Origin of the sequence: Pseudoalteromonas neustonica, assembly GCF_001653135.1 — a bacterium.
Taxonomy (GTDB): Bacteria; Pseudomonadota; Gammaproteobacteria; order Enterobacterales; family Alteromonadaceae; genus Pseudoalteromonas; species Pseudoalteromonas neustonica.
In genome coordinates, this window is sequence record NZ_BDDS01000004.1 from 115,343 (window position 1) to 173,013 (window position 57,671).

47 protein-coding genes and 3 pseudogenes (1 of these 50 cut by a window edge) are annotated in these 57,671 nt (G+C 39.3%); 12 read left to right on the top strand and 38 right to left on the bottom strand.

All coding sequences use genetic code 11. The annotated features are described in order from the left end of the window. Positions 1-519 precede the first annotated feature (519 nt). From A7967_RS07935 to A7967_RS07955, 5 genes are all read right to left on the bottom strand, one after another. Positions 520-867 carry a hypothetical protein gene (locus tag A7967_RS07935; protein ID WP_231658974.1) on the bottom strand — a complete coding sequence of 116 codons (348 nt, stop codon included), beginning with the start codon at positions 865-867 and terminating at the stop codon, positions 520-522. A 375-nt stretch (positions 868-1,242) separates the two neighbouring features. Continuing rightward, complete coding sequence (locus A7967_RS07940; RefSeq protein ID WP_054203859.1) at positions 1,243-4,371, bottom strand: efflux RND transporter permease subunit; 3,129 nt, start codon at positions 4,369-4,371, stop codon at positions 1,243-1,245. An 11-nt stretch (positions 4,372-4,382) separates the two neighbouring features. Continuing rightward, positions 4,383-5,648: an efflux RND transporter periplasmic adaptor subunit gene (locus tag A7967_RS07945; protein ID WP_054203860.1), complete on the bottom strand. Its 1,266-nt coding sequence runs from the start codon at positions 5,646-5,648 to the stop codon at positions 4,383-4,385. Continuing rightward, positions 5,645-6,904, bottom strand: a complete 1,260-nt coding sequence (locus tag A7967_RS07950; RefSeq protein WP_054203861.1) for a TolC family protein — start codon at positions 6,902-6,904, stop codon at positions 5,645-5,647. Before A7967_RS07950 ends, A7967_RS07945 begins: the two co-directional genes overlap by 4 nt. A 53-nt stretch (positions 6,905-6,957) precedes the next feature. Further along, positions 6,958-7,338, bottom strand: coding sequence for a hypothetical protein (locus A7967_RS07955; protein ID WP_157601466.1), 381 nt, complete (start codon positions 7,336-7,338; stop codon positions 6,958-6,960). 166 nt (positions 7,339-7,504) lie between these two features. On the opposite strand from A7967_RS07955, the pseudogene A7967_RS07960 reads away from it, so the two are divergent. Continuing rightward, a pseudogene (locus tag A7967_RS07960) lies at positions 7,505-7,911 on the top strand (cation diffusion facilitator family transporter); the annotation flags it as partial. 385 nt (positions 7,912-8,296) lie between these two features. Here the strand turns inward: A7967_RS07960 and A7967_RS07965 are convergent. The 8 genes from A7967_RS07965 to A7967_RS08000 all read right to left on the bottom strand — a co-directional run bounded on the left by A7967_RS07965 (position 8,297) and on the right by A7967_RS08000 (position 17,444). After that, on the bottom strand, positions 8,297-8,614 hold the full coding sequence (locus tag A7967_RS07965; protein WP_054203864.1) for a DUF3325 domain-containing protein: 318 nt from the start codon (positions 8,612-8,614) through the stop codon (positions 8,297-8,299). A 37-nt stretch (positions 8,615-8,651) separates the two neighbouring features. Next, entirely contained in the window at positions 8,652-10,166 is a 1,515-nt protein-coding gene (locus tag A7967_RS07970; protein ID WP_054203865.1) for a PepSY-associated TM helix domain-containing protein, read from the bottom strand. Between the two features lie 20 nt (positions 10,167-10,186). Continuing rightward, positions 10,187-10,483 carry a hypothetical protein gene (locus A7967_RS07975; protein WP_054203866.1) on the bottom strand — a complete coding sequence of 99 codons (297 nt, stop codon included), beginning with the start codon at positions 10,481-10,483 and terminating at the stop codon, positions 10,187-10,189. A gap of 201 nt (positions 10,484-10,684) precedes the next feature. After that, a complete protein-coding gene (locus tag A7967_RS07980; protein ID WP_054203867.1) occupies positions 10,685-12,826 on the bottom strand; it encodes a TonB-dependent receptor domain-containing protein in 2,142 nt (713 codons plus the stop codon). 89 nt (positions 12,827-12,915) lie between these two features. Then, on the bottom strand, positions 12,916-14,253 hold the full coding sequence (locus tag A7967_RS07985) for a sensor histidine kinase (RefSeq protein WP_054454088.1): 1,338 nt from the start codon (positions 14,251-14,253) through the stop codon (positions 12,916-12,918). Continuing rightward, entirely contained in the window at positions 14,250-14,936 is a 687-nt protein-coding gene (locus A7967_RS07990; protein WP_054454086.1) for a response regulator transcription factor, read from the bottom strand. Before A7967_RS07990 ends, A7967_RS07985 begins: the two co-directional genes overlap by 4 nt. Positions 14,937-15,557: 621 nt before the next feature. Beyond that, positions 15,558-15,881 (bottom strand): hypothetical protein, encoded by a 324-nt coding sequence (locus A7967_RS07995; RefSeq protein ID WP_054454120.1) that lies wholly within the window; start codon positions 15,879-15,881, stop codon positions 15,558-15,560. A 396-nt stretch (positions 15,882-16,277) separates the two neighbouring features. After that, positions 16,278-17,444, bottom strand: coding sequence for an MFS transporter (locus A7967_RS08000; RefSeq protein ID WP_064435604.1), 1,167 nt, complete (start codon positions 17,442-17,444; stop codon positions 16,278-16,280). Between the two features lie 125 nt (positions 17,445-17,569). Between A7967_RS08000 and A7967_RS08005 the strand changes: the two genes are divergently transcribed. Then, entirely contained in the window at positions 17,570-18,457 is an 888-nt protein-coding gene (locus tag A7967_RS08005; RefSeq protein WP_064435605.1) for a LysR family transcriptional regulator, read from the top strand. Between the two features lie 11 nt (positions 18,458-18,468). Here A7967_RS08005 and A7967_RS08010 read toward each other — a convergent pair whose 3' ends face one another. Further along, positions 18,469-18,753 carry a hypothetical protein gene (locus A7967_RS08010; RefSeq protein WP_054203872.1) on the bottom strand — a complete coding sequence of 95 codons (285 nt, stop codon included), beginning with the start codon at positions 18,751-18,753 and terminating at the stop codon, positions 18,469-18,471. Positions 18,754-19,009: 256 nt separating this feature from the next. On the opposite strand from A7967_RS08010, the gene A7967_RS08015 reads away from it, so the two are divergent. Both A7967_RS08015 and ykgO read left to right on the top strand, forming a co-directional pair. After that, positions 19,010-19,261: a type B 50S ribosomal protein L31 gene (locus tag A7967_RS08015; protein ID WP_054203873.1), complete on the top strand. Its 252-nt coding sequence runs from the start codon at positions 19,010-19,012 to the stop codon at positions 19,259-19,261. Between the two features lie 2 nt (positions 19,262-19,263). After that, complete coding sequence (ykgO, locus tag A7967_RS08020; protein ID WP_054203874.1) at positions 19,264-19,404, top strand: type B 50S ribosomal protein L36; 141 nt, start codon at positions 19,264-19,266, stop codon at positions 19,402-19,404. 102 nt (positions 19,405-19,506) lie between these two features. Here ykgO and A7967_RS08025 read toward each other — a convergent pair whose 3' ends face one another. Then, positions 19,507-19,896, bottom strand: coding sequence for a cytochrome b562 (locus tag A7967_RS08025; protein ID WP_064435606.1), 390 nt, complete (start codon positions 19,894-19,896; stop codon positions 19,507-19,509). 416 nt (positions 19,897-20,312) lie between these two features. Between A7967_RS08025 and A7967_RS08030 the strand changes: the two genes are divergently transcribed. Beyond that, positions 20,313-21,281 (top strand): ABC transporter substrate-binding protein, encoded by a 969-nt coding sequence (locus tag A7967_RS08030; protein ID WP_235575749.1) that lies wholly within the window; start codon positions 20,313-20,315, stop codon positions 21,279-21,281. A gap of 82 nt (positions 21,282-21,363) precedes the next feature. Here A7967_RS08030 and A7967_RS08035 read toward each other — a convergent pair whose 3' ends face one another. The 6 genes and pseudogenes from A7967_RS08035 to upp all read right to left on the bottom strand — a co-directional run bounded on the left by A7967_RS08035 (position 21,364) and on the right by upp (position 28,616). Continuing rightward, on the bottom strand, positions 21,364-22,986 hold the full coding sequence (locus A7967_RS08035; RefSeq protein WP_064435607.1) for a di-heme oxidoredictase family protein: 1,623 nt from the start codon (positions 22,984-22,986) through the stop codon (positions 21,364-21,366). A gap of 342 nt (positions 22,987-23,328) precedes the next feature. Continuing rightward, a complete protein-coding gene (locus A7967_RS08040) occupies positions 23,329-24,480 on the bottom strand; it encodes an imelysin family protein (RefSeq protein WP_054203877.1) in 1,152 nt (383 codons plus the stop codon). A 10-nt stretch (positions 24,481-24,490) separates the two neighbouring features. Then, positions 24,491-25,897, bottom strand: a complete 1,407-nt coding sequence (locus A7967_RS08045) for a hypothetical protein (protein ID WP_099458978.1) — start codon at positions 25,895-25,897, stop codon at positions 24,491-24,493. A gap of 234 nt (positions 25,898-26,131) precedes the next feature. Further along, positions 26,132-26,647, bottom strand: a pseudogene (locus A7967_RS23700) (HAD-IIB family hydrolase); the annotation flags it as partial. 98 nt (positions 26,648-26,745) lie between these two features. After that, positions 26,746-27,981 (bottom strand): uracil-xanthine permease family protein, encoded by a 1,236-nt coding sequence (locus A7967_RS08060; protein WP_054203880.1) that lies wholly within the window; start codon positions 27,979-27,981, stop codon positions 26,746-26,748. Positions 27,982-27,986: 5 nt separating this feature from the next. Next, positions 27,987-28,616 (bottom strand): uracil phosphoribosyltransferase, encoded by a 630-nt coding sequence (gene upp / locus A7967_RS08065; RefSeq protein WP_054203881.1) that lies wholly within the window; start codon positions 28,614-28,616, stop codon positions 27,987-27,989. Between the two features lie 364 nt (positions 28,617-28,980). On the opposite strand from upp, the gene A7967_RS08070 reads away from it, so the two are divergent. Further along, entirely contained in the window at positions 28,981-29,811 is an 831-nt protein-coding gene (locus A7967_RS08070) for a hypothetical protein (protein WP_054203882.1), read from the top strand. 145 nt (positions 29,812-29,956) lie between these two features. On the opposite strand, the gene A7967_RS08075 is transcribed toward A7967_RS08070, so the two are convergent. The 9 genes and pseudogenes from A7967_RS08075 to ybaK form a co-directional block, all read right to left on the bottom strand. Beyond that, a complete protein-coding gene (locus A7967_RS08075; RefSeq protein ID WP_064435609.1) occupies positions 29,957-30,931 on the bottom strand; it encodes a Gfo/Idh/MocA family protein in 975 nt (324 codons plus the stop codon). 41 nt (positions 30,932-30,972) lie between these two features. Next, positions 30,973-31,911 carry an oxidoreductase family protein gene (locus tag A7967_RS08080; RefSeq protein WP_064435610.1) on the bottom strand — a complete coding sequence of 313 codons (939 nt, stop codon included), beginning with the start codon at positions 31,909-31,911 and terminating at the stop codon, positions 30,973-30,975. An 80-nt stretch (positions 31,912-31,991) separates the two neighbouring features. Continuing rightward, positions 31,992-32,624: a glycoside hydrolase family 19 protein gene (locus A7967_RS08085; protein WP_064435611.1), complete on the bottom strand. Its 633-nt coding sequence runs from the start codon at positions 32,622-32,624 to the stop codon at positions 31,992-31,994. Positions 32,625-32,707: 83 nt separating this feature from the next. Beyond that, positions 32,708-34,069, bottom strand: coding sequence for a linear amide C-N hydrolase (locus tag A7967_RS08090; protein WP_064435612.1), 1,362 nt, complete (start codon positions 34,067-34,069; stop codon positions 32,708-32,710). Positions 34,070-34,835: 766 nt separating this feature from the next. Further along, the gene (locus A7967_RS08095; RefSeq protein ID WP_064435613.1) at positions 34,836-35,117 is read right to left on the bottom strand and encodes a hypothetical protein; all 282 of its coding nucleotides are present in this window, start codon (positions 35,115-35,117) and stop codon (positions 34,836-34,838) included. Positions 35,118-35,460: 343 nt separating this feature from the next. Next, a pseudogene (locus A7967_RS22980) lies at positions 35,461-35,613 on the bottom strand (IS91 family transposase); the annotation flags it as partial. 130 nt (positions 35,614-35,743) lie between these two features. After that, positions 35,744-35,875, bottom strand: a complete 132-nt coding sequence (locus A7967_RS23550; RefSeq protein WP_280138097.1) for a hypothetical protein — start codon at positions 35,873-35,875, stop codon at positions 35,744-35,746. 139 nt (positions 35,876-36,014) lie between these two features. Further along, complete coding sequence (locus A7967_RS08100) at positions 36,015-38,270, bottom strand: acyl-CoA dehydrogenase (protein ID WP_064435614.1); 2,256 nt, start codon at positions 38,268-38,270, stop codon at positions 36,015-36,017. A gap of 489 nt (positions 38,271-38,759) precedes the next feature. Next, on the bottom strand, positions 38,760-39,221 hold the full coding sequence (ybaK, locus tag A7967_RS08105) for a Cys-tRNA(Pro) deacylase (protein ID WP_064435615.1): 462 nt from the start codon (positions 39,219-39,221) through the stop codon (positions 38,760-38,762). A 447-nt stretch (positions 39,222-39,668) separates the two neighbouring features. Here ybaK and A7967_RS08110 point away from each other — a divergent pair, with 447 nt between their 5' ends. Continuing rightward, positions 39,669-41,225 (top strand): TonB-dependent receptor domain-containing protein, encoded by a 1,557-nt coding sequence (locus A7967_RS08110; RefSeq protein ID WP_369691059.1) that lies wholly within the window; start codon positions 39,669-39,671, stop codon positions 41,223-41,225. Between the two features lie 87 nt (positions 41,226-41,312). After that, a complete protein-coding gene (locus A7967_RS23630) occupies positions 41,313-41,894 on the top strand; it encodes a porin family protein (protein WP_369691060.1) in 582 nt (193 codons plus the stop codon). A 222-nt stretch (positions 41,895-42,116) separates the two neighbouring features. On the opposite strand, the gene feoB is transcribed toward A7967_RS23630, so the two are convergent. The 4 genes from feoB to dnaK all read right to left on the bottom strand — a co-directional run bounded on the left by feoB (position 42,117) and on the right by dnaK (position 48,267). After that, positions 42,117-44,438 (bottom strand): Fe(2+) transporter permease subunit FeoB, encoded by a 2,322-nt coding sequence (feoB, locus tag A7967_RS08115; protein WP_064435616.1) that lies wholly within the window; start codon positions 44,436-44,438, stop codon positions 42,117-42,119. Then, positions 44,435-44,668, bottom strand: a complete 234-nt coding sequence (locus tag A7967_RS08120; RefSeq protein WP_054204957.1) for a FeoA family protein — start codon at positions 44,666-44,668, stop codon at positions 44,435-44,437. The genes feoB and A7967_RS08120 overlap by 4 nt, the downstream gene beginning before the upstream one ends. A gap of 352 nt (positions 44,669-45,020) precedes the next feature. Beyond that, complete coding sequence (gene dnaJ, locus A7967_RS08125; RefSeq protein ID WP_054204958.1) at positions 45,021-46,157, bottom strand: molecular chaperone DnaJ; 1,137 nt, start codon at positions 46,155-46,157, stop codon at positions 45,021-45,023. A 187-nt stretch (positions 46,158-46,344) separates the two neighbouring features. Next, positions 46,345-48,267, bottom strand: a complete 1,923-nt coding sequence (dnaK, locus tag A7967_RS08130) for a molecular chaperone DnaK (protein ID WP_064435617.1) — start codon at positions 48,265-48,267, stop codon at positions 46,345-46,347. Positions 48,268-48,510: 243 nt separating this feature from the next. On the opposite strand from dnaK, the gene A7967_RS08135 reads away from it, so the two are divergent. Next, positions 48,511-49,326, top strand: coding sequence for a thioesterase family protein (locus A7967_RS08135; protein WP_054204960.1), 816 nt, complete (start codon positions 48,511-48,513; stop codon positions 49,324-49,326). On the opposite strand, the gene A7967_RS08140 is transcribed toward A7967_RS08135, so the two are convergent. Further along, positions 49,315-50,094 carry a substrate-binding periplasmic protein gene (locus tag A7967_RS08140; RefSeq protein WP_082355649.1) on the bottom strand — a complete coding sequence of 260 codons (780 nt, stop codon included), beginning with the start codon at positions 50,092-50,094 and terminating at the stop codon, positions 49,315-49,317. The two genes, A7967_RS08135 and A7967_RS08140, sit on opposite strands and share 12 nt — an antisense overlap. Positions 50,095-50,227: 133 nt before the next feature. On the opposite strand from A7967_RS08140, the gene A7967_RS08145 reads away from it, so the two are divergent. From A7967_RS08145 to A7967_RS08155, 3 genes are read left to right on the top strand one after another with little or no spacing between them, the layout of a single operon-like run. Continuing rightward, a complete protein-coding gene (locus A7967_RS08145) occupies positions 50,228-51,472 on the top strand; it encodes a paraquat-inducible protein A (RefSeq protein ID WP_054205063.1) in 1,245 nt (414 codons plus the stop codon). Continuing rightward, complete coding sequence (pqiB, locus tag A7967_RS08150; RefSeq protein WP_054204961.1) at positions 51,465-53,120, top strand: intermembrane transport protein PqiB; 1,656 nt, start codon at positions 51,465-51,467, stop codon at positions 53,118-53,120. Before A7967_RS08145 ends, pqiB begins: the two co-directional genes overlap by 8 nt. Beyond that, positions 53,120-53,755, top strand: a complete 636-nt coding sequence (locus tag A7967_RS08155; protein WP_054204962.1) for a PqiC family protein — start codon at positions 53,120-53,122, stop codon at positions 53,753-53,755. Before pqiB ends, A7967_RS08155 begins: the two co-directional genes overlap by 1 nt. 283 nt (positions 53,756-54,038) lie before the next feature. Here A7967_RS08155 and A7967_RS08160 read toward each other — a convergent pair whose 3' ends face one another. The 3 genes in view from A7967_RS08160 to A7967_RS08170 are tightly spaced (at most 17 nt apart) and all read right to left on the bottom strand, a layout consistent with a single transcriptional unit that may run on beyond the window. Then, entirely contained in the window at positions 54,039-55,064 is a 1,026-nt protein-coding gene (locus tag A7967_RS08160) for a zinc-binding dehydrogenase (RefSeq protein WP_064435618.1), read from the bottom strand. Positions 55,065-55,081: 17 nt separating this feature from the next. Continuing rightward, on the bottom strand, positions 55,082-56,464 hold the full coding sequence (locus A7967_RS08165) for a TolC family protein (protein ID WP_064435619.1): 1,383 nt from the start codon (positions 56,462-56,464) through the stop codon (positions 55,082-55,084). Further along, on the bottom strand, positions 56,454-57,671 hold the 3' portion of the coding sequence (locus A7967_RS08170; RefSeq protein WP_054204965.1) for an efflux RND transporter permease subunit. The gene runs 1,941 nt beyond the window's last position; only the last 1,218 of its 3,159 coding nucleotides appear in the window; its start codon lies off the right edge, out of view; it ends in the stop codon at positions 56,454-56,456. The genes A7967_RS08165 and A7967_RS08170 overlap by 11 nt, the downstream gene beginning before the upstream one ends.

Sequence of the window (57,671 nt, forward strand, 5' to 3'; positions counted from 1 at the left end):
ACCTTGAAAAACAAACCTTTTAGCACTAACTTTAAGCAACTTATAGTTATTCCGTACTATAAATTAATGTATTTACTCATCACTCTTGATCATGGAAGATACTTATGTTGATCACGAATATGTGAGCCAAAATAATCGTGTTTGTTGATCACCAAAAGTAATTTTTTTATACGCTGACTCCGAGGTTGTCGTAAAATCAATTATCTATAAGATCTGAGAAAACGGTATTAATTTCTATCCATCGGCTTACTGTATCTGCAATAGGCACAAAATGAAAGGCTTAGAGGTCTCACGCTTTGCTAACCTTACCGAGATCTATTGGGCAAATCGAAACTTACATACACAGTTTAGAGTGTCACTTAGGTGATACCCAGCTAATTATTTATTGCAAGGAAAAGCACACTTATAAATAAAAAACGACAGTCATCAGATCGCTGGCATTGAAAAACAAGGGATTAGCGCTGTTAAAATTTGCGGTGGAAAGTGAATTTTTGTGTTTGCTGTCCAGCTCAGGGCGTATTAGTGGTTGTATGCTGCACTATAACTTATTGCTGCTATTATAAAAAAGAACAGCCATGACAAGTGTTTACCTCGAGTAAATAAAAGTGAAACAATACCGCTTAAAGCAAATACAGTAGCAATTATTGTAAGGATTTCATTATTAATATTTACACTTGGGTTTGATAAAACATACAAAATACCAGCAAATCCCCACCAAGCTAACGTAGTTAAATGCCAAGCGAACCTTAAAACCCGTTTCGTGAACCAATCACTGCCTAATAATTTAGGTAAGTTACCTCTTCGAAACAAACGAGTTAATAAATACTTTTCACCTAAATAAGAGTGAACAACACCAATGATCAACAAAAACAAGACAGCCATCTAAATTTAACAAACACAACCGTTCCACTAAATTTACTTTTTAGGTTATGAATTTATCTTTTACTACTGCGTTACTTTCATTTCACCCATTAAATGAGCTATTTTTACTTTTAAGCCTAAATTACGCGCATGAAAATGACTGCATAATTGCAGTGTTAACTTTTAACTAAGGACTTTTAACTTTATACCAGCAGATTTCACAGTTACCTATATTCGCTCGTCGTTTAATGTGTAACACAAGACGTAAGTTTACACGCCTTGTGTTATGATTTTAAAACAAACGTTGATCATACAAAGCAATTTTATAACTCATTCTCTGAGCAATAATTTTCATAATGCACTCTATGATTCATTGCTTTGTTATAATTGCTGCTGGCTAAACTTCGCGTATAATACCGGCAACACAAATAATGTTAAAAACGTTGCCGTAAATAAACCACCTACAATCACCGTCGCTAATGGTTTTTGAATTTCAGCCCCAATCCCTGTCGATAACAACATTGGGATCAACCCTAGAGCTGATGTTAATGCCGTCATTAATACTGGGCGTAATCGCGATAATGCACCATTAAACGCAGCCTCGTTTAAGCTATCTCCCGCTTTAACACGGTTATTAATACTTTCGACCATCACGACACCATTAAGTACTGCAACTCCGAACAAGGTTATAAAACCTACAGAGCTTGGGACAGACAAATATTGCCCTGAAATATATAAAGCAACAACGCCACCAATAACAGCTAAAGGTACGTTAACTAAGATCAGTAAAGCTTGGCTGATTGAACCAAAAGCAAAATAAAGCAGTAAAGCAATTAATGCCAAAGAAATAGGCACAACTATTGATAAACGCTGTTGTGCTCGTTGCTGATTTTCAAATTGGCCACCAATATTCACCCCATAACCGGGAGGAAGTTCAACTTGCTGTGCAATAACACTGCGAATATCTTCAACTACCGAGCCCATATCGCGCCCTAGTACATTGGCTTGAATAACTACGCGGCGTTGTACATCATCTCGGCGAACTTGTGGTGGGCCAGATTCAATTTGAACGCTTGCAACATCACCCACTCTGACGATAGCGCCACTAGGTGATGACAAGCGTAAATCTTCTATTGATTCTGGCGAATCACGAAATTGCTTAGCAATCCGTACATAAATATCATAGCGTTCATTAGCATTGATAATTTGTCCTGCCGATGTGCCACCAATCCCCTGCTGCACGATCGACATTAAATTGCCTACAGATAACCCATAACGAGACAACGCTTGGCGGTTTGGTTTGATCACTAACTGCGCTTCACCTGCAATTTGTTCCATTGCCACATCTTTTGCACCAGCAACACCTTTTACTGCTTGTTCTATTTCTTGCCCTTTCGTCACGAGCACATCTAAATCGGCCCCAAATAGCTTGATCGCTAATTGCGCTTTAACACCAGATAGTAGCTCATCAACACGGGTTGCAATTGGCTGTGAGAAGTTAAAGAGTAAACCTGGGAACTGCTCTAATTTTTGCTCCATAAGCACTTGTAATTGCGCACGGTTACTAGCCGATTGCCATTCACTCACCGGTTTTAAGCCAAGATAAATTTCTATATTGTTTACAGGCTCCGGATCACCTCCCACTTCAGGGCGACCCACTCGGCTTAAGGCATACTCAACTTCAGGAAACTCTAACAGTATTGCTTCAAGCTTTGGAGCAACCATAAGTGCAGTTTCAAGACTGGCTGAAGGCGCAAGCGTAACGCGTAAGTTGATAGTGCCTTCTTCTAATTCAGGCACAAATTCAGTCCCTAATTGTGGTATCAACACGGCTGCAATGACAACTAACCCAGCCGCAGCACATATAACTGTTTTACGAGCACTCATCGCCCAACGTAAGCTTACTTTATAAGCGTTATCTAATGGCTCAAGTATTACACTACGCCTAACGGTCACGCCTTTAGAAAATAAATACACAGCCATAGCAGGAACGATAACAAGCGCGACTATTACAGCTGCAATAATTGCTAACATAATGCTTATCGCCATTGGCTGGAATAACTTAGCCTCCACCCCTTCAAAGCTAAACAGTGGCATAAAAACAACTAAGATAATTAATGCCGCAAAAAATACCGGTCTTGCAACTTCTTTAGCAGCTAGCGTGATCAAATCGGCAGCTGAGTGCTGCGTTTGCGTATCGTCAGCATGCTTAGTTAAATGGCGAAAAATATTTTCAACCATAACCACAGAGCCATCCACCAGCATACCGATTGCCACTGCAATGCCACCTAGTGACATTAAATTCGCAGATAAGCCTAACCACGCCATAACGCACAATGCCATTCCAATTGAAATAGGGATCGACAGTAACACCAACAGAGTCGCGCGAAGGTTCATCAAAAACAACGCCAACACCACAACAATAAAAATGAATGCGAGTAACAGTGCATCAACTACTGTATCAACCGCTTTGGTGATCAAATCAGCTTGGTCGTATAATGGTTCAAACGTCACCCCTTCTGGTAATGCCTGATTAATCAACTCAATACGCGAACTTATCCCATCAATTGTTTGTTTGGTATTTGCACCAATACGTTTTAATACAACCCCCGTTACAACTTCACCTAATGATTGAATATTTCCTTGAGCATCTTTTTTACTCATTGTTGCAGCACCTTGGCGGATCTCACTGCCTAGCGATACCTGTGCGACATCTGCGATTGTGATCACTTTACCATCAATGGTTTTTAATGGTGTTTGTGCAATTTCTTGCAGCCCTTTGGAGCCTGCATTAAACCACCCTGTACCACGAATAACGAGTTGCTCTTGGCCGCGGTTCATATACCAACCGCCCACATTGGTATTATTTTCTTCAAGTGCTGTAACAACTTGCTGTTGTTCTAACTGGTAAGCCAACAACTTATTTGGATTAAGATTTACTTGATATTGACGAACATCACCACCGAACGACAACACTTCAGTCACCCCATCCACCGGTAATATTAGTAACTTTACAATCCAATCGTTTAAGCTTCGCAGCGCCATACTATCAAGGCCTGATTCAGGAGATGCCGCTAATAAGTATTGGTAAACTTGACCAAGTCCAGAAGTATTCGGCCCCATTTCTGGCAAACCTATACCATCAGGGATTAACTCTTTCGCAGCTTGTAAACGCTCGAACACTAATTGACGAGCAAAATAAATATCTACCCCTTCTTTAAATACAACAGTCACACCCGATAAACCCGTTTTAGAAATAGAACGAACTTGCTCTACATCGGGTAATGCATACATTACTGCTTCTATTGGGTACGTTATTAACTGCTCGACTTCAACGGCCGCTAAACCAGGTGCTTCAGTATTTACAGCAACTTGCACATTAGTAACATCAGGAAACGCATCAAGGTTCAATTTTGGGATCACTAATGCGCTCATGGCAATCAACACACACAGTGCTAACAATACCAATAACCTGTTAGCGATAGCGCTATCTATTATTTTATTAAACATACTGTTAGCTCCTAATGGTTATGCGGATCAAAGCCGCCTTTAGCTTGCTCTGATGCAACAAAAAATGCCCCTTCAGTCACTACCTTGGTGCCCTCTGTCAACCCTTTAATTTCACGAAAGTCAGCAAACTTTTGGCCTAATTCAACTTCTGTTGAAATAAGCTCACCATCTTCGTCTTGCACAAATACCGCCCAATCACCATCAGGGTTTCTAAGCAGTGCTTGCTCTGGCACAGCCAATACTTTTTGATCCGTTGAGAATGAAAAATACACATCACTGAACATGCCCGGGTGTAATACGTGTTGGCCATTTTGAACACTTAAACGTACAACTCGTGAACGAGTGACTTGATCGATAGTATGAGCTTCTTGGATCACTGTTGCTGGGTATGATCGTTGATTAACTTTCACTTTAGCGATTGCTCCCTTAGCAATTTCAATGACTTGATTTGCAGATAATTGCGCTTCTACCCAAAGTAAACTTTCATCCGCTATAAGCATTAACTCAATACCAGCATCAACACGTTGTCCTTGAGAAAAGCTATCACTCAGTATCGCTCCTGATGTACCAGCATATAGCGTATATTCACCAAGTTTTTTTGCAGGAATTGATGCACTTTCTGCTATCGCTTGTTTCGACAAACCAAATGCAACTAATTGGCTGTGAGCCACTTCAAATTCAGCCTTAGCAGTGAGCATACGCTTCTCACTTACGGTGCCTTTGCCCATTTTCTGAACGCGTTGCCATTCTGCTTTTGTTAACCGATAAGTCGTTTGTGCACTGGCAACATCAGCACTAAATAAAGTGACAAGCGGTGCGCCAGCTTTAATATGCTGCCCTAAAGTAGCATGGCGTTTGACCACAATTGAATCTACTCTTGGTGACAGTACATAACTACTATAACCATTTGCTTTGATTTCGCCTGGTGCATAAAGCTGTGACTGATAACTGCGCTTAGTTAAAGTACTCACCCGTACATTGGCTAAGCGCATTTGTGTTGGTGTTAAGCGCACAGCGCCTTCTTGCTCATGTTCTTCACCTTCACTTGGCTCAACCTCACTTTTTTCATGCTCATGACCCGCGTCTTCTTGATGTTCCTCTTCATTCTCATGTTTGGCTTTATCAGGTGCATGCTCATGCATTTCTTTTAATTGTGCTTCACTATGCTTATGACCTAATTTAGTATGATCAACGTATTCAGGCTCAACAGTTGCTGCCTGAGCAAAACTGCTAAAAATAAACGCAAGGGCAGGAAAAGTTACATTTAAACGTTTCATAGTGCTGTTCCATTTGTAAGAGTACGAGAGAAAGTAGTAATAAATTGACTAAGTTGGCCGCTTTGCGTTAACCAGTTAACGCTCGCTAATTGACTTTGCTGAACAATTTCAATACCCGAAAGTAACCCTGAGCTACGTTGTTGACGCATAGTTAGGTACTGGGCAGTACTAATATCTCCACTACGCCATTGTTGCTCAATCAGTACTAGACTACTGTCTGCATTATTTTGATTAATTGCTTGCCAACGTTTAACACGCTGCGAATATGCTTGCATAACTTCTTTACTGGCTTGTGCTTGAAATGTCATTGCGCGTTGCACTGCGCGATATTCAGCCTCTTTAGACAGAGCTAATGATTCAACAGACTGATATTCATCACTAAAGTCATTGACTATGTTTAATGGCATTGAGAAGTTTAAAGATACAATACTGTCATCACCATTTTTACCGGCTGAAATACCCACTGTAGGTTTGACAGCTCGCTCAGCTTTGAGAACTTGCACTTGCTGGCGTTGCAGTTGCCATTGTAATTTAGCAAGCATCAATTGTGGGTGCAGGTTCACACTATCACTCTCTATATTGAGTTTGAAACCTGCTAATAAACGTTCAGGTGAAAGTGAATTTCCTTCTTTCCAATTAGGTAAAATAGCTTTAACCGCTAATTTAGCATCAGCATAGGCACTCGCTTGCTGAGCCGTTTTATTAAGGATTTCAGACCATGAATATAAAGCTAATTGTTCATCAAGCTGGCCGACTTCACCTGACTCTCGACGCTGTTTAATAAAGGCAACTAAACGTTCTAGTTGTAATTCTTGCTCTTGTGCTAGTTCAAAAGCAGTTTTACTACTTCGCCAATTAATTAATGCGGTTAACGCTTGCTCTACAAGTGTAAGGTAAACTAGCTGCATACTTTGTTGTTTAGCTAATAAAGATATCTCCGCGGCTGCTACTTGGGCCTCTTGTTGATCGTTAATATCAAACGTTTGACTAAAACCAATACTGAAATTGTTATCGTCCCCTTCCTTTTCGATACTCGAATCAAAGCTTGGGTTATAAATGCCATACTGTGCGGCGCGAACAGCAGCTTCGCCACTGTGTAATTGTTGATAGGCAGCTTGTATTTTTGGATGCTGATTTAGATGGTTCAATAACCAATTTAAATCATTAGATTTCTGGGTCGGACTTGCTAAAACAACAGGCGCAACAAAAATAGCTACACACACGCAGGCAAACCCAAGTGGTTTTTTTAAGTTCATAAATTGTACTCATACTAAAAAAATCGATGACCAACTCGCGTGGTCTGAAAAAATTAACTTAGTAAGTGAACAATTGGAGGACGTAAATCAGGGGTGATTAAACGTGAAATGAATGTGTCTTGCACTGAGGTAATAGCGGCATAGCTTGGTAATAAAGCACTATTTTCCCATATTTGTGAGAACAAAACTGGGATATGACAAACATGGCAGTGCGATTCATCAGCGTTATCAGCAATGGCTTGCTCTAATTGAAAGTGCTCTTCTTGATGTAACTCATGATCATTGTTAGCAATACAATGAGTATCTAACTGTGCTTGTTGATTAAGTAACTGGGCTGCATTTTTAATCACATGATTATAATCAGCCACATCAAAACTATCCAGCAATGGCTGAAGTAGTAAAAAGGCTAATAATAACAACACTGACTGTTTCAAATACATACCCAAAAAAGTAATTAAATGTAACCATACCAGAACTTAACCACACTGCAAAGCCAAGATGAGTTTTTTATAATCAAATACGACTTTCAACTGCTAGCTAATTTTCACATGCTATTTTAGTATGAATATCAACAATATTTTAAATAGAGTACTATTTTGTATGGCACATAATCATGCTCATAATAACGATGATAAAAGTAAGTGTCAGCTAAGTGTAGCGGTCTTCATTAACGTGCTACTCACTATTGCCCAAGTTGTTGGAGGGGTTGTCTCAGGTAGTTTATCTTTGATCGCTGATGCACTTCACAACTTAAGCGATGCAGCCGCCATATTCATCGCCTTAGTTGCCCGAAAAATTGGTAATAAACCCGCCAATAATTCATATCACTTTGGCTATATACCCAAACCACCTCAAGATGGCTTGGATATAAACGCGCAGAAATATTAGCAACGCTACTAAACAGCACAACGTTAATTATCATCGGCGGTTTTTTAATAATTAAAGCCATAGAAAATTACTTTAACCCCAGCCCTATCGATGGCTGGATTGTGGTTTGGGTGGCTGCTTAGTTATCGGGATAAATCCACGACCTACAGCAAATCATAACTCTATGGATGTTACTTTGTTGTCGGGATAAATCCACGACCTACAGCAAATCATAACTCTATGGATGTTACTGTGTTGTCGGGATAAATCCACGACCTACGCAAATCATAACTCTATGGATGTTACTTTGTTGTCGGGATAAATCCACGACCTACAGCAAATCATAACTCTATGGATGTTACCGTGTTGTCGGGATAAATCCACGACCTACAGCAAATCATAACTCTATGGATGTTACTTTGTTGTCGGGATAAATCCACGACCTACGCAAATCATAACTCTATGGATGTTACTTTGTTGTCGGGATAAATCCACGACCTACAGCAAATCATAACTCTATGGATGTTACTTTGTTGTCGGGATAAATCCACGACCTATAACAGTAAGCAGCTTTGAAATGTATGCCAATAAAACAGCTAACATAGTAGCCGTAAGAGTGGCGGTTGCTACGCTGTAAACCAAGCCTAGTGACACTCCCCAGCTATTTACTGCAATTATAACGGCTAAAATAACGAAAGCGTAACCACCGCATCTCAGCGCCAAAACAGTCCGCTTGGTTGGGCGCGATGTATGCTGAAATACCTGACTAAAATGCCGAGGGATTGAAAGGCTTAATAATGCAAAACCAATTAGTTGCAGCAGTATTTGTGCTAAAATCAACATATTTAAAAAACCTCTATTTTATATATTTAAATGCAATCTAAATGGCTATTTTACTCGTGTGTTTTTGTAGTAATACGGCTGAAAAAGCGAAACACGCGGAAAAAAGCAGCATGCTTAAGTCAAAACCAAGCATTAGCCAATCTCCTTTTTGTGCACTTAAAAGCAAGTTGTGCTCTGTAGTTAACATATTACATAGGGGTATAAATGCGTAGAGCGCTGCCGCTACCCACAGCATATTTTGCCAAGCTTTATCTGCAACTCTTAGGGCACAAAAAACCCCACACAATGCAAAAGCGATAAATAAACTGTGCATTTCCCATTCAGCGCGGTCAGGCATTGCTGACGGTAATAAGCGATTACTTAAAAAATAACAGGCTATGGCAATGGGCAAGCCAACAATCACTGCGGCATTGAGTTTATCTATTACGTTAATCAATCTCGTTTGCTGTTTTTTACGCTTATTAACCCAAATAATCATGCCTGTTGCTATCATTCCTGCGCCTAATAGCCCTGATATAAAATACAGCCAGCGTAGGTAAGTACCTGCAAATAGTCCTTCGTGTAAATGTTCTAATATGTCATATACTTGTGCAGCGCTATGAGTTTTACCTATTGATTGCGCTATTTGTACCCGTTCATTAACTATGCGGTAGGTGATCAGAGTTGCAAACTCGATCCCTTCATTCGCATCAAGCCATACCTCAAAGCTTGGTTGCGATGTATGTCGATCAATTAACCCTAGATAACTTATAGCTTGATTTTTATAACGTACTTTGGCGTCTTTTAGCGCTGTTTCAAGGGATAAATCAGCTGTATTTAATTCAATAAATTGTTGTTGCTGATCTTCTACTTGAAACAGATCATAAAACTGACGATGTATTTTTTTACCCTCCCCATAGGTTGCATCAATCACGGGCGCAAACGATATGCCCATTAATAAAACAAGCCCGCTGTAAGTGATCATTAAATGAAAAGGTAATGGCAGTACACTAAAAATATTATGTATATCTAACCACGCTCTTAGTCCTTTGCCTGTTCGAAAGGTAAAAAATTCAATAAAAATCTTTTTATGGATGATCACTCCCGTCACTAAAGCTATCAACATAAACAAGGTTGCTAAGCTGGTCACAAGATAGCCAACCATAATGGGCACGTAATGTAAGTTATAATGTAAGCGGTATAAGGTTTCTCCCCCGCTTGTTTCTCGACTCGAAATAGCGTTATTAGTGTAAGGATCAAGGTTTTTTTCGTGCCATTGCCTTGGTATATCTAACTCAGTATTTGCTAACTGTAACCACGAAATGTCGATATGTGGATCACGTATGGATGGGTAACTGATATACCACTGTGCTCCATCACCTGCTAACGAGTTTAGTTGCTGTTGTGCCTTATTGAGTATAGTAAAGTCATCTATTGGTGTATTAACAATGGCTATTTCAGGCTTCATCCAGCGATCGATTTCATTCTCGAAATAGCCAGCGCTGCCTGTTACAAATATAAAAAATAGTAGCCAGCCAAAGGCAAAGCCCGCCCATGTATGTAACCAACTCATTGATTGCCTAAACCTGGGTTTCATAACACCGCAATCCCATTTAAATGACGAACAAAGCAGTACATTAAAATACAAAGAGCAAATACGCTGATACCTGCGCGCAGGGTTGTTTTAGTGGCAAATACATAAAGTACGGTTACGGTATAGATAATAAAACTCAGCATTAAGGCGCTCACAATGGAGTTTATAATGTCGCCAGGTAAAAGAAGTGCAACGAGTATTGCGCTCAAAGCTGCTAATACATAACCTCCAACCAGGGCAATAAGCACTCGACAAGTTATATTTAAGGCAGCAAGGTGTTTTGTTGTAAGGTTCATATAAAGACCAAAAAAGTATACTCAAGTGACGATAAGATGTAAGTTTAACTTTTCACAGGGGCTTAAAATCTAGGCGTTAATTTGCAACAATACATTGCCTTAATCGCCCTCTTTAATTCCACTTGAAACTTACATCTGAGGTGGCTTGAGTATATAAAGAACTTAAATAGCTACGCTCTTTAAGTTCTAATTACACTAAAATTAAAATTTATATGAAACGCTTAGACGAATATCTCGCCCTCGCTCTTTAATTCCTACAACATTTTCATAACCAGTGATACTTCCATAATCGGCAACACTGCCGTGACTTATGTAAGATTCATCCAATAAATTTTGTACTGATAAATCAAACCTAAGATTATTAAGTGGCTCATAAGTAATGTAGGCATCAACAACGTCGTAGCCTGGTTTATTGATTGTCTCTAGCTGAGTAACCCACTCTAATTCCATTGACCGATAGAATACGTCAATATCATTCAAACTAGCGACATGGTTATAGCTCATACCGAGTTTAATTTGCTCACTCAGATCGTAGTTAAAATTTATGTTAAATGAATCTGCAGCAGAGTTACCTAAGCCACCAAATTCATAAGCTGACATGTCAACACCATCTAACACAACTGTGCTATAACCTGATGGGTCATTTGCATCAGGCCAAACAAATGGGGCATTATTTAATTCAACATTATTGTGGTTATAACTAACGATAACGTCAAAGTCACCCGCTTGATAACCGGCCACCAGCTCAATACCATTTGTTTCTAAATCACCGATATTTTCATAGAAAACACCTTCTCGGCCTTTAAATTTATCAAATACCACACCGTTAATTACGCTTAAATAAGCGGATGCTTCAAATAACCAAGTCCCGTCGTTATAAATTAAACCCAACTCGGTGTTCTCAACATCTTCAGCTGATAGGTTTTCATTATGACTGAGCTCACCCACAGTAAAGGCATCGGCAACTTGTCTGCCACGTAATGCTTGTGCGTAACCCGCCGACAGTTTTAGTGAATCTGTAAAGCTGTATTCAAAGCCAATATTACCGCTAAAGCCATCTTGTTTATCTGTTGAAAAGCTATCAATTGATGTAACCGGCTTGCCATTGGCATCGGTTTCAACAACCCACTTACCCTCTACTTTTATCCAATTAGCTTCAATACCATCGTGATCAAGTTCATAAGCATCGTAACGCGCACCAAAACTCAATATTAATTCGTCGCTAATTTGCCAATGATCTTGCGCGTATACACCTGTTACTGTGCCTTTTTCATCAAAAACACCCCCAAACTCTTCATAAGAGGATGAATGAACTTTATCAACTTTTTGTTCAACTCCATACGTAATTGAATGATCACCTATGTCACTGGTATTACGAATATCAAAGCCGGTGGTTTGTATTGATGCATCCCATGTAAAAAGCTCTCGCTTAAACGATGACTCTGTTTGGTACAAAGTCGTTTCAAGGTTAACAAGGCTGTTTAAATACCAAGCATGGTTTAAAACAAGGGTTTCTCGCTCACCCCATGATTCAAATAATGGATCGCCTTTTAATGGTGCCCAGTTTGTCTGCTTACCAAATTCACCTTCTTCTTTGCGAATTTCATAACTAAGGGTAAGGTCTTGATTATCTGTTAGATCAGCACTAATTTTTATAAAACCTAACTCTTGATCTGATGCTGTACCATAAAGCTCTTCCCCATCGCCATCATCCATATTATTTCGGCTTACATTAACGTACGACGCTAATACACCAATAGAATCCGTTACTTTGCCGTATAAAGAAACGCTTTCTTTATGCCCGTCATTTGAGAAATAATTAGCTTTGATCATGCCACCAAATTGCTCACCATTGGCAAGCATGTCGTCAGCATTTTTGGTTTTAAAGCGAATTGCACCGCCCACTGCGCCGGTTCCCGATGTAGCTTCACCGGCCCCCGCTTGCACTTGTACACTGCGAAGTAATTCAGGCTCTATGGCAACACGGCCTATATGATGAAATAAAGTACTCGTTTGTGGCGCGCCATCAACTGTTACATTCACCATTGAGTCTTCCATACCGCGTACAAATATTTTTTGGGCAATGCCTAATGAGCCACCGATAGTAACGGAAGGGGTATGACGAAAAATGTCACCTAAATCATTTGCTTGGTAGTTTTCTAATTCAGTAGGTGTGATCTCTGAATTTGTTGTTGCACCAACAACTGTGATTTTTTCAATCTTTTTGGTTTTTTTCTCGCTAAGAGCTTCCTCAGCATAAACATTAGCGCTACAAAGTGCAGCCAAAATGGCACTGGCAATACTGGTTTTTAAACGTACTTTTCTAGTTGATACAGATGACATGACTTATATCTCAAATAACTGATGAATGCTTAAGTAAGAATTATTACCATTTAAGCGTTGTAAGGATACGACTTTTACAATTGTTACATTTAAGAAATAGGAATCATTATCAAAACCTTTAGACCTCCTTGTGATTGATTTTCTGAACGCACATCAGCTCTAACACTCGCTAAATGCCGCTTAGCAAGCGCTAAACCTAACCCAAAGCTGTCATTTTCTGCCATGCGTGAGTTATCAATACGAAAAAAAGGATCAAATACTCTTTGCAAATATTGCTCTTCAATACCGGGGCCTTGATCAATCACTTCAATACAATAATGAGTCGCCTCTTTTGCTATCTTGATTTGTACGAGCTTACCCGATGGTGTAAAGCGCAGCGCATTACGGATGATATTCTCAATAGCAGGGCATAAAGCCCTATGACTACTGTTGTTAACTACCGCATTATTTGGCGACTCTACAATAATGCGACGATCAGGAAATTCAAACTTAGCGTCTTCAACAAGTACATCGAGTAAATCAACTAAATCAACGTCTTCTTGCTTAATAATCGGTTTTTCGTTTTCTAACCACGCGAGTGTGAGCGTATCTTCAACCAATTTACGAATATGATGGGACTCACGTGTTATGCGCCCTAGGTGCTGCTGAGCATTATTTAAATCAAAACTATTTACTGCAATATCTAAACGTGTAAGTGGGGTGCGTAATTCATGAGATAAGTCCGATATTAATTGCCGTTGACTGGCAATAAGCTCACCAATTTGGCTCGCCATTTGATCAAATGTAGACGCTAAGTGAGATAGTTCATCCTTACGATGTCCTAAATGCTTGCCAACTCTGACTTTAAAGTTACCCTTGCTAAAGGCCGAGGTCGCTTTATCTAATTGCTGTAATGGAGTAATTATGTGTCGGTAAAGTATCACGGATAAAACAACTAAAACGGCCATAGGCATCAAAACTTGCAGTATAAACTTTATTGTAAGCCAGTAAGTTCCTGGGCGCATTCGTTCAGGCAGTTTAATGAGCAAACTCGCATTTGTTTGGCTAAAAGGTAGCTCCATGATTGGGTTTACTTCAAAATACAAATGTATTTTCCAATCAATGCTTCTTCCAAAGTGGTAGCCACCTACAATATCTTTTTCGATTTGTTCTCCCGCTATATGCACGGCATTAAAACTAGCAACAGATACCCATGTTTGTTCTTGTGCTTGTAAATTTTCTAACCATTGCACTAAATCCTCATGTTGATCTGATAAATAAAGCTGCTCAGCCTGTTTACTCCACTGTTTTAACTGCTCGCGATGTTGCTCGGCAATAAAACTCATGCTCTCTTCTGTTTTTAAAGTCAGTGCATGCAGTAGGTAAAAAAAAGCAACCAAGCCGGTTGCTAAAATAAGGCATAGTTTCCAGAGAATTTTGCGATTCATTTAAAACAATACCCTTTTCCGTGAACCGTCTGTAAGCGCTCGCCAAGCCAATTTGCTTCGTTGAGTTTTCGCCTTACGCGACTTAAGTGCATATCAATACTGCGGTCGTATGCGCCTAACTTTTTATTTAATACTGCCTGATACAAATCAGCTTTACTGACTATTTTGTTTTGCTGCGACACCAGCTCCCACAGTAACTTAAATTGTATTGGCGTAAATTCAATTTCGTTCTCGTTTACAAAAATGCTTTGTTTTGCCGTATTAAGTGTGAGGCCATCAATACTTATCTCAAAGTGGTTGTTAGCAGGAGTATAGGACGAGCTACGCCTGAGGATACTTTCGATTCTCAGTAATAACTCTTGGGTGTTAAATGGTTTAGCCACATAGTCATCGGCACCATGAGTTAGCCCTAAAATACGCTCTTCTTCAGCGCCTTTTGCCGATACCATGATCACTGGTTGTTGGCTGCTCTCACGTAAAATTTTAAGTAATGATACACCATCAAGTTTGGGGAGCATTTTGTCTAACAATATCAGCTGATGCTGTTGTGACTGCGCAAGCTTTAACCCTGTTTCGCCATCAAAGCATTGTTCAACTAAATAGCCTGATTTTTCGAGTAGATCAGCCAAATAATTACTTAAGGTGTTATCGTCTTCTATTAATAAAACTTTTATTTTTGCCATAAACACACCGTTTAAAATGGTAACGATAATAATTAGTGTTATAAATGGTATGCTATCTGCCCCTATAAAGTAAACACACCGTATAACTATCGGCGATTCTTTTAATTCTAATCGGCGCTATATTTTGGGGTCGCTTGGGTATACTCGGCTGTGTTAAATACGTTTTTATGGATGTCTAGGTAGGTAATACGTTCAAACCGTTTTTTAATTGTGGTACTTCTTATGCTTGTACAGAGCTTTATACCCAAGCCACCTCAAGGTGCAGAATTCAGCGTTTCACAGAGGCTTAATATCAAGGCGTTACTTTGTAGGAATGGCCGCCCCTTTTAAGAAGGAACAACGATGAGAGTAAGTCGCTGTGAAAAGCCCAACGGTTTGGTTTGAAAGCGATTTATACTGCGTTATTGATTTTAACAATAGAACCACTATTACTTGCAATCAATGCCTTGCCTAAATCGGTTTTAATTCCAACGACGCTCGCATCTTGAGGTGGTTTGGGTATATTAGCTGTCATCGCGCATGCAAGAAGACGTAAACAAAGTAACAACCAATTACTCTGATCAGGCCGACAACAGCACGGCGAACTGGCAAGTACACTTAAAATTTAACAATAAAGGCTTACTAATCTGTTTGATAATAAGCTTCCCAATCTTTTGGCGCAGGGTACTTCTGCTTATACTCGTGTAAATCAAACTCACTGGCATACTTAAGGTAAACGTCAAAGTAATCAGAAAGGTATGATTCCCCATCTCCCATTCGCCAAAATAAACTGTCTGAGTCAGCATATTCAGAGTATTTTAGCCAAGGCGGTAGCGGTGGTGAAAACTGCAATTCATTTTCGAATCTTTGTATCAACATTTCCTCCCACTCTTTTTTATGTTTGAGGTAAGCATGCCAATCTTCTACCGACACGCCATCTGGTGGTTCAATTTTTTCTGAAGTCATACCAAATCCTGATAATAATTCTGCATTAGCCATTAATTAATGGCGCTATTGGTAGCACTGTAATTCAAATCGACATTCATTTCTATGTTCTGGACAACAACAAGATAGACAAGCCCTACGCCCCCCATAATGTTAGGCTCATTTTTTGAATCAACCGGCGCATAAAACGCCATATCTGTGTTGCCCTTTGAGCAAATAGACTCTTTGGACCTTGTACAAAACAAGGATAACTACCAAGTAAAGTTGCATAATCGTTCAAACATCCAGCTCTGTCGAGCGGTTTGCATACAGCTTAACCCACCAATTTATATGAAAAGATAGTTCACTTAATACTACTCACTTAGATTCAGATCATGATTGCTGGGGGATGAATTTATTACCCGAAGTTGAGGCTATTTAGCAAATACGTTGTTTATCTAAGTGCCCTGCTAAACATGTAGCAGCTAACGCTGCACTGCAAATTATTGCGCCGATCCATGAGGTGTCTTGCAATGTTAGGGTTTCAACAACGTGTCCACCAACAACTGAGCCCAAAGCAATGCCAATGTTAAAAGCGGCAATATTCAAACCGACAGCGACATCAATCGCTTTTGGTGTATCTTGCTCCGCTATTTTTACAACATGCAATTGCAATCCAGGAACATTACCAAAAGCAAATGCGCCCCATACTAATACGGTGATCACAACAAGCAACGGGGAGTTCATTGTAAATGTCAGTGCTAATAAGGTAATGCTTAAACCTAAAAATAAAACTTTAAGTGCTTTAATAGGCCCATATTTATCTGCAAGTTTACCACCCCACACATTCCCTACAGCAACCGACACACCATAGCCCAGCATGATAAAACCAACATATGAGGCAGCAAAACCAGCATGTTGTTGTAAAATTGGGGCAAGAAAAGTAAATGCAGTAAAGGTCCCACCATAACCTAAAATGGTCATTGTATAAGCCAGTAGTAAACGTGGCTTAAGTAATACTTGTAGTTGATCTTTTACCTTTGTTGGTATTACTTGATCAAGCGTGTTGGGGACTAAAATTGCACTACCAATTAATGCAATCAAACCCAACAATGAGACCATCAAAAAAGTGGATCTCCAGCCAAAAACTTGGCCTACCCACGTCCCTAAAGGCACCCCTGTTACTAATGCTACTGTTAATCCGGTAAACATAATAGCAATTGCGCTGGCTTGTTTTTCTTTACTCACTAAGCTCGTTGCCATCATAGAGCCTATCGAAAAAAATACGCCATGAGCCAAACCAGTTAAAACTCGCGCTGCGATTAAAGTTTCATAGCTTGGGGCTTGCCAAGCAACTATATTGCCTATGACAAATAATGCCATCAAACTCGTAAGTACTGTTTTTCGCTGCCAGCGACCTGTTACTGCCGTTAACACGGGTGCGCCAATTGCGACACCCACTGCGTATAAGCTCACTAAAAGCCCTGCAGATGGCAAACTAACACCAAGATCGTCTGCAATAATAGGGATTAAACCTACTATTACGAATTCTGTTGTTCCAATTGCAAATGCGCTTAACGTAAGCGCCCATAAAGCTAGTGGCATACTGTAATGTCCTATCGGGTATTGAAGATAAATAGTAAGAGCCCAGTGTGAACGAATTAACAGTTGTGAAAAATAGCATTAGTGGCAAAATACATTTGTTATATTTGCAAATATAAGGCAGCCCAATGAGTGTTAAATCAAAAACTGAAGATCTAGAAGCTTTTGTAACTGTGGTTGATTGCGGCAGTTTTTCTCGGGCAGCCGTTTTATTAGATCAACATATTGCTAAAGTATCCCGTGCGATAACGCGTCTTGAAACATGCTTAGAATGCGCTTTATTAAGTCGCACAACACGGCGTTTGGAGCTGACAGAAGAAGGCCAAACCTTTATTGAATACGCGAGAGAAGGATTAAATCTACTAGAGCATGGGGAGGAGTCGTTACGTTTATTAAAACATGCACCCGCGGGGAAACTACGTGTAGATGCTGCGAGTCCATTTGTATTGCATCAGCTAACACCTTTAATAGCCCAATTTAGTCATTTATATCCAGATATTAGATTAGACATCACATCTCATGACAACGTAATTGATTTGCTTGAACATAAAACAGATTTAGCTATTCGTATTGGCCAATTGCCAGATTCAAACTTGCACGCACGTAAATTAGGTATTAGCCAACTACACCTTGTAGCGAGTCCTGCTTATTTAAAACAAAGCTCTGCACTTAATACGGAGTTAGATTTATATAACCATAAGTTAATTGGCTTTACAGGCACTACTAAGTTAAATAAGTGGCCACTTCAACAAGCCTGTGCACTTAATTTTTCTCTTAATGCCAGTAGCGGCGAAACCATTCGTCACTTATGCATTGCAGGACAAGGCATTGCACTACTTTCACAGTTTATGATCGCAGACGATCTCACTCACAATAGGTTAATAAAAGTCTTACCACAGGCAATAAAAACGCCTAACCTACGTGAATCTGTACAAGCTGTGTATTACAAAAATAGTGCAGTATCGTCGCGTATAGTTGCCTTTTTAGATTTTATACAACCACGTCTAACACTTTAATTATGAACCCGTTATTCTTGGTGCTCAAACTGACCGCGGTACACTTCAAACACTTTCAATACGGTGTGTTGCGCTTTATTTAGATTATCAAACCAGTTATCAAAAACGTCGTCATCGTCTTGTTCACTTAACGCTAAATATTGCGCTAGCAATTCAACAATATCGTTATGTGTACAGCTTAATGGATCTATTTGTTGAGCAAGTACGCTGTGATCTCTGCTACGTAATGTGTCCATCACGCCTTGATCTATTTCTTGGCTTTGCTCACTGATGCTCTCTTTAATTGATTCACTCATACTAACCTGTACTCCTTAATGCTCGGTTACATATTATTTATAACAGGCTAATTAGCAATTGCTAGCTTTTTTGATCTAACTGCTTATTTTTTAGTTGATTTGCGCGAAATAGAACCATGTTCACTACTTTTACATCCATTGCACCTAAAAGTAATGACTTAGTTAGATTTAAAATAGTGTTTGCAAAGGATTCTTATTTACTATAAATTATAGTTATACTATCACATAACAATATTGATATAATTAAAGGCATTTTATGAAACCTAATATTCATCCAGATTACCAAACAGTTGCTTTTCACGATACTGCAGCAGATAGCTACTTTATTATTGGATCAACAATAAAAACGAGCCGAACTATTGAATTAGAAGGTAAAACTTACCCTTACGTGCCAATTGATGTATCAAGTGATTCTCACCCGTTTTACACAGGTAAACAAAAATCTGTTGCGACTGATGGCCGTGTTGCAGCGTTTAATCGTCGCTTCAAAAATATCGGGAGCAAGTAGCAATGAAAGTTTTAAGTTCACTTAAAAGTGCTAAAAATCGCCCAGGGTGTCAAATCGTTAAACGTAAAGGTCGTGTTTTTGTGATTTGTAAAGACAACCCACGCTTTAAAGCCGTGCAAGGAATGAAAAAGAAAGGAAAGTAAACGCCCTTTTGTGCGCCTGAAAATTGGCGCACTTTTTACCTTCTACAGTTATATACCTCTTGTCCAGCATACACCAGTCTTCGTAGTATAAAAAATAGCTTTTCACTTGCCAAATAACAGTTCCCAAAAACTTGGCGGCTCATGTAGTTTATGGTATTGCTGTCGTAACTCATTAATTGATTTTAATGGTTTTTTAGCAGCATCAAGCCCTTTTTCATTCGCTAACTTTTTAGCAATTTCAGCCTGAGCGATTACTTTATCTAAGCCCTGGCGCGAACTTTCAGCTTCTTTATGAAAAGTCGCTGTCTTACTGAGCTTACCTAAAGTGATAAACTCATCAATCGCTGTATTAAACTCACTTAATTGCGTTGCTTGAACACTGTGCTTATAAGCTAGCCCCATATTTTTCATATTGGTTTCAAGATCTAGCTCTTCAGCAAACACCAAAGTAGGCGTTAACATTAATACAATTATAAATAGCAGCGCTTTCATTTTAAACCTTGTAATATAATTTCTAGCGATAAAGCAACATTATATACTTAAAAAACTTAAAGGTACGCGTTTCAGTTAGAATTAAGAATAATAAACGGCTTCTGCTGGCTATCAATAAATTGCTTTATGTATACGAATTTTAGTATTAGCACCACTTTTGTAGCACTCATCACAATGTCTATAAATGCGCAAAACAGTCAATTATCCCTAATATTAGTATGGTCTAATTATGAATCGTACTGTCATTCTGGTAAAGTCTATCCTCATTTGATAGATGAATTTTGAGCATTACTTTGATTTTATTTTCCCGGATTCTAACAAGTTCTTTATTACTAGTTGCTATACTGTCATCGTTTAATGTATTGGCGTTGAACATAACATTTATTAATCCCGGTTTTAACAAAAGTACTGATGACGTGAATAACAGCACAGGCGATTTCTGGTATAAAGTATCAGCAGCAATGCACGCAGCATCAGACGATCTAGATATTAATTTAACCGTTTATTATGCCAATCGTAATCACATATTAATGAAAGAACTTATATCTAAAGCACTCAAAGCAAAGCCAGATTTACTTATCTTAGTTGATGAAAAACAAGTGATTAGTAATTATTTGTTATCAATAAATACCGATAATGTACCATTGTATTTTCTTTTAAATCGCCCAAATGCATCCCGATTACATTATCTCATACAACATAATGCAAATATTGTAGGCAGTATGGTCCCTGATAACCGTATGGGCGGGCGCTTGTTAGCTGAAGCGCTTTTTAACAAACATCGCAACAGTAGTAACACCAATATGAAAATTTTAGCCCTGCTTGGTGACTACACGACACCTGCTGCAACTGCTCGTCGTGCTGGACTGACTGATTATTTGAATTCATACCCTGAAGCATCATTATTTGCTGAGGATGTGGCTAATTGGTCTCTTGAAGAAAGTTATACAAAAACGTTAGCGTTTTTACAAAATGCCCCTGAGATTAATGCTATTTGGTGCGCCAATGATGCGATTGCATTTGGCGCAATTAAAGCTCTTAATACTTTGAATCTAAGAAAACATGTAGTCGTAGGCGGTATTAATTGGGACACGCCTGAAAATAAAGATATAACACTTGATGTTTCTATAGGTGGGCATGTTTTATTAGGGGCGCACGCGCTTTTAAACATCTATGATGCATCTAAAAAACCTGAGCAATTTCCATTGCAACATAAACAAGTTGCATCATTTAATAATAGAACGGATGACTATGAAGCACTTATAAATAAAATAAATAGTGGTGATTTGAAGATGATTGATTTTTTACTCTTTTCTCAAACACAGGAAAACCATTTAGATTTCACGGTTGAAAATTTAGCCCATGAGCTAAAAAACTCACTGTAAAGCCCCTTTACAGTGAGTTTAAAATATTCAAGTCGTTTTTAACACGATATCTATATTCTGTGTAACCAATAAAACTACTAAATTAAAGTGACTGTAAAAACACGATCACTTGCTGGCGCTTGTCTTTATTCAACTGAGTGAATTTATCTCGACTTGTTTGCGCTTCACCGCCATGCCATAGAATCGCTTCTTCAAGACTTGTTGCACGCCCATCATGTAAAAATCCAGCGCCTGGATTAACTGTTTTTGTTAACCCTATCCCCCAAAGTGGCCTTGTTTTCCATTGTCTGCCAGACGCTAAAAAGTCACGACGATTATCAGCGAGTCCCTCTCCCATATCGTGTAAAAGCATATCTGTAAATGGCCAAATTACTTGCCCTTTAATACCTTCAGGTGCTTTTACACCACCGAGCATAAGATCACTTTGTGTTGAAGTCGTAAAGCTTGGTGTGTGGCAACCATTGCAGTTGATCTCAGAGAAAAGCTTAGCGCCTGCTCTCACATCAGGATTACTTATATCGCGTCTTGCAGGTACAGCCAGTGTTTGTGCGTAAAAAACCACCGCATTTGAAAACTCATCACTTGCTTCCGGTAAACCTTGTGCATCTGTGCCAGTGTCTTGATAGTTAGTACGTGATAAGTAACTGTCATGCATCAAGGTGTTTGCAATACTTTCTTGTGCGAATAATGAATTTGTTACTCCCATATCGCCACGTAATGCCGCCAATGATTGTTGACGTACCGAGGGGGTGCTGGCTTTCCAGCCAAAGCGCCCTAATGACACCGGATTATCAATTCCTTGCTGTGCTTTTACTGCATCAAATACCCAATTGGCTTGACCTTTAATGCCATCATTATTGCTATCTATTGGATCTTCTAATGCCAAAATATCTTCATCTGTTATCGCTTCTAATAAGCCAAGACCAAATACCGGCATACCGTTGCGTGCACTAAACTGAACATCACTACTGGCTAATTCGCTCAATGAATAATTACTTGGTGAATCCCATGCATTATCGACTTCAAAAACTGGCTGCTTTAAAGTCACCGTTTGCCCATCTGGGTATGTGAATTCAGTGTATTTATAACTTAAGTAAACATCTGCTTGGCCTCCAAAGTGGTTTTGTTGCCAATCTTCTCGCGCTTGTAATACACCGCGATGAAACAGCTGATCGCCAAAACCTGGGACAGGTGTATTTTTACAATAATCATTTGTACTATTTGGCTGATTGCATACACCATCAGCTAAGCTTACACGTAAAAATATTCCGGCATCGCTGCCTAATTTAATTCTGCCATCGGGGGTACTTGGCAATACGGTACTTGGGCGGCCATCACGTTGATGACAGGCATTGCAGTTATTATTATTAAAAACCGGACCCACCCCATCTAAGTCAGGGTGCGTATCATTTGGTGCTGTTGTAAACGCCGTTTCAAAATCAGTATCCCCATCAAGGTGTAAATTTAATTCTGCTGGCGATAAATTAGGCATAGGAGTAGAAAAACCATGCCCGGAATTATTTGTATCATGCGTTGTTGCGTCACCGGCAAGTGCGCTGACATCTATGTACGAAGGTAACTCTTCAACTATTGGTGGGGTTACTGGAGTAGTATTTGTATCACTACTACTGCTACCTCCACCACACCCGCTCAGCATTGCTAAGCTGAAAAATAAAGGTGTATATGGTTTAATTACTTTTATCATGACGGTTTCTTTTTAATGTTAAGCAAAAAAGGGAAGCATTTGCTTCCCTCTTCATTTATTTATACCCAAGCCACCTCAAGATGCGAGCGTCGTTGGAATTAAAAGCGATTTAGGCAAGGCATTGATTGCAAGTAATAGTGGTTCTATTATTAAAATCAATCCCTTATAAAAGTAACGCAGTATAAATCGCTTTTAAACCAACCCGTTGGGCGTTTCACAGAGACTTACTCTCATCGTTGTTCCTTCTTAAAAGGGACGGCCATTCCTACAAAGTAACGCCTTGATATTAAGCCTCGGTGAAACGCTGAATTCTGCATCTTGAGATGGCTTGGGTATACACGGTTATACGTCCCATTTTTTAAGTAATGGAACAACTTCTTCTTCAAGTGATTTTTGTAACTCACCTAAGCTATCAATGGCAGCTTGAACTCTTACGCGCGCATCGTCATCTTTAATTGCTTGACGAAATGGCATGTTATTTTCACCCGCGATTGCTTCAATAGCTGTAATTGCTGCGCTGATCTGCGTTTCAACTTTAGCTGCAAGTGTCGCATCCCCTGCTTCAATTAATGCTTTAAGGCCTGGGCTATCGTTTTCGTTTGCAAACGTACCTAAATAAACGTTTTGAACGCCTTTAATGTTATCGCTAAAGTCTGTTAATGAATTCCAGCTATACTGCGACTCTACTTTAGATGTATCCGCATTATCTTTTGTGGTGTTGAATGGTTCTGCAATTTTGCCATTGCCTACCTCATCTACAATACCAATTAAACCATTCACTAATTCTTCAACCACACCTAAATTTGAGGCATATTTGTCGTTACCCGGAGTTAAAAGGTAATCTTTATAAGCTGGCTCTTTATCACCATCAGCAGATACCGTCCATGCACTTGATAGGCTATCTGTGTAAAATGCAAATACTTCAGCGCAGGCAATTAAATATTCAATTTCACGTACTGTCATTTCAGCAATGGCTTTTTCGTTGTCGGCAACACCATCACCAAACAATAAAAACTCCATAGTATGAAAACCTTGCACGCCATCATCTAAGCCTTTAATGGTGTCTGCAGTAAATACCGTATCGCTGGCAAGCAACGTGTTTAAATCTGTCGTGTTTAGTGGCCATGTATCTAAATGCGGATCAATTGATAAGCTATCAACTGGACCAAAAATGTGTGACTCGCCCTGCTCCCAAAATATACGCGCGTCTTTCCAAGCATCTTGTGCTTTAGCTAAAGATTCTTGATTTTGGTTATTGAGTAAATTTTGCGCTGCAACGTAAAGTGCATCTGCTTTTGTATCAAGTATTTCGTAGCCATCAACAATCACGTCTGTCGTTACATTGGCAATTAAATCAGTCGCATCATATGTAAACTTCGTTGATGCAACTGGCGGCGGCGTAGTAGAACCTGAATCATCAGATGATGATGAACCACATGCTACGAGTGTAGATGCTAAAATTATTGCTGTGATGCTATTAAGTACCGTTTTCATCCTTTAAATCCTATAAAGTAGTTGAGAATATATAGCCGATTGACGCGCTAAAATGAGTGGTGTTATCAATATTGCTTTGCGCATACTGACGTTGCCCACCTTGGAATTTTAAAATTAAATTTTTATTTGGTAAGTAGTTAATACCCATACTAAATTCGCTAATGTCAAAACGATCAATCGGCGTGCCTTTAGCAACTTCTAGTAATGGGTTTGCATAATCAAATGAGGTAAATACATAAAGCGGACTGGATAAGTTAAACATATGTTGTGTGTTATACGCTGCTTCAAAAAATGCAGACTCTGACTTACTACCCAGTTGAGAAAAACTGCCAGGGCGAAGACCTGGCGTGGTTTTATTCGCATTGGTAATGGCAACAGAATCTTCAAGTTCACCGTATAAGTATTGCCCGCGTAGTGTGAAATCTTGATATTCCCACGCGCCATGAACACCTAAAATAGAGACATTCCCGTCAACATCTAACTTGCCTTGGTTGCGGCGGTTTCCACTTGTATCGCTGTTGTAATAACTGATACCTACGCCTTTACCTTTTTTAACATCGCCATAATCAAGACGTAAAGTAAGCGCTAAATCATCGGCAGTGTTCGTTTCAAAACGTTGTTGCGCACCACCAGCAATCCAGTTTGTGGTGCGAAAATATTCTGAGTTTAAACCAGTACTGATCATCGTCTGCAACGTAAAATCTTGCCAATTGGTGATCAGGTTAACCCCAGTTTCATGCCATACTTGCGGGATCATACTCGCTTCACTCCAGTGGCGTGACGTAGTAAAGTATTGATCTGGTTTATTTAAATCAGTGCCTAAACCTACAGGTACGTATATATGGCCAAATTTAACCTGCACATTCGGGTTAAACTCATATTTTACCTGCAGTTTTTCAACAATGACTTCACCACCTGCTTCTACTTCACTTTCAAACTCACCAAACTCTTCAAAACCATCGTATTCAAGCGTTGTGCCTGTGCCACCGTGCTCATACTCAATTTCAAATTCTATTTGCCAATTTTTGTTTATTTGATATTCAAATTCAGTCACTACTCGCTCTAAGTCGGTTGTGGCTCGACGATCTGGCGATATATCTTGAATATTGTCGAATATTTCATCATTACGATAAGCTAAAGTGCCGTAGCTCTTAAATGTAAGAGAGGGTGTATCGCTTTTATCACGAATGAACGATTGCTTTTTTTTATCAGTCGTTACTACGTTAATATCATTAAGCTGCGTTTTTTGTTGCTGTTGTTCTGCTAACTGAGCAGTTAATCGTGTAATCGCTTTTTGTTGCAGAGCTAATTGCTGCTGCAATTGTGCTAACTGTGTTTCAACATCAACATCTGTTGCAAAAACTGATGTTGGTAAAAGTGCGAGGTAAATCGCAGTAGAAATGATTTTTCGTGTCATTACAGCCCCCATAAGTAAAGAGCAATGATAATGGTTGTTATTTTTGATGTAAATAGCATTATTGAATAAATTAACATTAATACACTATTAATTTATTTAATTAGTATTCTTAACAGTTAAGTGTTAACAGTTTAGGGACAAACATCTGTCAGATTCAGCTTTGTAATAGATGGGATTAAGGCATAGTGATTTGGAGAGTTTAAATTACTTATTTTATTGAACTGCTATTGGTTGCTGTGCTTCACTGCCTACACACCATCCTTCAAAGATAATTATATCAATGGCATGATTGTTTGCAGACCATAATGATTTTTGAATAGGGTTATCACTTTGCTTATCAAACTTAGGGGTTGGCACAGCCACCTTACCCGCGAGTAATGCGCTAAATGTCTGTTTCATGAGCATTATGTCATGTGCACCTGGTACGCCACGCGTTGCAAATAATGGGGGTATGTCTTTAGCTAGCTGTTGGCGGCTTGCCTGATTGTGGTAAAAATCATCAATCTATAGGGAAATACTATTAAATGCAGTATTGAAGTTGATCCACGTAACTAAAAAGTCAGCGAGGGTCGTTTTTCCTGAACCTTGGCAACCATTAATTGCCACGACCATTGGTTGCCCTCGTTTTTTAGCCGCAATAGTATCCTGCGCTAACGGGGTAAACAACTGCTCACTCAAATATTGATATTTATGCGGCAGCTGATGCTTTGCTAAAAAAGAGGCTATATCCACACTATTGACCTCTTGTATATAATGCTCACAATAATACCTATTTTATTTTTAGTAAGTAAAAAATAGCGCATATAAATGCGCTATTTTGAGACAAAATAAACATTCGTTGTTAGCAATTACGTTGCTTCATCGGCCTTTGGTAATACTAAATTCAACACAATACCTAAAATTGCGCATAAACTAACGCCTTGTAAACTAAACTCACTGCCGCCAATGTGCATGCCACCAATTCCGCACACTAAAATTAACGCCACAATACTCAAATTACGCGGCGCAGTGAGGTCTTCACCACATTTTACTAATGAATTTAAACCAACCACGGCAATTGAGCCAAACAATAAAATCATGATCCCACCCATAACAGGCACAGGAATGGTTTGTAACCCAGCGCCCATTTTTGCCACAAAAGCTAAAATAATGGCAATGATTGCAGTCCACATCATAACTTTAGGGTTAAAGTTTCGCGTAAGCATCACTGCACCTGTTACTTCTGAATAGGTGGTATTAGGCGGGCCTCCGAATAAAGATGCCGCAGTTGTAGCCAACCCATCGCCAAACAAAGTCCGATGTAATCCCGGTTTTTTCAAATAATCTTTATTGGTTACTTGGCTAATGGCCATCATATCGCCAATATGTTCAATGGCAGGTGCTATTGCCACTGGTACCATAAATAACACAGCTTGCCATTTAAACTCTGGCCACGTAAAAGCAGGCATGGCTATCCACTGTGCATTCGTCACAGCATCAAACTGCACTATGCCTAAATAAAGCGATAAACTATAGCCTGCAATGACACCCGCTAAAATAGGAATAAGCTTAAATACACCCTTACCCCAAACAGCAAAAACTAACGTCACTAACAACGAGAAAGCGGCAATCCAAATGGCTTGATCATAAGCAATTAACTGCACTGATCCATCACCACTTTTACCCATCGCCATATTTACTGCCACGGGTGCAAGCGCTAAGCCAATCACCATGATCACAGGGCCCACAACAACAGGTGGCAATATTTTATGCAATGTCGCAACACCTTTGAGCTTAACAAGTAAGCTCAGCGCCATATAAGCAAAGCCCGCCGCCATTAAGCCCCCCATAGTTGCAGGCACACCCCACAGCTGTACACATGCGATTATAGGGGCGATAAAAGCAAAAGATGAGGCTAAAAATATAGGCACTTGGCCTTTAGTCACAACATGAAATAGCAGTGTGCCAATGCCCGCGGTAAATAGTGCGACGTTAGGGTCAAGCCCCGTAAGCAATGGCACTAATACCAAGGCACCAAAGGCTACAAATAGCATTTGCGCCCCGGTTAAAATAGTTTTGATTGAAAAAGTAGCGTTATTCACCATCACACCTACACGGTGCCAAATATTTTATCACCTGCATCACCAAGACCTGGAATGATATAGCCTTTTTCGTTCAGGTGACTATCTAGCGCTGCGGTAAATATTTCTACATCAGGGTGTACTGCAAGTGTTTTTTCTACGCCTTCTGGCGCTGCAACTAGCACAATAACTTTAATTTCTTTACAACCTGCTTTTTTAAGCATATCGATAGTAGCAATCATGGAACCACCCGTTGCTAACATAGGGTCAATCACAAGGCTTAAACGCTCATCAATTTTACCTACGAGCTTTTCAAAATACGGGATTGGCTCAAGGGTTTCTTCATTACGCTGTAAGCCAACAACACTCACTTTAGCGGCTGGCAATAACTGCATTACACCATCCATCATGCCAAGGCCGGCACGTAAAATTGGTACAACCGTTATTTTTTTACCTTTGATATGCTCTACATCGAGTTGATTGCCATCCCAGCTGGTGATTTCTACTTTTTCAAGGGGGAGATTTTTAGTCGCTTCGTAAGTTAATAACGTACCAACTTCAGATGAAAGCTCACGAAAACTCTTGGTACTGATGCCATGCTCTCGCATAAGGCCAAGTTTGTGTTGAACAAGTGGGTGATTAATTACATGGATTGTCATAATAGCGCCTAAAAGGAAAATAAACTGCGATTATTTTAGCTTAAAAAATCTTGAGAGACTTTTAAAAAAGCAAAATCATGCGAAAAAACATACCCAGTATCGAAAAAGCACACTTTATTGCTCTTTATTCATCCAAATTATTGAGTCATTAGAATGTGCTAAATGATTAAACATGCTCAGATTAAATCACAGCAGTTATTCGGGTTATACTTAACTTACAATCTATACCATATAAACTAAGTAAATAGCCTCAATCCATGATATCAACGCACTCAATTAGTACCATTTAACACAATAATAGAGCTTTATGATATTTCATACCCTATACTTACGTAATAATTAAGCGTATCTATATGTTTGCCCAATGCCTAAAGTAATACTGAGCTTACTCACGTTCATCATGATGTTTACGGCCCACGCCAATGCTGCTAAAAATACAACTTTACACATTAAAATTATGACTGATTTTGCACCTCAGCTTGATAATTCTCCCCAAAACATTGCTACGGGTATGATGCTAAAATTAGAACAACAACTAAATGGTGCTGTATCGCTAACATTTATTCCTGCAAGTAGATTACGTGAATGGCAACAGCTGCATAAATTTACTGATGTATGCTTATACAACAAAGTAAAAAACCCAGAACGAGAAAAGAATGCGCTTTTTAACCGTTATCCAATAATGGCATTTCCATCAAACCGCTTAGTTGTACTTAATCACCCTGAGCTACCTAAAGATATCACCCTAAGCGACGCTATCAATAAGCATAAACTTACTATTGGAATAACCAAAGGCCGTTCATACGGGGAAAAAATTGATGCATTTATAGCTGCAAATAGTGATGCGTTTATGCCTTTACCCGGCACTACCAGTGCACTTCGGTTAAGCCATATGCTATTTCAAAACAAAATTGATGCAATCATCGAGTACAGTGCTGTTTTCATTTCGCGGCACAGCAAAGATCCACGAATGAGTAATATTCGTTATTTAACTATAAATAAAGTTGAACAAGCTATTTTTGGTTACATTGCATGCTCACCATCAAAAGAAGGTAAAAAAGCAATCAACTTATTTGATACAGCCTTACAAGAACCGTCAATTTTTAAGGATATTATCGATGTACATAAAGCAGCGTTCCCACATACAGAACAAGCCGTGTTGATCCGTGCACTTGAGAAAGCCTATAAACAGTAAGCTGTACCCTCACTCTTTTATTCGAGTTTTTTTAAGCTAGGGCGTGTTGGCCTTTGTGGATTGAAATTTGTTCAATGTTGGGGCTATTTAATCGCCCCTAGACCAATCACTTCGGGTAGCGTGTGTTTTACTCTGACACGATTGTCTACGTTGGCATTATTATTTGTTCCATAACCCAGCTCGTATGCATAGCGGTTGTACCTGTCGATGGGTGACCTGATTGGGAAAGAAGATCCAGCGCTATGTTCTGTACGTGATATTGATGAATATGTGCCGGATTAGCAATTGTGTATTCCTCTATACCGTTAAGCGTTGTAACTTTGATTACTTGCTCATCAAATACACTGAAAGTTATTTCACCTCTTTGGCCATATAACGTAACGGTGTCGTAACGCGAAAAGCCACCAAAGTTCCAACTACCCGATCCCGTAACGCCACTTTTATGCTGCCAACATGCTGTAATGGCATCAAATGCACCATATAGTTTTTGCTGATTGCTGGCCAATCCTTTAACTTGCTCAAACTCTCCAAATAAATAGCTAAATAGATCTAAACCATGGCTCGCTAAATCATCAAAATAGCCACCAAGAGCAATACTTTTATCTGTACGCCAGTTATATTTCCCAGATAAATCAAGTTGATTTGGTGCTTTATTTAAATGCCAATTAACATGTCGGATGTCACCAATTACATTGCTTTCAATCAAAGTCTTCACTTTATTAAATCGAGGTAATGAACGACGATAATAGGCAACATATAAAGGCAGACCTTGCTGCGCAAATGCATCATGAATAATTTCACATTCGTGATAAGTTGGTGCCAATGGCTTTTCAATGCAACAAGGCTTACCTGCTGCTGCAACTTGCAAAGCAAGTTCCATGTGACTATCTGGTGGTGTCGCTATGTATATCGCATCTATTTCAGGACATGCTATTAATTCACTCGCGCTTGAATAAACATTAGGCACGCCATGACGTGCAGCATAATCTTTGGCTAAAACCAGATCCCTTCGTGTTACACCATGCAATTCAAACTGAGCCGTATTCTGATAAGCAGGTCCACTTTTCACCTCGGTCACTGCACCACAGCCAACCATTCCCCAACGTATAACTTTATTCATCTTTAATCTATTCCTACTGTATTACTTTAGCTATTATATTTTCAATATGTATCTAGCGCTTGATATTGCTCTTGCATATAATTGTTTATTTTTACATGGTTTGGGCTCCATCCTAACAAAAAGCGATAAAAGTCAGCCCATACCACAGGCCATAAAGCACGCCAATTATCAACGATTATAGAAGCATCAACTCCACGATGATATTCATGCATTGCCTGCGTAAAATAATCAAAGTACTTTGCTAAATAATCATCACTAGCCTGTTCTAATTCTGTGTTAGTAAGACAACTACCTAAAAAATACATTAAGTCGGTAACGCCAACTCCACCACCTACATATTGGAAATCATACCCAAGCGCCTGCTCTGTAGTTATTCCAACAGCAAAGTTTGCTAATTTAGCATCGCCATGAATGAGTGTTTGATACTCGCAATTGCGTATTTCTCTGTCAAAGCACTGTGCTTTTTGTTTTATTACAGCATCTGAAATTTTTTCATATTCATCTGGCCGAGTATCTAAATGCCAATAATTTCCTTGAGGCCACAATCCCAGTGGACGTTGCTGAAAATTAACAGCATGAAAGTAAGCCAACCATTTAATAATCGCGTTTATATGCGATGGTATTTTTTCAGCTGCAGCAAAGCCATCACACTCAAAATCAGAAAATAAAAGTACACGTTGATGCTCATTTTTTAGTGTATTAAAACAACTAAGCGCGGGTGATTGGGCAGGTAACGATTGCGCATAATGTTGATACCAATAGTATTCAACATCATAAGAGCGGCGCTTGCGATTAATAGCAAACTGCGTTTGTGAGATCCGTGGGTGATTTATATGATCGGGCACTGCAATCGCTTTAATTACACAATCAATGCCATCTAAATTGCAGCGTACTATTTCCCCACACCCACTCCATAAGGATGTAATCGTGCTATTAATGTGTATTTCTTTATAATGATTTGCTAATAGCTGTTTATACATCAACAACCTACCTCTTATAAATAATAGGCAGGTAGTATGTCATTAAATACCTTCACGCTTAAACCTAATTTAACTGGTTTTTAATCTATTTCAAAACATTGTTTAGCACGTTCTAAAAAGTCACCGCGGCTTTCTAAGCCATGATAACCGCCATTTATTTTGCAAGTAATACTATTTAAATCATCTTTATCCGCCAATTCATTCAGCTTTAGCACTTGCCATAAATAACATGCGCTGCCCACCATAATTTGCGGGTCACGTTGGAGTTGTTCAGGTTCAGATACAATATCTATATCAAGATAGTCTGCACATCCAGCATAGCTATCTTTGCCTGTTAGATGAATAAGCCCACGTCCTTTATAATGCCAACCATCTCCTGAGCGCTCATCCCCGTTCCCCATTTTGTTAGCATAAACAATATTTGCTATGGCTTCTTGTTTTCGTGCATATTGCAGTGCCATTTCATCCGATGTAAAATACTTACCAAACACAGCACGTAGCGCTCTTGCGCTATAGTTCAGATTTTCGACTCTGTATCTAAAGCATCCACTTTCATGCGCGACTTGTGCAATAAAGTGCGCTAACCTCAATGCTGAATTAATATCAAATTTAGTCACTTGAGACTGTAAGGCCGGTATAAATAGTGCTATGTGCTCCGCTTTTGCATCAGGCATAATTTGAATTAAATTTTTTTCGATAAGCAAGCTCTGCATTTTTATTCCTTTGAACAATAAAAAGTCTAAGCAGTGAAAAGTAAATTAAAAACCTCTTCACAGCTTAACTTTAAATCATGTGATTAAGATTTTTTATTTAATTGAGTGGTTATATCTATCGACTTAATATTCGTGTCTAGCATATGGATATATTTTTGCAAATGCTTGAAATCTAATTCCATCAAATTAATGCTAAATACCTGAGGAGATTGGTACATTCTTACGGAGAAAGTTTTATTTTTCAAATCAGACACCGTTACCCATTGTGTAAAATCGTGAACATTTTCGCCTTCAGAATCCCGACTAGTCCCCAATGGAATGTCAACCGTATTTAATATATGAAAAGCCAACGTAGTTGCATCTACTCGTCCTACTTTAATATCGTTCTGTATCGCTGACACCCCTGTTGTGAAGCTATGCTCCACACTATTTGCTTTATCTACTTCATACTGAGTGGTAAATTGTGAAACTGGGAATGAAAAGTTCGTCATCATTGCAGCTCTCACAAAGCGATCAACGGGTGTTGAACTTCCTGGAACACCAGAAAAACCAGTTCCTTGCGCATAAGAGTTACATTGAAAGTTAGATGCAGCACTTTTATATGCTTCCACACTCGGCATCGTTGGCTCACCACTTTCGTTCTGAAAATTATATGGCATTACATTTACGTAGTTATAACGAACATTCTCTTGCTGCCAAGCAATCAAAGGATCATTAGTAAGCACACCAATAGGGTTCAGATCTGTAATCGTTAATTTTCCCTGCGTATATTCTAAAACAATGCTATTCCCTTTGGCATCATGCACAGGAAAGTGAAATTTCATTGCATTTGGAACTTTAGAGAAAGGACTAACAACCAAAATCTTTCTTCTGTTATCCGATACAGCCTCTTTTAAATTAGACCCACCTTTATTCAACACGAGATAATCATATTGCAATCCATCAATAACGTCTTGGCAGGTCGCACAGTTTGATAATATCCACGTTGTAATACTAGGGTAATAGACAATGTTATTATGGATAATTTCTTTATTTTCATCAAAAGGAGACTGATACTCACTTTGCGCCAGTACCATAGCCCCCGTAGTTAAGCCTTCAGTATTTAACCCATTGGTCATTATATTTGCAAATGTTTCTGACACACCTAAGGACTTGGCAATATCAAGGTTAAAGCCATTCATTGCAACAAAACTATAGCTACCAGTCCAAGTCAAGAGGCGTTGATTAATCGATTCAATATCATCACGAAGAACAAATAGTCCTGAATCATCCTGAAAATCTGACTGGGTCAGCTTTTTCAAAGCACTTTGCTTATATTCATGCCCATCAGCCCTGAAAAACAGCTCTGATTTCAAATCTGGGCCCAACTCCATTGAACGGCCTATCACTGGGATACTATTCGAAACACCTGAATTTATAGCTTTAATTGAAAAGTCTGTACACATTATATTTCTCCTTATGCTTATTAACTTAAACGTTTTTTACATTGATAGTTTTAACTAGATTTAAGTTAACAGCTAACGAAGAAAAGACTCATTACAACTTATTACACCAGTACAAAACATCGCCCGGTTTTAAAATTACAAGCATGCATATTCTCGTTTTGAGCCAATATTTAACGTTTGATTAGAGTGTTAGAACTACGCCAATAGTTTTTTGTATTTGCTAAGGTTGCTGCTTCGATTTCTGTTTAAATCTTCGCAGTAACCAATATAAGGTGAGTATTAACCAATTTTCAGGGGAGATATTTATTCTTTCTAGTGAGATAAATTAGAATTTTCCATATTGTTGTGACTAAAACAAGCTTCAGTCATTGTGGGTCGCAAACTAATTTTTACGCTGCCTATAACAAGAGTGATAGAAAACTTTAGAATGGGTGTCATCTTTGTTCGTGTTCGCGCGCACTAAAGTACGCTGTTTAATGAAATTAGGGGTTAGTAAACGACTGGCCATAGCATGCGGTATCACCAGTACCAAAAGTAGGCGCTTGGAAGCAAAGGCCCTTGTAGAAGCTCAAAAACAAAAGGAATTAACATTGCGCTAGGCAATGACTACTTAGCGTCACAAGGGTTAGTGTCATTGAGAGATATTTGGATCAATATTCATTACGGGAGATGAGCCGCCCATTGCACTTCCAGTTAATAAAAAGCACATGATGGGTGATGTGGGGGCTCGAGATTAGAGACCTCCGGCTACCCGATTAGGTGCAGATTACTCCTTTGTTTCGAATTCTATGCCACCAAACCTTTTAGCGACAAGATTATAAGCAAAACAAAATAAGCGCTGCATAAAATAAAACATTACACCGTAAATCACTGGTGCAAAAACAAATAATAAATAAGGGAAACCTTGACCATTATGACTCTCAAAATCAGGTCCGAAAAAGAATAGCGCTAGCCCTATAAAGCCAAATGGTAAAGTAAGAACAAAAAATGTTAATGCGATAGCTTTACTTGTTTGATGTGACGATATCTTACTTATCTGAATATTCAATTATGCCTCCGATGCACCTAACGTCTTAGTATTTATACGTTACATTGTTTGTATCGTATACATATCTTGTTGAACGAAGCATACACCCCATTCAACATTTTATTGGTATGCTTAATGCTATAGGAATTCTCTTTTTTAGGGAAGTTGTTGATTGCAGTTTATTGGACATCTTTTTACTACTAAACGTGTTAATTACTGTTTATTTATTTCATTTTTACGCTTTTTTATATCGTTTCTTGCCTGCTGTTATCTTTTTTGCTTATTTTAGTCAGCACCACATCTAAGCTGATTCACTGTTACACCAACTTAGTTAACGAGTTATTTTTAACGGTTCGACTTACTATTAACCACTATTCATTGTTATGCCTTGCGTTGTTAAACCGTCGGTTTTTATATCTTTTGCACAGAGGCTTTTCATTATCAACTGCCCTTGCTTACATGATGGGCAAGGCCAATCAACGCTAACCGGCACTGTTGTATCTGACTTTCCTTGATTTACAAACAAACTAGACAGCCACTTTAATTGAGCAAGTAAAACTGCGCGACTAAGCTTACTCTTTTGGCTAAAACTTATCTCTTTTTATATCACCATCCGCACATCGTTCATTAAGTGGGCATCTATCGCGTTAAACCCAAATTACATGCATGAAAATAACGGCATGATTACAGCTTTCATTTTTAATAAGTCGTTCAAGCTCTATGCTAGTAGCTTTTGCAGTTACTGATATTCGCTCGTCATTTTCTGTTTTGATTTTCATATTAACTCTCTTGTGAGGTCGCTTGCCTACTACGCCTACAGATTATTATTGGCATAATCATAACTGCATTTCTACACGCACAAAAAAAGCGCCCGAACTGCTGGGCGCTTACATTGTTGAATTAATTTAACTCAAAATGTTACTGATTTACTACACTTTTTAGTGGATTTATTGGCTTCGCATTTTCGTCCAATAAGTTCATATCAAAATCAAACTCATCAACGCGGATAGCGCGTTCACGTTTTTTATTGTAATCAATCAGTTTAGCGTACTCTTCTTCAGTGATTACATTTGCAACAAGTGCATTATCAAGTGTTAGTGCAAAACGAATACCTGGTTTAATTGCTTTAGCACGTAGCGCTTTCTTCACTTTTGCGAGTAAATCTAAACACCCCATTTTCGCTTTATACGCTTGCTCATTGATGTGATGCCCATCACCCTCAACAGGCTTAACTAAATGCGTGATTTGCTTTTTAAAAGCGGTATCTAATTGCGCTTGCTTAGATAATTCACGAATTAAATCGTCACTGATTTTTGGCATTTTAGTTGAGTAGTTCATAGTGATAAAACGCATAAACTTACGTGTGCCACTTGCTGGGAAGTTATCTAAAAATTTATGCAGTGCTTCTTCAGCACTTTGTAGTGCAAAACGCGTTGCGTAGTGGAAGTACGGCGCAGCTTGCTCGCGCTCACTGCTCGCTACTTTTTGCTCGTAATACTTAATTGATGCCATTGCTGCATACAAAAAGCTCATTACGTCACCTAAGCGTGCTGAAAGCATTTCAGCTTGTTTAAGTTTCCCGCCTAATACTAATAACGAGAAATCAGCGTATACCGCAAGTTTTGCTGATAATTTTTGCGCTGCTTTTTCATATTCGCGTACTTCAGGTAATGGTGAATTGGCACCCGCTGTGAACGGTAAAACACCTAAACGGAACGCACGTAAGCTGTTTGCTACGCTGTAACCCACAGTTTTACGTAAAATGCGGTTAAACTCTTTATCAGCGCCTTTATCTTCACTGTGAATTGATTCAACCATAGACTGTAAATATGGGTGACAACGCATAACACCTTGACCAAATATCATTAAGTTACGCGTAAGAATGTTTGCGCCTTCTACCGTTATTGCAATTGGTTGTGCAACATAACCACTTGCTAAAGTATTTTGCGGGCCATTTTGAATCGCTTTACCAGCTTGAATATCCATTGCTGAATCAAGCACATCACGGCCAATTTCAGTCATGTGGTATTTAGCTATCGCCGTCACGACAGATGGCTTTAAGCCCATGCCTAAGCCTTCGGTGGTTAAAACACGCATTGCTTCTTGTAGGTATGTTTTACCAGCAATATCAGCCAGCTTTTCTTGAATACCTTCAAATTGACCAATGGCTAGACCAAATTGCTCACGTACTGCAGCGTATTCAGAGGCACCTTTAAATGCTACTTGCGCAGTACTCACGCCTAGTGCTGGTAATGAAATACCACGGCCAGCGCCTAAGCAGCTAACCAGCATTTGCCAACCACGACCGATGTTATTTTGACCACCGATAATAAAGTCCATTGGTACAAATACTTTGTTACCACGCGTAGTACCGTTGTAAAAACGAATGCCCATTGGATCGTGGCGATTGCCAAGCTCTACACCTGGGTGCTCTTTTGGAATAAGTGCACAGGTAATGCCGAGGTTTTCTTTGCCACCTAGCAAACCATTAGGATCAACCACTTTAAATGCTAAACCAAGTACAGTCGCAATCGGTGCGAGTGTGATATAACGTTTGTCCCACGTGATCTCAAGGCCAAGTACTTCTTCGCCGTTATACATGCCTTTAGTGACAGTACCTAAATCTGGAATACCACCGGCATCAGAGCCAGCTTCTGGGCTAGTTAGTGCAAAGCAAGGGATGTCACGGCCATTTGCAAGACGCGGTAAATAATGCGCTTGTTGCTCTTTAGTACCAAAATGCAGTAATAATTCGCCCGGACCTAATGAGTTCGGAACCATTACTGTTACAGCGACTGCGGAGCTTTTAGTTGCAATTGTGCCTACAATGGTAGAGTTTGCATAAGGGCTAAATTCTAAACCACCAAATGACTTAGGAATGATCAATGAAAAGAAACGTTCCTTTTTTAGAAAGTCTAAAATGTACTCAGGTAAATGAATACCATTTTGAATTTGTGTGTCGTCGATCATGCCCAGTAACTCTTGTAATGGGCCGTCTATAAATGCTTGTTCGTCAGCGCTTAGCACTGCTGCTGGCACTGCGCGTAATGCGTCGAAATCTGGCTTACCTTGGTAGATAGAGCCTTCTAACCAAACATCACCCGCATCAAGGGCTTCTTGTTCAGTTATTGAAATACTTGGTAATACTTTTTTTAATTTTGTGCGTAAACTCATGATTAACTCATCCGACCAGATAATTTATATCTCTATTACGTCATAAAAATTGCTTTAGATCAATTGCTCTAACCAACTTTTTAACAGTTTTTTCAATTTATTTATCTTTAGATGTGTAAGCTATTGAATAAAAAGGGCTTACACGTGTACGCTGAAATGTATTTATTTTGCGCCGATTTAATCAAAAACAACACTAAATAGAGTTTTTAATTAACCAAGCACAGAGAATAAGGACAAATAAGGTGATCAAAATCATAATCAAGGTATCCCAAGATAAAAAGTTGTGCGTTTCACAGGAGGTAATATTAGGGGTTACTTTGCACAAGTAGCAGCTCTTTTTTGTATAGAGCAACCTAAGGAGAAAGACCGGTGAAGCCTTTAGTCGTTATCACGTAACCCTCAACAATCAGCCTAATTTCATTGTTTTTAACGCCAACTGACATCGAATGGAGGTCGTATCCTCATACTTTTTTATTTGGTTAATTTACGCTAAAAATTGGCATATTGGCCGTTACATAAGTTAAGTAAACAATTAGGAGGCACTGCTATTTCAAGCCCTCGCTTGCCTGCACTCACATAGATTGTCTCGAACTTTTCAGCACTGGCGTGTAAATAGGTTGCTAAACGTTTCTTTTGCCCTAAAGGGCTCACACCACCGAGTATATAACCCGTGCTGTTTTCTACTTTTTGCGGTGCAGCCATATATACTTTTTTAGCCTTACAGGCTTTTGCCAGCTGCTTTAAATTAATTTGTTGGCTAACGGGTGTAATCGCGACGATTAACGTTTGCTCAGAAGTTTCAAGCACAAGCGTTTTAAACACCTTCTCAGCAGGCAAATTTAGCTTTTCAACGGCTTCTAAACCAAAGTTTTGGTCTTTGGGATTATGCTCATAACTAAGCAGATCAAAATTTATGCGGTGTTTTTTTAGTAATTTAGTCGCTGGTGTCATTATTTTTTACCAGTTCAGTTATTTTAAAACTAGGCCTACGATTATACGCAACGTTTGCTATAAGTATCCCAATTTGTGACTCTTTAATTAACAACTTTATACTCATTTTCTGTTTATAGACCCAAACTAACTTTGCAGGTTAATTGCCCTTCAAATTGATAATTTGAGAGGCTACTGCGCTCAATACAAACTTGTAGCAAGCATGTAATAAAAATATAAAAATGCACCAAACTATTCCATTAAAGTAAATGCTCTTTTATTTTAAATTAACAAAACAAAATAAAAACATTAATTATTATAGGTTTACAAAAAACAAAAGAACGCCCACTAATCATTATAGTTAATCACAAATTAGTATTTTTTAGTAATAGTTTATTGAAAAATAAGTTATTACGTATTACATTACGATCAAATGCAAATAATTATCATTTAAAAGGATTTGTTACTTTGAAACTCTCTCATCTGTTTGTATGTATTAGTACGGCCACTTGTTCAATGGGCGTATATAGCCAAAATACACACTCTGACTCCCCTGCAAATATTGAAAAAATTGAAGTTTTTGGCCATAAATTAACACTCGATAATCAAGATGTTGCCGCATCAGTTTCTTCACTAAACGCAAAAGAAATTGAACGCCAGCAAGTTGCAGATCTCACACAATTACTTAGAACATTACCAGGGGTTGACGTATCTGGCAGTGTTAATCCTTTATCAGGTCAACCTTCAATTCGTGGTTTATATGGTGAGCGAATTCATGTATCTGTCGATAATGTGAAACGAAAAAGCGAGTCTGATGGCAGCCAGAACATCGCTGTAATAAACAGTTTAGGAGTTGATCCTAACCAGTTAAAACAAGTCCAAGTATTAAGAGGTGCTGATTCTTTAACCGTAGGTTCGGGCGCACTTGGTGGAAGTATTCGTTTAGTCACCAAGAATGCAGCTGATTATTTAGCCGCTGAAAATGGTGTTGGTGTTAATGTTGCTGCAAACTATCAATCTGTTTCTGATGCTGTTTTTTATTCAGCATCGGCTTTTCATCTAACGGATATGCTTGATACCGTAGCGTACATTAGCCAAGTAAATTACAGTGATATAGACATAGTTAAAAAAGATCACGCACAAGAAGATGAAGCTATTGCACAACTCGATAAAATAAAAAATGAGTCTCAAAGAACAAATTTAACTCTAAAAAACACATGGTATTTTATGCCTGAGCATAGCCTCCAAAGTAAACTAGACTTTAGTGAAACAGAGTCACTCGATCAGCCTTACGGGCAAAGACTCGATTTGGGGATCACCTACCCGACACTCAGTGAAGATTACAAAAATGACTACATTGAAGGTATGCTTAATTACACATACCAACCTCAAAATATGTTTATCGACCTTGACGTACAGGCTTTTTATAGCAAAAAAACCTACGATGAGACTACGAATGGCTACATTATGCGAGGTGAAAATAAAATAGACTTTGATAAAGTCAGTAATGGTGAAAACAAACGCTATGGATTGAGAGTTGCCAACCTCGCAACATTCACGGGCTTAATTGACCATAAATTGGCTATCGAGTTTAGTTTTGATCGCGAACTATTTGACCAGCAACAATATGAAAAAAAGACCCTCTCAAGTTACTACGGACAAAGCCAAGGCGATAATGTATCGCTGTCAGTAATCGACCAAAGTGAATTCTTTAATAAACGTATTCTTTTAACTGCGGGGCTTCGTTACGACAATTATGATCGTAGCAGCGACACCTTTATTAGTTTTGCTGATAATAAAAATAATGCATTATCAAAAGAATTAGGAGTAACATTTAAGGCCACTGAGAATATAAATTTTTATATGAAAGCGGCTGAGGCATTCAGAGCCCCTTCGTTACAAGAGCTGTATAAAAAAGATGAATGGCGCTGTCATATCGGCGGTAAGTTATGCTATTCAGAACCCCAGCCTAATTTAAAAGCTGAGAGTGCTTTAAATTATGAAGGAGGTATCGGCTTCGCATGACAAGATACTGCATACATTGATCAGCTCAGCATTAAAGCCATATATTTTAAAAGTAACATTGATGATTACATAGATAACGTACCGTATATGTACTACATCGACGCCGACGGTAATAAGCAGCTCGGTTCACCTGGTCCTGATCCTGCCAATGGAATCCCTGTTGCAACACATCGAGATTATAGTGCTAAAAACATTGGTCAGCTAAAAAGTGAAGGCTTTGAAATAGAGGCAAAGTATCAATACAAAAATCTCGATATGTACCTAGGATATGCAAAACTAAACATGGACATTATAGGCCTGCCTAACTTCTTTTTAGGAACAATTGATTACAATAAACAGCCTTATGCTGAAGCCCCAGCAAATAAGTTAACGTGGAATACCAATTATCAATTAAATGATAACTTTAATGTGGGTATACAATTACTCCATTACAGGGCGCAGCAACGCCTTAGTGACACATACAAAAAATATGGCTATGGTACAAGTACATACAGTATTTACAACTTAAATGCACAGTATCAAGGTAGTGATAGCCTCAGTAATCTCAGTGTTCGCTTTGGCGTAAACAACCTAACCAATAAGCGTTATTTACGCGCACCTGCCAGCGAAGCAAACGATCCAAGTGAGTTAGGGAGAAACTACAAGGTGACGCTTAGTTACCAATTTTAATTGTTCAAGCTCAGATTAAGGTATTTATAATTTAGAATTAGTTATACCAAACAACTTTAAATACGTGTTTCAGCTGTAATAAAAAGCGAATGTCATTGCTGCAAATTAACACATTAATTTTAAAGTTGTTTGAGTACATAAGCGTAGATACGCGACACAGTAGTGTATCTACGCTGCTCATAAACAACTACATGCGAATAGTTGATAAATATGGCTCCTAGATTAAATAATATTCACCACCGGGATCAAGCGGCTTTTAGCTGCCATGCGTTTTCCATAAATACGCATTGAGCTTACCGCTAACGCAACCACCACAGCACAACCCAACAACCAAAAAGCTGAGAACATAGGTGAGTGTTTAAAATTACCCACTTGATAAACTACTGAGGCGGTAATGTAGGCGAGACCTGTTGACCAAGTCGCTACAAATAGCATCCACTTCATTCCAGCTTCTCTATACATGGCGCCCATAACAGCAACACATGGGGTATATAACAGTACAAACACCAAGTAACTAAATGCGGCTAATTGACTACTAAATAAATTTTCCATAGTCGCGTACGTTGACACATTAACATCTTGATCTACCGCAGCACTCGTTTGGTCACTCACATTCGCGACATTTAGTCCTAACGGATCGAGTAAATTACCAAAAACATCCAGTAAATTGGCAGGCACGCTGGAAAAAGCTTCACCTACTTTATCAAGAACTTTAACCGGTTCATCGCTTGTCGTATTTGCACCTTCTAAGTTTGAATATAAGCTATCTAGGGTACCAACCACCGCTTCTTTAGCAAACACGCCTGTAAATATACCCACTGTAGCAGGCCAATTATCTTGCTCAACACCAATTGGAGAAAATATTGGCGTTGCGAATTTTGATATTTCACTCAGCATTGATTTATCAGTGTTGTCGTTACCAAAGGTGTAATCGGTACCAAATGAACTTAGTATTTTAAGAATAACAAAAACGACGATAATCGTTTTACCAGCGCGCATACAAAAGCTTTTTAAACGCTCCCATGCTTTATAAAGTACCCCTTTTGCCGTAGGCATATGATACGCAGGCAACTCTAAAATAAACGGTGTAAGGGTTGGACTAAATAAGGTATTTTTAAGTACTAACCCTGTCAATACCGCCATTACTATGCCCAGTATATACAGTGCAAACACAAGGTTTTGACCATTGGTTGTAAAAAATGCGGCAACAAATAATGCATAAACACTTAACCGAGCACCACATGACATAAACGGCGACATGGCAATCGTCAATAAACGATCTTTATGAGTTTCTAATGTCCGTGTGGCCATAACCGATGGCACGTTACAGCCAAAACCAACAATTAAGGGTACAAACGCTTTACCAGGTAAACCTATGGCCCGCATTAATCTATCCATAATAAATGCAGCGCGAGCCATGTAGCCTGAATCCTCAATAAAAGCTAAGCAGAAATATAAAAAGCCAATAACAGGAATAAAGGTCGCAACTAACTGAATACCGCCACCGATACCATCGGCTAATAATGCACGTAACCAATCAGCCGCACCGACTGAAGTAAGTATTTGCCCAAAGCCATCAACCAAAATAGCGCCAACGGCAATATCAAAAAAATCTATAAATGCACCGCCAACATTCACCGCAACTGTAAACATGACGTACATAATAGCTAGGAAGATTGGGATCCCTAAAAATCGGTTGATCACTATTGCATCAATTTTATCACTAATCGTATCTGATGCTACACCCTTGGTATTTTGAACTTGATCAGCAAGCTGATGTGCAAATTCATATCGCCCGTTAGCAAATAGCACATCAAGTTCATGATGATCAGCAAATTGTGCAAACTGTGTTTTAGCCAATGCCTGTGTATCTTGATCAGCGTAACTAAAACAGCTTTCATCTTGCTCTAATAAACGCAGTGCAAGCCATTGAGTATCTACATTGTCTATTTTTTTATCACTTGCTTGTAGGCTTTTAACAATTTTTTTTGTCGCATGCATTACTTTTTGATCATAATGCGGCACATGCGACGAAACCTGTTTAAGCTCTAAGCCTTTAGCAATGCATAACTTTAATCCTGCAATCCCTTTTTTATTATTGGCACTTAACGCAATTACAGGGCAACCTAACTTTTCTTCTAGGGCTTTAGTATCTATCACTAAACCATTTCGCTTAGCAACATCAACCATATTTAACACGATAACCAAAGGTACTTTCATTTCAAGTAGCTGTGCGGTCAGGTATAAATTTCGTTCCAGGTTTGATGCATCTAATATATTAATGATCAGCTCAGCCTCGCCACTTAGCGCATAATCTCGTGCTATTTTTTCGTCAAGTGGTGTTTGCGAGTTTACATCAAGTGAGTATGTGCCCGGTAAATCAACCAAATCAACGCGCTGATCAGCAACCTTGAACTGACCAATTTTTTTATCGATCGTCACGCCTGACCAATTTCCAACTTTTTGCTTACTGCCTGTTAGTGCATTAAAAAGCGTGGTTTTACCACAGTTCGGGTTACCAATAACAGCTATGTTTGGATTCATACAGCAAGTTCCAAATTAATCGATTGAGCCTCAGCTTTACGAAGACTTAAAACAGTACCACGCACTTTGATAATCATAGGATCACCAAACGGAGAAAAACGTAGCACATGGACAGGCGCACCAGGGGTAAGCCCCATCGCGAGTAATTTTTGACGCAGCAAACTTGCATTGGGATCAATGCTTACCACAGAGCCATGTTGGCCGATAGTTAATTTATCTAATGTTAACATGCCGTCTTATTCTATTAATTACATCAATGGGCTGATTTTACGCCGATTATCCAATCATGCAAGTGAGACTGATTATCATATCGATAAGTATACAAAATAAAGCAAAAACGAGATGTAATTACCTGTTATAGGTATGTTTTTTAGTAGGTAGAGTTGATGAGTTAACCGTTATTGACTGCTTAGATGAGGTATTCGTTCTTTGCATATTTCATAGATGTTAATTAACTGTTTTTTTTTAAATTTAACTTTTTATCAAGCAAGTTACTTTTAGGTGGGGTAATTTGTAAATTAATAATAAAGTTTTCAAACAAAAAATGGCGCTAATTAGCGCCATTTTATGAGTAATGAGTTATTACTTCGTCAGGTCATCAAAGAACTTTTTTACACCATCAAAAAAGCCTTTTTCTTTTGGACGATTTTTTGAACCATCCTTACCCATACTTTGCTCAAGCTCTTGGAGTAATTCACGTTGGCGCTCATTTAAGTTCACTGGCGTTTCAATTACTACCTTACAAATTAAATCGCCTATAGCGCCGCTGCGTACAGACTTAACACCTTTACCGCGCATGCGGAACATTTTGCCTGTTTGACTTTCTGTTGGGATTTTTAATTTAGCACGACCATCTAAGGTAGGTACTTCAATTTCACCGCCCAATGCCGCTGTTGTAAAGCCAATGGGTACTTCGCAATAAAGGTTATTGCCATCACGTTCAAATATGCGGTGTTCACGCACTGATACTTGAACATATAAGTCCCCAGCTGGTGCACCGTGCACGCCTGCTTCACCTTCACCCGATAAACGGATACGGTCGCCAGTATCAACGCCCGCAGGAATTTTAACTGATAATGTTTTAGTTTTTTCTACACGACCTTGGCCATGGCAGCTGTTACATGGATCAGAAATAATCTGACCAGTCCCCTGACATGTCGGGCATGTTTGCTGTACAGCAAAGAAACCTTGGCGCATTTGCACTTGGCCTGCACCATGACACGTTGTACATGTTTTAGGTTTAGATCCCGCTTTTGCACCACTGCCGTCACATGGCGAGCAGCTTACCCAAGTGGGTACTTTAATTTCAACTTCTTTACCACGAACCGCTTCTTCTAAGCTTAAGTCCATGTTGTAACGTAAATCGGAACCGCGTTGTTGACGTGATTGACGTCGACCACCGCCGCCACCAAAAATATCACCAAATACATCACCGAAGATGTCACCAAAATCACCTTGACCGTGGCCACCATGACCACCGCCGCCGCCACCTTGTTCAAATGCAGCATGACCGTATTGATCATACATTTGACGTTTTTGAGCATCGGTTAAAATCTCGTAGGCTTCTTTAACTTCCTTGAACTTAGTTTCAAGTTCTTTATCGCCTGCGGTACGGTCTGGATGATATTTCATCGCTAAGCGTTTATACGCTTTTTTAACGTCTCTTTCGCTGGCATCTTTTGCCACTCCAAGGACTTCATAATAATCGCGTTTTGACATATCTATCACACTACTCTTTTCTTACTGCAGCTTGGCTGCGGATAAACCGATAAATCACATCGATTTACCATCTAATTTACATGCAAAAGGCGCGTCAAGCTTTTGCCTGCGCGCCTAAGGTGTTCATCCTAACTTAAATCATGACACTATTCATCGTGTTTTTAGTTAGGCGAAGCGCTAACAACAATTACTTGTCGTCTTTTACTTCTTCGAACTCAGCATCAACTACGTCGTCATCTTGTTTAGCTGACTGTTGTTGCTGTTGCTCGCCTGCATCAGCGCTGCCTTGTTGGGCTTTAGCTTGTGCAATTTCCATTAATTTTTGTGACTTTTCAGCTAGAGCTTGAGTTTTTGCTTCAATCTCGTCTTTTTTGTCACTCTTAATAGCGGCTTCTAAATCTACTACAGCGGCTTCGATAGCGTCTTTATCTTCGGCTGGAAGTGCATCGCCCGCTTCTTCAATTTGCTTACGTGTACCGTGAACCATTGCATCAGCTTGGTTACGTGCTGCTACAAGCTCTTCGAATTTTTTATCTTCTTCGGCATTAACTTCAGCATCACGAACCATTTTTTCAACTTCTTCATCACTTAAACCTGAAGATGCTTGAATTGTAATTTTTTGCTCTTTACCTGTATCTTTATCTTTTGCAGATACATGTAAGATACCATCAGCATCTACATCGAATGTTACTTCGATTTGTGGTGTACCACGTTGTGCTGGACGAATACCTTCTAGGTTAAATTGACCTAAAGACTTATTGTCACTTGAACGTTTACGCTCACCTTGTAGTACGTGAATCGTTACCGCTGCTTGGTTATCTTCAGCTGTTGAGAAAGTTTGCGATTTCTTAGTAGGAATCGTCGTGTTTTTCTCAATTAACGCAGTCATTACTGAACCCATTGTCTCGATACCTAGAGACAGTGGAGAAACGTCTAGTAATAGTACATCTTTAACGTCACCAGCTAGCACGCCACCTTGAATCGCTGCGCCTACTGCAACTGCTTCATCAGGGTTAACATCTTTACGTGGCTCTTTACCAAAGAACTCCGTTACTGTTTTTTGTACTAGTGGCATACGTGTTTGGCCACCAACAAGAATAATGTCGTTGATGTCGCTAACAGTTAAATCAGCATCCGCTAGAGCACGCTTAAGTGGTTCAATTGATTTAAGTACTAAGTCTTCAACCAGTGACTCAAGCTTAGCACGTGTTAATTTCACGTTCATATGCTTAGGACCTGATGCATCAGCAGTTACATACGGAAGATTTACTTCTGTAGATTGTGCAGATGAAAGCTCAATTTTTGCTTTTTCAGCAGCTTCTTTAACACGTTGCATTGCAAGTGGGTCAGTCTTTAAGTCTAGACCTTGATCTTTCTTGAATTCAGCTACTAAGTAGTTAATAACACGGTTATCGAAATCTTCACCACCTAAGTGAGTGTCACCATTGGTAGCAAGTACTTCAAATGTGTGCTCGCCTTCAACTTCATCAATCTCAATGATTGATAAATCGAAAGTACCACCACCTAAGTCATATACTGCAACAATGTTTTCGCCTTTATTTTTATCCATACCGTAAGCAAGTGCTGCGGCTGTAGGCTCATTGATAATACGCTTAACTTCAAGACCCGCAATACGGCCAGCATCTTTTGTTGCTTGGCGCTGTGAATCGTTAAAGTATGCAGGAACAGTTATAACGGCTTCTGTTACTTCTTCGCCAAGGAAATCTTCAGCGGTTTTTTTCATTTTTTTCAAAACTTCAGCTGAAATTTGTGGTGCTGCGCGTTTTTCACCGCCGGCTTCAACCCATGCATCACCGTTATCTGCTTTGATGATTTTAAAAGGCATGATGCCGATATCGCGTTGTACTTCTTCGTCTTCAAAACGACGACCGATCAGACGCTTAATCGCAAATAATGTGTTGGTTGGGTTTGTCACTGCTTGGCGTTTTGCAGGTTGACCAACAAGTGTTTCACCATCTTGCGTGTAAGCAATAATTGATGGTGTTGTGCGATCGCCTTCCGCGTTTTCAATTACGCGTGCTTTACCGCCGTCTAGTACTGCAACACAAGAGTTTGTAGTACCTAAATCGATTCCAATAATTTTACCCATGAAACATCTCCAACTTCAAAATTCATTAATACGTTCGATGACTAGTAAATAGGGATGCACAGAACTGAATTCAACTGTAAAAATGAAAAAAAAGTGATTTTTTATCATTTATTTTGCAAATAACCCTGATAATTGTATGGATTGATGTTTTTTGCGTCAATCAACCCACACACAAACTGGTCTGATGAGTTTTTCCGTGCTATAAAATTGCAATAATAAATAATCATTACACAAGGAACTGCTATGCATTTCGATCAACTCCTTCAAAGCGCCGCACATATTGGCCTTATGCCAGCCCACGAACAAGCCAAAGCAACAATGCAATTTCCGGCTAATTGGTGCCAAGGCAGAACAGCGTTTGGGGGGCTTTCAGCGTCTTTACTTTATCAAGCAATGCGCCAACAAGTTGAAGCAAGTCGTCGATTACTATCAATAAGTACGAACTTTGTCGGTCCTTTATTAGCTGATACTGAGTTTTCGTTAATAGTAGAGGTTTTAAGAGAAGGTAAAAGCAGTACGCAAGTATTAGCAAAGGCAGTGCAAAATAATCAAGTGAGTGTAGTAGTACAAGCATGCTTCGCTAAACCCCGTGATTCAGCAATTAATGTGCCTGTTACTAAAACGATGGACTTGAAACCTGTTGATCCACGTTACACTTTGCCTTTTAAGTCAGGCGCGATGCCGGAATTTTTTCAGCATGTTGATTTGTGCCCACAACAAGGCGCTATGCCGTTTGCTGGTGCAGATACATCGCACTTAGGTGGCTGGATGCGATTAAAAGAATCGCCGAATGAAATAACCGAAGCCCATATTATTGCTTTGACGGATGCATGGCCGCCAACATTACTACAAATGTTTAAGCAGCCTGCTCCTGCAAGTAGTATGTCTTGGTATTTGGAGTTTGTACAAATGCCGCAGTTAGGTGCGCAGCAATGGCTTGGCTTTGAGGCAATAACACAGCATTGTAAACATGGTTATGGCTTAGAGGATGGCTGTATCTGGTCACAGTCAGGAGAATTAATCGCGCTTACTCGTCAAACCGTTGCGTTATTTGATTAATTCTGGATTGACTACTTGCGCATAATCACTGCCTTCAAAAGCCATAATTGCACGGTACTCACCATTTTCTTTGATATGGGTAAGCCCCATATCAAAGACTTCTTGTAATACTTGGCTATTGAAGTATGCCGGACGAGGAGCTTCTTTAAAAATAGGATGGATAGTAATCACCTGCGCCAGTGCGTGCTTTTTCTGGTATTGCTGGAAATAATACAAGAAAACCCGTTTTTCAAGCACAATCACATCAACCCATTCTTTTAATAAGTTATCAACCTGCGCAGCCTGATTTACCACTTCATCATAAAATTGTAATCTTGTGGTAATAGTTTTAAATGGAGCTGGTAAAAATGCCGTTGCATTTTGAAATGCTAATACGCTCTTCCCTGTTAAGTCATAAATTGTATTTATTATGTAATCGTTCTTTTTGAGACTAACCGCAACATTTTGATACGCAAGTAAGCTATCACTTGAATAAATCCCCCGCGAGTATCCACCAGCGTAATTTAGAGCAACATCAATTTTTCTTTGCTCAAGCAGCTGCTCTGCACGCTTATTAGACATATAGACGATTTCTAAATTGGTTATACCTTGACTTTTAAAGGCTGATTTAAGAATTTCTAGTTGTAAACCCGTACTATCATCACTAAAAACATATGGAGGCAGTGATGCGCTCGCAGCAATTGTAATTCGATCAGTTAGCTTTGGGGCACTTAAAGCAAGTGAATCAATACTAAATAAAACAAACAATATTGCTAATAAATATTTCATATTAAACCTTATAAAATCAAACACCGACGCTTACAGTGTTAAGAGATATTTGCCAAGTAAATTTATCAGGTAATTGTATTTACAATATAATTGATGCAAACTTGTCTTATATTACTTGTCAGTGGATATTAATTTGCAAACAGCTTGCCCTAACTGTGATTTAATTATCGAAGTTCCTCGGATAGCTGCTAAGCAAGTGGCTGTTTGTCCACACTGCCACACTAAGCTTTGCTCTGCAAACCTAAATAACGATGCACGAATAGTAGCCTTAAGTCTGAGCTCGCTTATCATGCTACTCAGTAGTATGTTCTACCCTTTTATCTCATTTAGCAGTAGTGGTATTACCCAAACTATAACCCTTCCCGACGCGGCTCGCATACTTTTTAACTACGACAGTGATTTACTTGGCATTTTTATTGATCTGAGTATTATCGGTTTGCCTATGGCGTTATTGGTAACATTAATCCCATTGCATTTAGGTTTATTGAAAGTACTTCCTTATGGTTTTGCCAAACGATTGCTTAAATATACATTAGCCATTGAACCTTGGGTCATGTCTGAAATATTTTTAATTGGTGTGTTAGTCAGTATGGTTAAAATTATGTCCATGGCTGATATTAGTTTTGGGGTGAGTTTTTGGGCTTATGTGGCATTTGTTATTTTTTATATTGCTACGCTTACGCAACTCAATCACAGGCGACTGTGGGATCAAGTTCAACCAATAAAAGCGATTAAATACGTTCATCATAGTCACCGAGCAATAGATAATAACGTACGTTCATGCCATGTTTGCCATCAACTGAGTGACTCTCAATACTGTACTCGGTGCAACACAAAAACACATATACGTAATCCCCATAGTGTACAAAAAGCTGCTGCATGGCTTATTACTTCCGTTGCGTGTTATATCCCAGCCAATATTTTCCCTATAATGTACACCACCAGCTTGGGAGATGAATCCCCCTCTACCTTAATTGGTGGCGTAATAGTATTGTGGCAAGCGGGCTCTTATCCTATTGCGCTAATCATTTTTTTAGCCAGTGTAGTCGTGCCTTTAGCAAAAGCATTAATCCTTACGCTTTTATGTTTATTAGTTAGTAAACCGGCAAATAGCCAAACAAAAGGCTATACCAAGGTATACTTATTAACTGAGTTTATAGGACGCTGGTCTATGATTGATGTATTTGTTGTGGCAATTTTAGTAGCCTTAGTCCAACTTGGGAATTTAATGTCGGTAACCCCCGGTATAGGCACAATATTTTTTACAGTTATGGTAATTTGCCAAATGTTGGCAGCGCACGCATTTGATCCTCGACTATTATGGGATTCTCCAAGCAATGATAATAAACACAACCAATTAGAGAAAAAACATGAGTGAAATAGCTAACATCAAAAAAGAGCCAACTATTTCAGGTATTTGGATAATTCCTATTATTGCTTTATTGGTTGGCGCATGGATGCTATATCAGTATCAAGCAAGTAAAGGTGCCACTATCTACATCTCGATGCCTCAAGCTGAGGGTATTGTTGCGGGTAAAACAGAAATAAAAGTACGCAGCGTAAAAATTGGCCATATTGATCATGTTCGTCTCTCTAGTGACAAAAACAGTGTTATTGCACGAGCACAAATAGATAAACATTATGATAGCTTACTTACTGATGACGCCACTATATGGGTTGTCAAGCCGCGTATTGATGAAACGGGGATCAGTGGTATGAGTACATTATTATCCGGTGTTTACTTGGAATTCGCCCCAGGAGAAAGTAAAAACATCACCGACCGTTTTGATTTACAAGATGAACCTGCGCTAATAGGTAAAGATGTTAAAGGGGGTCGTTTCACATTACAAAGCTTTAATGCAGAAGTCATGGAGGTCAGCACCGGAATTTTCTTTAAAAACTATAAAATTGGCCAAATTGAAACGGCGACTTTTGATTGGAAAAATCAAGCCATGAAGTATGGTATTTTTATCAATGAACCTTATCAAAATTTGATCACTCTGAATTCTATTTTTTGGGTCAACTCGGGTATTGAAATTGATTTATCAGCTGATGGAATTAACTTCAAAACAGGCTCATTGAGTAAGTTATTAAAAGGGGGAATTTCGGTCGGTTTACCAGAACAACAAGCGCCGGGTGACTTTGCCCAAGACGGCCATGGTTTTTCTTTAAGTAACAGCTATCAAGATGCTCTTGAAGAACGTTTTTATGATTTTGATTATTACTTAATTGAATTTGAACAATCAATACGTGGTCTACGTGCGGGTGCACCTGTTGAATACAGAGGCATGCGTGTTGGCACTGTAGTAGAGGCGCCAGCAAATGTTATTATTGACGGTAAACCCGCTCATTTTAAAACAGATAACACCGCAGTTCCTGCACTTATAAAAATAGAGTACGGCCGTATGTATCACGACAGTGCTTCGGCTAAAGAGTTTTGGAAAAGCAGTGTTGATGGTTGGATTAAAAACGGTCTGCGTGCGTCATTAAAGCCGGGAAATTTACTTACGGGTGCTGTGTATGTTGATTTTGATATTTATCACGATACACCTGAAGCTCAACTCACATCTATTGCTCAATACCAAGTGTTTCCCAGTGTTTCCAGTGGTATTACGGTGCTTGCAGATCAAGTCTCTGATGTACTCAATAAAGTAAACAGTTTAAAAATTGAAGATAGCTTAGCGCAAATGCAGTCTACATTTGCCGATTACCAAGCACTGGCTAATGAAATGCGTGCGTTGTTAAGCAAACAAGATACACAAAATTTACCCGGTGACTTTAACCGCAATTTTGCTGAAATGACTAAAAGCATGCAGCAATTTGATATTACTATGAAACAATTTGAAAAAACCATGGCGAGTTATCAGCAAGGTTCACAATTTCATCATCAGTTACAACAAACACTGTCTGAGTTTAAGCGTTTGAGTGAAGAATTACAGCCATTAACTCGTGGTTTAAACGAACAACCTAACATGTTTATTTTTGACAAATCATTACCCGCAGATCCAACGCCGAGGAAACAATAATGCCATATACTTTCATCGCTAAAGTGCTAATAGCAATAAGTCTGACATTATTAACCGGATGCAGTCAGTCACTTAATTCATCTATTGAATATTATCAATTCGAGCAGGCTATCAAGCCAATTCAACGAAATAGTATTGATACCTCAACACAGTTACGTATTAATACTGTTACTTTACGCGGCGCGTTAAACAATCGTGGAATTGCAATGAAAATAGATAATAACCAAATCAATGCGGCTAATTATCATTTATGGAGTGAAGCACCTGATCAAATGCTTACAGCAAGCAGTCATCAGACTTTGTTTACCGCGCTTGATGATTGGATGGTTGTCAAAGGCTTGCCTGTGATCACTGATAAAGATCAACAAAGCTATTATGAATTAGAATATGAGCTACACCACTTTTATGGTGATAAACAAGGTAATGCAGATATAGCTGGGCTTTGGCGTCTTTACTATACCTCATTTGAGCAAGGTCGTTCTTTACAAGCGGTTCACTATTTTAGTGAGCTAACTCCCTTAGTTGAGAATGATTATGAAGGGCTTGTTGCTAGCCTAGAAAAAACCTGGCATACCATTAATTTACAAGTAGCAGCTCAGTTGCACACCATTAAAAGGTCTTCAAAAATACATTAATAGCGAGTGCATCGGGGCTTATGAACACCTTAGTATAATCACTAAAGTCCAGCTTTTTAAAGACTCGTTTGGAAGCGGTATTGTCTTGTGAAGTAATTGCACTTATTACATCAAACTGTTGACTCGCAGCTTGCAGTAGCGCATTACATCCCTGTATTTATACCCTTTCCCCACATATTCGGATAATAGTGCATAACCGAGATCAGAGCTATTTACCTTTAACTAAAAAAGCCCCGTTGATATTCGGGGCTTCTTCGTTTTTATTTCTCGCGAACAAGGATAGTTAAGTATGGTTAACCTGCACTATTTGCTTACCGGTAAACCCCCCATTAACTTGCATATTGAGTGCATTGGAAATACTTATTGCATCAAATTTAACTGCCGTAATAGCAGGGGTCATGAGTGTGCCTTGCGCCATATTTTCGAGCAATAAATTTCCCATAAAACTCATTCGCTGTTGAGCGCACAAGCTATTAGCCAGCCATGCCCCTCCTAATGAAACAATACCAATATTAGGCGCTCGCCTAAACATCAACTCTTGCTCAAATTTAGGCAGTGGATTTAAACAGGCTATACGACCACAAAATCGCATTAATTCAACATTACGCACTGTTGTTTCACCACCAATTGAATCCAGTACCGCATCAAAACCTTGTGGGCCTAACTCTTTTTTGATTTTTTCACTGAGTTTTTTATCGGTATAATCAAACACAGCATCAGCACCCAGTTTTTTAACAAGTTTATGATTTCGCTTACTTGCCGTTGTAAAAACAGTGGCACCACGTTGCTTGGCAAACTGAATAGCAAATTGACCAACAGCACCTGCGCCGGCTTCAATCAGGATTGAATCGCCCTCTGTCAATTGCAATTTATCAAGCGCAATTAACGCTGACATCCCCGCACAAGGTAACACCGCAGCATCGCTAAATGTGACTTCATCTGGTATTAGTGACACAGCATAATTAGGAACTTTGGCGTATTCAGACAGCACGCCTTGCTCACCAATATTACCATGCCACATTACCCGTGAGCCTATCTCAGGGAATATCCCCTTACGAGCTTTAACAACCACCCCCACAGCATCTAAGCCAAGAGTGTGGGGGTATTGCCATTTGCAAAAGCCCTGTTTAGCAAAGTATGCATCAACGGGATTTAAGCCAACATACTCAACTTTGATCAGCAGTTCATTGTCTACAATTTCTGGCACAGGCAATTCCAACTCAGATAAATCGATCTGCTCGTTGGGCTCAAGTAGCGCAATCGCGCGCATAGTTGCGGGAATTGGCGATAAAAAATCAGTATGTGGCATCAATAACTCTACATTGGCTAATTAACTAACACATAACTCCAACGACCATTAAATACTTGATAGGTATCTACCTTGGCAAGTAATGATGAAATCGTTGAGTCAATTGCATTTTCTTGCGCTATTAAAACATCCTGTCGCGCATCTAACAACTCTAAGTATGGTATTTGCCCTTCTTGATACATAGCCTGCGCTTGTAAAAAGGCACTATTGGCAAAATCAAAGCGTTGTTTTGCATAGACTTGCTGCTGACTTTGCTTTACTAATAATTGCAATGATAGTTCACTTTCACTCATTGCATTTAACACAACGTGTTGATATTGACTGTAAGCGGCTTCACTCAAGTATTGTTGTGCATCACGCTGGGCTAATAAAGCCGGGTAACTTAATAATGACCACTTTATTTGTGGTGCAACTTGCCATTGCTGCTGTGTATCTGACAATCGATTATTATCTAAACTCAATACACCTGCAAACGCACTTAAACTAATATCTGGTAACAACGCTTTACTTGCCGCTACGCTTAATGAGTGAGCTTGGCTAAACTCAAATAACGCTTGGCTAATATCAGGACGAAGCGCGATTGCATCACCTGGTTTTGCTAAACTAACCGTAAATCCACGTTCAAGTACACTACGCTCATCTATCAATGTAATATCACTCGGTAATTGCCCTGATAACATTGCAAGTGTTGCTAAGTCGCGAAACTGTGCATATTTAATATCCGGTAATAATGCTTGCTGGCGCTTTAGCTGCGCTAAAGTACGGTTTAAATCAAGCTCATTAGCAATCCCTTCTTCAACCTGAGCACGCAATACACCTATACTTTGTTTAAGCGCCTCAATTTGTAGTTCAATAATATGCTGTTTTTGCTTATTTCCTTGATAACTTACAAACCCTTTAACCACCGACGCAACAACTTCAATATGTAGCGCACGTACTTGCTCTGCTTGACTCATTGCCCCTGCATTACTGGCATTAACTAATGCAGTCACTTTCCCAAATAAATCCAGTTGCCAATCAAAATTGGCATTGGCAGCTGACTGGCGAGTATTTAGTTCGCCCAAACTACTACGCGTTGCTTCAATACCTACCCCACCTTGGGGCAAGTATTGTGCTTTTTGTCCCCCTAAGCGGGCAAGTGCACTTTTCAGTTTTAATTGGCTGGTTCGTAAATCGTGATTATTAGCACGCGCATTTGCAACCAAGTTATTAAGCTGTGACGAATCTAATTGTTGCCACCAATTTAGTTCATCTTGACCTACTAACTGAGATGCAATTTGTGTTTGCGCAACAAACTCTTGAAGCTGACTCTGATGTTGCTGTTCATCTATTTTACTAGCACAACCGGCTAACAACCCCGCAACCAATACAGCGGTTATACGCAACTTATTACTGTTCATTTACTTGCTCCACTGTCGCGTGTTCTTTGCTTTTTGTGACCAAAATATAAAATACTGGCGTGAATAACAAACCAAATACCGTCACACCAATCATGCCTGAAAATACTGCATTCCCCATCGCATGACGCATTTCTGCACCGGCCCCTGTTGCTAATACCAGCGGGATTACACCAGCAGTAAAGGCAATCGAAGTCATGAGGATTGGTCTTAATCGCATCCGACACGCTTCTAAAATCGCATCAAAATGACTTAATCCATGGTTATTTTTATCGCGCGCAAACTCCACCATCAATATCGCATTTTTAGACGCGAGTGCGACCAAGACGATTAATGCAATTTGCGTGAAAATATTATTATCAGAGCCCACTAGCCATACACCCATTAACGCAGAGAATATTGTCATAGGCACAATTAAGATAATCGCCAGCGGTAAACGTAAGCTTTCATATTGCGCTGCTAATACCATAAACACTAATAACACCACCAATGGGAAGACATACACCATGGTATTACCCGCCAAAATCTGCTGAAAAGTCACTTCTGTCCACTCATACTCTATGCCACTGGGTAAATTATCAGCCAGAATGAGTTCAATAGCCTGTTGTGCTTGATCTGAGCTATAACCCGGTGCTGGACTGCCGTTAAGCTCTGCACTTGGGTAACCATTATAATGCATAACGCGATCAGGACCTGTGGTTGGCGTTACCGTTAATACTGAACCAAGCGGTACCATGTTACCTCGGTTATTTCGTACTTTAAGGTTTAATACCTGTTCTGGATCAAGGCGATAATCTATATCAGCTTGGGCATTAACTTGGTAAGTACGGCCAAACATATTAAAGTCATTAACATACATAGAGCCAAGATATACTTGTAGTGCATTAAATACTTCATCTAATGGGATGCCTTGGATCAGCGCTTGTTCACGGTCGATATCAATATCCATTTGCGGAACCTGAATCCTAAAACTTGAGTACAACCCCATTAAAGCAGGATCTTGTTGTGCCTTTCCAATTACTGTTTGCAAGCTATTAAATAAGGTTTCGAACCCTTTATTACCACGATCTTCAATTTGCAGTTTAAAACCACCTGTAGTGCCTAAACCTTGAATTGGCGGCGGCGGGAAAACAGCAACAAAGGCCTCATCAATAGCACTAAAGCGCTGATTAAGTTGCGCGGCAATAGCCATCGCAGACTGACTTGGATC

What these genes read in the sequence shown, in the direction of transcription:
- A7967_RS08005 (WP_064435605.1), top strand. Translation starts at nt 17,570, where the DNA reads ATGAGTGTTAAATCAAAAACTGAAGATCTAGAAGCTTTTGTAACTGTG.
- A7967_RS08100 (WP_064435614.1), bottom strand. Translation starts at nt 38,270, where the DNA reads ATGAGTTTACGCACAAAATTAAAAAAAGTATTACCAAGTATTTCAATA.
- A7967_RS08010 (WP_054203872.1), bottom strand. Translation starts at nt 18,753, where the DNA reads ATGAGTGAATCAATTAAAGAGAGCATCAGTGAGCAAAGCCAAGAAATA.
- A7967_RS07965 (WP_054203864.1), bottom strand. Translation starts at nt 8,614, where the DNA reads ATGTTGATTTTAGCACAAATACTGCTGCAACTAATTGGTTTTGCATTA.
- A7967_RS08140 (WP_082355649.1), bottom strand. Translation starts at nt 50,094, where the DNA reads ATGAAATATTTATTAGCAATATTGTTTGTTTTATTTAGTATTGATTCA.
- A7967_RS08075 (WP_064435609.1), bottom strand. Translation starts at nt 30,931, where the DNA reads ATGAATAAAGTTATACGTTGGGGAATGGTTGGCTGTGGTGCAGTGACC.
- A7967_RS08160 (WP_064435618.1), bottom strand. Translation starts at nt 55,064, where the DNA reads ATGCCACATACTGATTTTTTATCGCCAATTCCCGCAACTATGCGCGCG.
- A7967_RS08135 (WP_054204960.1), top strand. Translation starts at nt 48,511, where the DNA reads ATGCATTTCGATCAACTCCTTCAAAGCGCCGCACATATTGGCCTTATG.
- feoB (WP_064435616.1), bottom strand. Translation starts at nt 44,438, where the DNA reads ATGAATCCAAACATAGCTGTTATTGGTAACCCGAACTGTGGTAAAACC.
- A7967_RS08040 (WP_054203877.1), bottom strand. Translation starts at nt 24,480, where the DNA reads ATGAAAACGGTACTTAATAGCATCACAGCAATAATTTTAGCATCTACA.
- A7967_RS07950 (WP_054203861.1), bottom strand. Translation starts at nt 6,904, where the DNA reads ATGAACTTAAAAAAACCACTTGGGTTTGCCTGCGTGTGTGTAGCTATT.
- A7967_RS07995 (WP_054454120.1), bottom strand. Translation starts at nt 15,881, where the DNA reads ATGACTTCAGAAAAAATTGAACCACCAGATGGCGTGTCGGTAGAAGAT.
- dnaJ (WP_054204958.1), bottom strand. Translation starts at nt 46,157, where the DNA reads ATGTCAAAACGCGATTATTATGAAGTCCTTGGAGTGGCAAAAGATGCC.
- A7967_RS08060 (WP_054203880.1), bottom strand. Translation starts at nt 27,981, where the DNA reads ATGGTGAATAACGCTACTTTTTCAATCAAAACTATTTTAACCGGGGCG.
- A7967_RS08070 (WP_054203882.1), top strand. Translation starts at nt 28,981, where the DNA reads ATGCCTAAAGTAATACTGAGCTTACTCACGTTCATCATGATGTTTACG.
- A7967_RS07985 (WP_054454088.1), bottom strand. Translation starts at nt 14,253, where the DNA reads ATGAATCGCAAAATTCTCTGGAAACTATGCCTTATTTTAGCAACCGGC.
- A7967_RS08000 (WP_064435604.1), bottom strand. Translation starts at nt 17,444, where the DNA reads ATGCCACTAGCTTTATGGGCGCTTACGTTAAGCGCATTTGCAATTGGA.
- A7967_RS07980 (WP_054203867.1), bottom strand. Translation starts at nt 12,826, where the DNA reads ATGTCATCTGTATCAACTAGAAAAGTACGTTTAAAAACCAGTATTGCC.
- A7967_RS07945 (WP_054203860.1), bottom strand. Translation starts at nt 5,648, where the DNA reads ATGAAACGTTTAAATGTAACTTTTCCTGCCCTTGCGTTTATTTTTAGC.
- A7967_RS08165 (WP_064435619.1), bottom strand. Translation starts at nt 56,464, where the DNA reads ATGAACAGTAATAAGTTGCGTATAACCGCTGTATTGGTTGCGGGGTTG.
- pqiB (WP_054204961.1), top strand. Translation starts at nt 51,465, where the DNA reads ATGAGTGAAATAGCTAACATCAAAAAAGAGCCAACTATTTCAGGTATT.
- A7967_RS07940 (WP_054203859.1), bottom strand. Translation starts at nt 4,371, where the DNA reads ATGTTTAATAAAATAATAGATAGCGCTATCGCTAACAGGTTATTGGTA.
- ykgO (WP_054203874.1), top strand. Translation starts at nt 19,264, where the DNA reads ATGAAAGTTTTAAGTTCACTTAAAAGTGCTAAAAATCGCCCAGGGTGT.
- A7967_RS08155 (WP_054204962.1), top strand. Translation starts at nt 53,120, where the DNA reads ATGCCATATACTTTCATCGCTAAAGTGCTAATAGCAATAAGTCTGACA.
- A7967_RS07970 (WP_054203865.1), bottom strand. Translation starts at nt 10,166, where the DNA reads ATGAGTTGGTTACATACATGGGCGGGCTTTGCCTTTGGCTGGCTACTA.
- A7967_RS08090 (WP_064435612.1), bottom strand. Translation starts at nt 34,069, where the DNA reads ATGTGTACAGACTTTTCAATTAAAGCTATAAATTCAGGTGTTTCGAAT.
- dnaK (WP_064435617.1), bottom strand. Translation starts at nt 48,267, where the DNA reads ATGGGTAAAATTATTGGAATCGATTTAGGTACTACAAACTCTTGTGTT.
- A7967_RS08015 (WP_054203873.1), top strand. Translation starts at nt 19,010, where the DNA reads ATGAAACCTAATATTCATCCAGATTACCAAACAGTTGCTTTTCACGAT.
- A7967_RS23550 (WP_280138097.1), bottom strand. Translation starts at nt 35,875, where the DNA reads ATGAAAATCAAAACAGAAAATGACGAGCGAATATCAGTAACTGCAAAA.
- A7967_RS07975 (WP_054203866.1), bottom strand. Translation starts at nt 10,483, where the DNA reads ATGAACCTTACAACAAAACACCTTGCTGCCTTAAATATAACTTGTCGA.
- A7967_RS08080 (WP_064435610.1), bottom strand. Translation starts at nt 31,911, where the DNA reads ATGTATAAACAGCTATTAGCAAATCATTATAAAGAAATACACATTAAT.
- upp (WP_054203881.1), bottom strand. Translation starts at nt 28,616, where the DNA reads ATGACAATCCATGTAATTAATCACCCACTTGTTCAACACAAACTTGGC.
- A7967_RS08035 (WP_064435607.1), bottom strand. Translation starts at nt 22,986, where the DNA reads ATGATAAAAGTAATTAAACCATATACACCTTTATTTTTCAGCTTAGCA.
- A7967_RS08120 (WP_054204957.1), bottom strand. Translation starts at nt 44,668, where the DNA reads ATGTTAACATTAGATAAATTAACTATCGGCCAACATGGCTCTGTGGTA.
- A7967_RS08045 (WP_099458978.1), bottom strand. Translation starts at nt 25,897, where the DNA reads ATGACACGAAAAATCATTTCTACTGCGATTTACCTCGCACTTTTACCA.
- A7967_RS07990 (WP_054454086.1), bottom strand. Translation starts at nt 14,936, where the DNA reads ATGGCAAAAATAAAAGTTTTATTAATAGAAGACGATAACACCTTAAGT.
- A7967_RS23630 (WP_369691060.1), top strand. Translation starts at nt 41,313, where the DNA reads ATGTACTACATCGACGCCGACGGTAATAAGCAGCTCGGTTCACCTGGT.
- A7967_RS08025 (WP_064435606.1), bottom strand. Translation starts at nt 19,896, where the DNA reads ATGAAAGCGCTGCTATTTATAATTGTATTAATGTTAACGCCTACTTTG.
- A7967_RS08085 (WP_064435611.1), bottom strand. Translation starts at nt 32,624, where the DNA reads ATGCAGAGCTTGCTTATCGAAAAAAATTTAATTCAAATTATGCCTGAT.
- ybaK (WP_064435615.1), bottom strand. Translation starts at nt 39,221, where the DNA reads ATGACACCAGCGACTAAATTACTAAAAAAACACCGCATAAATTTTGAT.